Here is a 57,671-nt window from a genome sequence, read left to right as displayed (position 1 = left end):
TGCCGGTCCCTCAGGGGCGATCCCGCGTTCCCTGACCTCCGAGACGGTCTGCACGACCTGCCTGGCCCACCAGATGGACGCCCCAGCGGGACGACTCCGCCCGGGGACCGGGGTGCTCAGCTCCAGCATGGTGCGCATCCGGGCGCGGAAACCGGGGTCCCGCACCAGCTCGGCCAGTTCGATCCAGGCGTCGACCTGCTCGGGTGTGGGGTCGTCGGGCAGTTCGATGCTGAAGCCGCGCATACGGTCACGCAGTCGCGGGTCGACGTCGAGACCGCCGAACACCTCCTCCTTGAACTCGTCGATGATCTGCTTGCGTTCGGCGGCGGAAAGCCGCGCCAACCGGTTCATCAGTGCTGTCTCCTCAGCGGTGGAACCACGTTTCGATACGGTGGACAGGACGGCCCGGCTCACCTTGAGGGAGCGGATCTGCGCGTCGAGCGCGGCCACGTGCGCGTCGGCGACCTCGGCGACCGTGGTGCGGCCGCTCAGGACGCGGCACACGTCGTCGAGCCCGAGGCCCAGCTCCCGCAGGGTACGTACCAACTCGACGCGGGCCACGGACTCGGCGTCGTACAGCCGGTAGCCGCTCGCGGAGCGGGCCACGGGCGGCACCACCGCCTCGTCCGACCAGAAGCGCAGGGTGCGCACCGGAAGGCCGGTGCGGCGCGCGAGCTGGCCGATGGTGAGCACGTCGGAGCGTTCGTCTTCCATGGGCGAGATCCTGGACCCTCCAGCCGCTGGAGACTCAACCGCCCGGGCGCGCGAGCCGGTGGATCTTGACGTCGAGGGGCTTTCCGCCGCTTGCCATGGCAGTCATGCAGGTCCACATGAGCTCGTGAGGAACCGGCACACGACGGGCTCAGCGAAGGCGCATCAGTCAGTGCCTGGACGCTGCCGGCATCGGCAACGGCACCCTGATCCCGCTCTGCTCCTGCTCCAACGGCAGCAATCAGCGCTTGGCCCGTACCTGACTCCTCGTCACGGCCACGGGGCGGCGCGTCCCGGACGCGCTCCGCCCGCCGCCCGTGGCGACGGGCGGGCAGCGCATGATGACCGTTCAGGAACAGGGTGCACCGCCCAGCGTGTAGCGCGCCGGGACCACGTTGGTGCCCGAGCACGTGGCCTGGAAGCCGAAGCTCGCGCTGCCGCCGGGCTCCAGCGTGCCGTTCCACCCGGCGTCCCGGGCGGTGACCGTGCTGCCCGACCGGCTCACCGTGGCGTTCCAGGCATGGCCGATCTGCGGAACCGGTTTTCCGCGTCCGGCAGCGACGCCTCCCCAGGTCCCTCGGCCGTGGCGGGGCCGCAGGACGTTGTGCCTGCGGCCCTGCCGGAGCGTCGGGGTCAGGACGGGTCGCCGTACTGGAGGCCGCGTCCGTTGGTGCCCACGTACACGCGGCCGAAGGCGTCGGGGTCGCCGGTGATGACGCCGGTGCCGCCGATGCTGCCCCACTGGTGGGCGTCGTCGTTGACGCGGAGCCACGTGGCACCCTTGTCGGTGGAGCGGAAGACGCCGGTGACGTCCTTGACAGTGCCGATCAGGTACAGAGCCTGGTAGGAGGCACCCGGTGCGGCCTTGCCGAAGCCGAGGGCTGAGGCGGACTTCACCGGGGCGAGCCTGGTGAAGGTGCGGCCACCGTCGGTGGAATGCAGGAGCCCCTGGCCACCGCCGGCGATCCACAGGTCCCCCGCGACTGCGGGAACGGCCTTCAGCCGGCCGTCGGCGGGCAGGTTGGCGGCCCGGGCGCTGAAGGTCGCCCCGCCGTCGGTGCTGGCGTAGAGCGTGCCGCCGGCCAGTGAGTAGAACGTCCCGGCCGAGGAGCGGTCGGCGACGACGACGGCGTCGGCGCCCAGGCCGCTGACCTTCGACCAGCTCGCCCCCTTGTCGGTCGAGCGGTACGGGGCCTGGCCGGCCTGCGTCCAGACGATGGCCGAGCCGTCGGCGGACAGCGTTACCCGGCCGCTGTCGGCGCCGGCCACCGGTTCTGACGCGAAGCCGTTCCAGCTGCGGCCGCCGTCGGTGGAGTAGGCGCCGTCCTGCGCACCGCCACGGCCGACGCGGACCATCATCGAAGGGTTGGACCCTGCGAAGTCGATGGACGTGCTGTTGGTCATCATCGGGTCCTTCAGTCGCCCGGCGGCCGCCTCGGTCAGGGAGTCGTGGCGGAATCCGCCCAGGTCGCCCATGGCCGTGATGACATGGGCGCCGCCGGGCGGGGCAATCGCGTCCAGAAGTGCGGTCTCCTCCAGCCCGCGGGCCCCCACGCTCCAGTGGCTGGTGCCGCCGCTGTCGGAGGCGTTGGCGTCCTTGCTGCGCAGGATGCCGCTGCCGGTGCCGTACAGCACGTGCCCGGAGTCGAAGGGATCGATGGCCAGGGCGGTCATCCAGTGCCCGGTGCCGGTTCCCACGTACGGAGCGGCGGAGGCGTCCCGCACGGATTTGCCGGCCAGGGCCTTCCATGTCGTGCCGCCGTCGGTGGTCCGGTAGATCTCGTCCTCCGGCCACCAGCGGCCGAGGGTGGTGACCATCACCGTGGAGGGTTTGCGCGGGTCGACGGCCAGACCGGAGAACCCGTAACTGCCCTGGGACGGGGAGATGTTCTTCCACGCCCCGCCGGCCGGCGTGTGCTTCCACACCGAGCCCGCCGTCACGCCGTTGGGGCCGAGGGCGTTGGTGTACGTCAGGTACAGCGAGCCGTCACCGGAGAGCACGCCGTGCTGCGGCATCTGTCCGGTGGGCTGCCCGGGGACGGCCTGCCAGGTGCTGCCGCCATCGGTGGAGCGGTAGAGGGAGGTGGACCCGTCGGCAACGCCGACGTAGACCGTCTTGCTGCCAGCCGGGCCGTACGTCACGAAGGAGATGCCCGCGCCGCTGCTCGCCCCGTCCTTGACGGGGAACGAGGAGACCTGGCTCCATGTCGCGCCGTGGTCGGTACTGCGCCACAGCCCGTTCTTGCGTGTGCCCAGCAGCAGGGTGCCGTTGTCCGCGGGGTTGATCGCCAGCCGTTCGCCCGCCCCGCGGCCGTCCTCGTTGCCGCCCAGCTTGAACGGCAGGTCGGTGCGCTGGAAGGTGCGGCCGCGGTCCTTGGAGCGCAGGATCGCGCCGTTGCCGGCCCAGTTGTTGGTGTAGGTGCCCGTGGCGAGGTAGAGCCGGTCGGCGTCGACCGGATCGGTGGCCAGCGCGTCGATGCCCAACAGGTTCCAGTCCTTCTCGCCGAGCCAGTCGGTCAGCGGGATCCACTGCTCGGCCCCGGTGTCCCAGCGGTAGGCGCCGCCCATGTCGGTACGCGCGTACAGCAGGCCCTTCTCCCGCGGGTTGAACACCAAGCCGGTGACGTAACCGCCGCCCACCACCTGGGCGTTTCGCCACGTATACGGTCCGGATCCGGGCGCCTGGCTCTCGGCCGTCCTCACCAGCTTCCACTGCTGGTTGGTGCCGCCGTGGCCGCGATACTGGATGACTGCCGCGCCGTCGGCCGTGGAGCCTCCGGAGACGTCCAGGACCTGGCCGCTCCTGCGGGAGGTGAGGACGACGGCATCGGAACCGCTCACGTCGTCGATCCGCCATTCCTGGGAGGTGGAGGAGCTGTCGGTCTGCTGCTCGGCAGCGGCCGCCTGAGCTGTCGAATCGCCCGCCATGCCCAGCACTTTGCCGCTGTTGCGGTTCACCAGCTCGTAGTAGCCGTCCCCGGTGGGTCGCAGCTTCCACTGCTGGTTGGCGGTGTTCTGGTCGGTCCACTGCTGGATGCGGGTGCCGTCGGCGGTGGAGAAGGCGTTGACGTCCAGCACCTTGCCGCTGCGTACGGAAACCAGCCGGTAGTAGGCGTTGCCGTCGACCGTAGCGGCCTGCGAGTCCTCCTGCACGAACAGGAGATACGGCACGACGCTGGCGGGCACGCCGAGCAGCAGACCGGTCGCGGTCCAGCGACGGCGGTGACGCCCGCGGCGCCCGTCGTTCGTGGGTTTCTTCATGGGGGGTGTTCTCCTTGCATGCCACCAGAGGAAAAGTGGATCCGGCTACCGGACGGCCGGATCCGACTCCTTGTGGTCACAGGCCCTGCAAAGGGTTGCCTTGAGCCGGGATTTTTTACAGGGCACCTCGAGGTGCGCGTAGGCGTTGATCAATGGTCGGGTTTGACGCCTGGTGCCGCGGCTGGAACACGGACGTCAACCCCGGCCCAAAGCACAGGCTTTGCACGCATACCCTTGCCGACGTCAAGGTGTTGCGCCGTACTCGGCGGATCGCTCCCCTGAGAGAGGTGTGAATGGGTCTCATGGATACGGATCACACGGGGCTGATTGTCGCGGCGCAGGCCGGTGACGATCGGGCGCGCGAGGAGCTGATCGCCGCGTACCTGCCGTTGCTCTACAACATCGTCCGACGAACGCTGAGCGGACATGCCGACGTCGACGACGTCGTCCAGGAAACCCTGCTGCGCGTGGTGCGCGACCTGCCTGCCCTGCGTGCTCCGGAGAGCTTCCGGTCCTGGCTCGTGTCGATCACGCTCCGCCAGGTCAATGCCCACTGGCAGCGGCAACGCGCCTTCGCCGACCGGACCACGGTCATCGACGAGGCGCTCCAGCTACCGGACGCCGGCGCCGAACCCGAGGACGTGACGATCCTGCGTCTGCACGTATCGGACGAGCGCCGTCAGGTCCTCGAAGCCGGCCGGTGGCTCGACCCGGACCATCAGGTGCTGCTGTCGTTGTGGTGGCAGGAGTGCGCCGGATCGCTGAGCCGTGACGACATCGCCGCCGCGATGGGGCTCACCGTCGCCCACGTCGGAGTACGCCTGCAACGCATGCGCGAGCAACTGGATGTGAGCCGCACGATCGTCGCCGCGCTGGGGGCCGACCCGCGCTGTCCGCAGTTGGACGAGACCCTCGTCGGCTGGGACGGTCTGCGTGGATCGGTGTGGCGCAAGCGGATCGCCCGGCACACCCGCGGCTGCCCGCTCTGCACGGCGACGACCGCGGAACGGGTTCCGGCCGAACTGCTGCCCCTGGGCCTCAGCCTGGCGCCGCTGGCCGTCCCGGCCGGACTCGTCGCCGCGCTGGCCGCCAAGGGCCTGCTGTCGGGTACGGCCGCGAGCGCCGCCGGGCTGGCCACGGCCCCCGTCGCCACCGCCACCGCTACGGGCGGAGGCGCTCTGCACAGCGCGCTGGTCGCCAAACTCTCCGCGGTGACCGCTCATCCGCTGGTGAGCCTCGCCACCGGCGCGGTGCTCATAGCCGGGACCGCCACCTACGCGGCCTGGCCCGAACCGGAGCATCGGGCGCCCGGCGCCATCGCCGCTCCCACGGTCGCCGCTCCCACGGTCGCCGATCCCACGCCGATACCGTCGCGCACCGCCACATCAGCCGGACCCTCCCCGGTGGGTCCGTCCGCCGTAGCGGGCACCGTTCCGCTGGGCGCCCGGTCGCTGGAGTCCGTGGAGGACCCCGCCCTGTACCTCACGTACGCCGACGACTTCGCGACGCTCGGCCCGGTCTCCGCACCCAGCAGCACGCAGACGAGGCAGCGGGCCACCTTCACGGTCGTCGGGGGGCTGGCGGACGCACGGTGCGTCACCTTCCGGGCCGCCGACGGCCGCTATCTGCGCCATCGTGAACTGCGGCTCCAGTTGAGCACCAACGACGGCAGCGAACTGTTCCGTGAAGACGCCACCTTCTGTCCCAGCCCCGGGGCGGTCACCGGGTCGGTGACCCTGCACGCGCACAACTATCCCGGATCGGTCCTGCGCCACCGCGACGGTGGCATCCGGCTCGACGGCTCCGACGGCACTCGCACCTTCGCCGGCCAGGCTTCCTTCATCGTGCGCGGGGCCTGGGCGACATAACGCTTTTTCGCCGCGAGATGCATCACGGGGCAATCGTCCGGGCGGCGCGACTTTTTTGTTACGGGACCGCGCATTCGGGGGCCTCCATAACGTGGGGTGCTTTCCCCGCCGCTCACCATGCGTGTCGGCGCGGCAGGTTCCCCGACTCTCCCGTTGACGCATCTCCTGAAGAAAGCCCTCCCATGACGCGACACATCCACGAACTCCGGGCGACCGGTACGCAGGAACGGCCCCACGTCCTGCACCGCACCCACCCCGCGGCGGATCGGGCCGTACCGGCCGATGCGCGCACGATCACGGCACCCAGGGTGACCCGCGAGCGCCGAGGAGAATCATGAAGGGCCTGCACCGGCTCAGCCGGCGCCGCCGGATATTCGCGATAGGACTGTCGGCCTCGGCGCTGGTCGCCGGTGTCGCGACCTTCCTCCCCAGCTCCGCCGGAGCCGCGAGCCTGGGTACGCAGGCAGCCCCGTCGGGCCGGTACTTCGGCACCGCTGTGGCGGCCGGCAGGCTCGGCGACTCGCGGTACGCCGCGATCTCGGACCGGGAGTTCAACATGATCACCCCGGAGAACGAGATGAAGTGGGACGCCGTCGAGCCGTCCCGCGGCAATTTCAACTTCGGTCCCGCCGACCAGATCGTCAACCATGCCCTGGCCCACGGCCAGCGCATGCGCGGGCACACCACTGTCTGGCACTCGCAGCTCCCGTCCTGGGTCAGCTCCATCGGCGACGCGAACACGCTGCGTAGCGTGATGAACAACCACATCACCACCGAGATGACCCACTTCAAGGGCAAGGTCTACGCCTGGGACGTGGTCAACGAGGCGTTCGCCGACGGCTCCTCCCAGCACCGCAGCTCGGTGTTCCAGAACGTGCTCGGCAACGGCTTCATCGAGGAGGCGTTCCGCACCGCCCGTGCGGCCGACTCCTCGGCCAAGCTCTGCTACAACGACTACAACATCGAGAACTGGACCGACGCCAAGACCCAGGGCGTCTACAACATGGTCAAGGACTTCAAGTCCCGCGGCGTGCCCATCGACTGCGTCGGGTTCCAGAGCCACTTCGGCGCCGGCGGCCCGCCGTCCAGCTTCCAGACCACCCTGTCCAACTTCGCGGCCCTGGGCGTCGACGTCCAGATCACCGAGCTGGACATCGCCGGGGCCTCCCCCACCCACTACGCCAACACGGTCAAGGCCTGCCTGTCCGTGGCCCGGTGCAGCGGCATCACGGTATGGGGCATCCGCGACAGCGACTCCTGGCGCAGCGCCGAAAGCCCCCTGCTGTTCGACAACAGCGGCAACCCCAAAGCCGCCCACACCGCCGTCGTGAACGCCCTCAAGGCCTCCGCCGGTGCCACCGGCGGCACCGGTACCGGAGCGATCAAGGGCGTCCCCTCGGGTCGCTGTATCGACATCAATGGCTTCACCACCGCCAACGGCACCCAGGCGCAGCTGTGGGACTGCAACGGTCAGGCCAACCAGCGCTGGACCTACACCTCCGACAAGCAGCTGATGCTCTACGGCAACAAGTGCCTGAGCGCCCTGGCCAAGGGCACCGGCAACGGCACCGCGGTGGTCATCGAGGACTGCGACGGCAGCGCCGCCCAGCAGTGGAACGTCAACACCAACGGCACGATCGCCGGCGTCCAGTCCGGGCTGTGCCTCGACGCCGTCGGCGCGGCCACCACCAACCGCACCAAGATCCAGCTGTACTCCTGCTGGTCCGGCACCAACCAGCAGTGGACCGGCCTGTCCGGGACGTCGACCCCGACCACGCCGACGCCGACCGGCAGCGCGTGTGCTCTTCCGTCCACGTACCGGTGGACGTCGACGGGTGCGCTGGCGCAGCCGTCGAACGGGTGGGGCTCGCTGAAGGACTTCACCGACGTGGTGTACAACGGCAAGCACCTGGTCTACGCCTCGAACACCTCGGGATCGTCGTACGGCTCGATGATGTTCAGCCCCTTCACGAACTGGCCGGACATGGCGTCGGCCGGTCAGACCGGGATGAGCCAGACCACGGTGGCGCCCACGCTGTTCTACTTCGCGCCCAAGAAGATCTGGGTGCTCGCGTACCAGTGGGGTCAGTGGCCCTTCATCTACCGGACGTCGAGCGACCCCACCAACCCCAACGGCTGGTCCGCGCCGCAGCCGCTGTTCACCGGCAGTATCCCGGGCGCCGCCCCGATCGACCAGACCCTGATCGGTGACGACCAGAACATGTACCTGTTCTTCGCCGGTGACAACGGCAAGATCTACCGGGCGAGCATGCCGATCGGGAACTTCCCGGGCAGCTTCGGCTCCTCGTACACGACGGTCATGAGCGACACGGTGAAGAACCTGTTCGAGGCGCCGCAGGTCTACAAGGTCAAGGGCCAGAACCAGTACCTCATGATCGTCGAGGCTCGGGGTGCGAACGAGCAGCGCTACTTCCGCTCGTTCACGGCCTCCAGCCTGAACGGTTCGTGGACCCCGCAGGCCGCCACCGAGAGCAACCCCTTCGCCGGCAAGGCCAACAGCGGCGCCACCTGGACCAACGACATCAGCCACGGCGACCTGGTCCGCAACAACCCGGACCAGACCATGACCATCGACCCCTGCAACCTGCAGTTGCTCTACCAGGGCAAGTCCCCCACCGCGGGCGGCCCCTACGACCAACTGCCGTACCGGCCGGGTCTGCTCACCCTGCAGCGCTGACCTGACCGATCCACGCCGATCTCGATTTCAGGAACCCCAGCCGCGCATCGGCTGGGGTTCCTCCTTTCACGAGCGTTCCGGTGACCACTGGTTCCCGCTAGTACTGCAACGGTGTTTGCTGTGACGGTTGGGTGTTGCGGTCACGGATCGTCCTGGAGAGCGCAGACGGGCATGCGATCGCGGAGGTCGCCCGGCGGCTGGGCATCACCACGGACACCGTCCGGGCCTGGCGGAGGCGCTTCCTGGAACGCCGGCTCGGCGGCCTGTGCGATGAACCGAGGCCCGGTGTCCCGCGAAAGATCACCGACGCCGATGTGGAACGTGTGATCGTAAAGACGCTGGAGGAGACGCCGAAGGACGCCACCCACTGGTCGACGCGATCGATGGCCGCAGCGCCCGGGATGTCGCAGTCGGCGATCTCCCGGATCTGGCGGGCCTTCGCCCTCCAGCCGCACAGGGCTGAGACGTTCAAACTGTCCACGGACCCGTTGTTCGTCGACAAGGTCCGAGACGTGGTCGGCCTGTATGTGGACCCGCCGGAGCGGGCCCTGGTGTTGTGTGTGGACGAGAAGTCGCAGATCCAGGCACTGGACCGGTCCCAGCCGGTCCTGCCGATGATGCCCGGGGGCCCGAACGCCGCAGCCACGACGAAGTGCGCGCAGGTACCATCACCCTCTTCGCCGCACTCGACACCGCGACCGGCAAGGTCATCGGCTCACTGCACCGCCGCCACCGCGCGGTGGAGTTCAAGAAGTTCCTGCTCAAGCTCGACAAGGAAGTACCGGCAGACCTCAAGGTCCACCTGATCTTGGACAACTACGTCACCCACAAGGTTCCGGCGGTCAAGAAGCGGCTGCTGGCCCACCCGCGCTTCCACCTGTACTTCACCCCGACGGACTCGTCGTGGTTGAACCTGGTCGAGCGGTGGTTCGCCGAACTCGCCACGAAGAAGCTCCGCCGAGGGGTCCACCGCTTCGTCCAGGCCCTTGAACGCGACATCCGGGGCCCTTGGGGGCTCCCGGCCGGTGCGTGGACATACGGGGCGTGTGCTGCGGGATCAGTTCGGGTCGAGTCCGGGGCCGAAGCATGAACGACAAGCTCAGTCGGCCGACGAGGGCGCGACCGCCCGGCGCCAGACGGTGGCGTCGAGGGTGACGTGGAAGGCTGGGTCGGTATGGGCCGTCTGCCCCCGGAAGGTGATCAGGCCAATGTGACCCGCCTTGGTCAGGACACAGAACTGGGCGCCCGGGGACAGCCTGTCCAGCGGGATGTAGTCGGCGAAACGCGTCTCGTCGCGGCACGTCTCCAGGGATCCGGCCTGCCCGGGGTCAAGCAGCACGAGATGGTTGCCCGCCTGGGTGCGCACGCGGTACGGAAGCGAGTGCCCGGCGAACTCCAGGTCGCCGGCGGAGCCGCCCGCCTCCTGCGGCCGCAGCTCACCGTCGCCGAACCTGAGGGTGTAGTTTTCCGGCAGGCTGATGCCCGTGCGGGTGACCGGCTCCGGCGCCTTGGCTACGCCGGCCGGCGGCTGCGAGGCCTTCGGGGCGGACGAGGCCCCCTTCCCCTTTTCGGCGGCCTGTTCTTCCCTGCCGGAGCTGCGGCTCACGAGGTACACACCTCCGCCGACGAGCAGCGCCAGGGCGAGCCCGATCGCCACGGCGACGCCCGGCCGCCGGTTCGGGCGGCCCGCCGCGGACGGCCGGGGCGGGGAGGCCGTTGGAATCGACGGCTGAGCGTAGGGGCCCGGCGGGGGTGGCGTCGGCGGTCCGTACGCGCCTGGGACGGCGGGCGGCGCGGCGGGCACGGCGGTCACCGTCGGCTCGTGGCCGGGCGGTGCCGGTGCCGGGGCCGCCGTAACCTGGGTCACTTCGGGCGGTGCGGGCGCCGCCGCGCGCAGCGTGATGTCGGCGGCGACCGCGCCGGGCAGCCAGGCTTCGGGGCGGCGCAGCGGCGCGTCGCCGTTGGCGGCCCGGCACAGCGCGAGGACCTCGTCGACCGATGGCCTGGCCGCCGGGTCCTTGGCGAGACAGCGGGTCACCAACTCATGCAGCTGGGCCGGGAGCCGGGTGAGGTCGGGCTGCTCGTGGACGATGCGGTAGAGCACCCCGTGCGAGGTGCCCTCGCCGAACGCGGGCAGGCCTGTCGCCGCGTACGCTGCGACCTGGCCGAGCGCGAAGATGTCGGTGGCCGGGGTGACCGCACCGCCCGCGGCCTGTTCGGGTGCCATGAAGGTCGGGGTGCCGATGGTGACGCCGCTGCCGGTGAGGGCGGTCGCGTCGGCGGCCCGCGCGATGCCGAAGTCGATGACGCGGGGCCCGTCGCCCGCGAGCAGGACGTTGGACGGCTTGAGGTCGCGGTGGACGATGCCGGCCGCGTGGATGACCTGCAGGGCCTCGGCGACTCCCGCGACCAGGAGCAGCACGGTGGGTACGGGCAGCCCGCCGTGCCGCTGCACGGCGTCGGCCAGGGAGGGCCCCGGGACGTAGGCCGTGGCGAGCCAGGGGCGGCGGCCCTCGGTGTCGGAGTCGATCACCGGCGCGGTGTAGAGCCCCTGCACGCGCTCGGCGGCCCGCACCTCCTGCCGGAAGCGGCGGCGGAACTCGGCGTCCTCGCCGAACTCCGGCCGGATCACCTTGATCGCGACGGACCGTCCGCCCGGCGTGTACGAGAGGTACACCTTGCCCATACCGCCGGCGCCGAGCCTGGCCGCGATGCGGTATCCGGCCACGGACCGCGGGTCGTCGACCTCCAGCGGATGAAAGACGGTGTCCAACTCGCTCCCCCTACAGTCGGTTTCGGCCCGCGCTGCGGCACCTGCCCGGCGCACGCGGAACTTTACCGAACGCAAGATCCTCTGCCGGTCAGGTCCTGCCTTCGTGCTGGTCAGTGCCTCTTTGTCGGGGCACAGGATCAGGCGAAGGCCGTGTCCACGTCCCCGGAATCCAGCTACGCGCGAACGCGTCAGGGGCATCGTTCGAGGTCAGACCATAACGAACAAGGTAAGTACCTGTGGATGAGCAGTCCATGACATGGCTGTCGGCGGCTGCCGCCTTCGTGCCGATCGACTTAGTACTGCAACGGTGTTTGGCGTGACGGTTGGGCAGGCCGCTCGTTGGTTTGGTCATGGGTGGGGAACTGGTTGATGCCCGGTCGTGGGCGGGTGAACTGAAGTCTCTGCACTCCTGGACGAGGCGACCGACGTCGTGCACGGGCGGGCTCGGCCTTGCGCCGAGCCCGCCACTCCGGCTCCACTACGGAGCCGCACCCGTGTCACGCCCTCAGCGCTGCAGTGTCAGCAGACCCGGCCGGTAGGGCAGGAGGCCGTAGTCGATGCCGTCGGAGCTGGGACTGCGTCCCTGGTAGAGCAACTGCAGGTTGCAGGGATCGACGGTCATGGTCTGATCGGCGCTGGTGCGGATCAGTTCGCCGTGGCTGATGTCGTTGGTCCAGGTGGCGCCGCTGTTGGCCTTGCCGGCGAAGGGGTTGCTCTCGGTGGCGGCCTGCGGGGTCCACGAACCGTTCAGGCTGGAGGCCGTGAACGAGCGGAAGTAGCGCTGCTCGTTCGCACCCCGAGCCTCGACGATCATGAGGTACTGGTTCTGGCCCTTGACCTTGTAGACCTGCGGCGCCTCGAACAGGTTCTTCACCGTGTCGCTCATGACCGTCGTGTACGAGGAGCCGAAGCTGCCCGGGAAGTTCCCGATCGGCATGCTCGCCCGGTAGATCTTGCCGTTGTCACCGGCGAAGAACAGGTACATGTTCTGGTCGTCACCGATGATCGTCTGGTCGATGGGTGCCGCTCCGGCGCCGATGCTTCCGGAGAAGAGCTCCTGCGGTGACGACCAGCCGTTCGGGTTGGTGGGGTCGCTCGACGTCCGGTAGGAGAACGCGGTCGCACCCCACTGGTAGGTGAGCACCCAGATGTTCTTCGGCGCGAAGTAGAACAGCGTCGGCGCGACGGTGCCGGTCGACATCGTGTTCTGGCCGGCGGAGGCCATCTCCGACCAGTTGGTGAACGGGCTGAAGTTCATCGAGCCCCAGTTGTTCCCCGTGTCGTGGGTCGTGGCGTAGACGAGTTGCCTGCCGTTGTAGGGGACGACGGTGAAGTCCTTGAGCGAGGCCCACCCGGGCTTGGGCTGCGCCAGCGCGCCCGTCGAGGTCCAGCGGTAGGACGACGGAAGAGCACACGAGCCGGGAGTGCCGGCGCCGACCCGGACGAGCTGCCACTGCTGGTTGGTGCCGCCCCAGTCGTCGTACTGGACGATGTTCGCGTTGTCAGCGGTGGAGCCGCCTTGCACTTCGAGGGCCTTGCTGCTGTGGCGCGCGATGAGCCTCACGTAGCCGTCCGAGCTGTCGGCCAGCCGCCACTGCTGGTTGGTGCCGTTCACGTCGGCCCACTGGACGATCGCGGCGCCGTTCGCGGTGGACCCGTTCTGGACGTCCAGCACCTTGCCGGAGAGGCGGGACTTGATGCGGTAGTAACCGCCGCCGGAGTCGACGAACTGCCACTGCTGCTGGTTCTGATCGTTACGGGTCCACTGCGTGATGCGGGCCCCGTCGTTGGTCGCCAGGTTGTAGACGTCCAGGGCCTTGCCGCTATTGCGGTTGACCAGCACGTACGAGGCGTTGGGGTCGACTGCCGTCGCCGCGCCGGCGGGCTGCACACCGAGGAAGGCGACCAGGAGCAGCAAGGGCATAAGGACGGCGAGCAGGCGTCGTCTCAGGTGGGCCGGGGATGGAGGGCGAGACCTCATCAGAAGGGCTCCTTCGGGGAGTGGGGGCGGGGTGACCCCGACGGACCGCGGGGCGGACGCGTCGAGGAGTCGGGGACGGGATAGGTGTGGAGGAGGCCGCACATGCCGAAGCGTTGGTGCTCTGGGCACTCCAGCCGTGACACTGCGCCGTGGTCGAGGTGGGAGAGGTCTCCGGCCTTCAGCCGTTCCAGCTGACGGCCGGTCGTGACGGCTGCGGCGAGGGCGCCGTCACGCCAGCGGACCCGCCAGGCGTCCAGGAGGTCGCTCTTCAGGCGTCTGGCCGCGATGTGGAACTCCCCGAGCCCCCCTTCGCGCAAGGCGAGGAAACCCTCCAGTGCCAGGTCGCGGCGGCGGCGGGCGGCCGCGGAACGGTCGCCGCTCAGGCCGGCCGCCCTGCCGTAGGCCTGGGGATCGGCCAGCACGGGCGCCGGGAAGGTGAAGACGGCGTCGCCCGCCTCGGGGAGTCCTCCGTTCTGCATGAGCACCACGAGGCGCAGGCCTCCGTCGTTGACGAGGCGGTGGATCGTGCCGGGGGTGAACCAGACGACGTCGCCGGGGAGCAGTGGGGTCTCGTCGAAACCGGAGGTGGTGAGGGTCTGTACGCTGCCCGCGCCGTCGATGACGACGTAGGCCTCGGAGCAGACGAGGTGCATGTGCGGCGTGCCGCCGCACAGCCCGTCGGCGGCCTCCCAGTCGTAGACGGTCAACCCGGAGATCCCCACGCCGCCGGGGAGCGGGGTCACCACGGGTGTTCCGCGATGTGGCGGGACAGGCGCCCGGCGGTCCACGCGCCGTCGGCCACGACGATCCGGTAGCGGCGCGAGAGGGTGTCGCCGGGGGCCAGTGGCAGTTCCTTGTCGAACGCCAGGGACGGGTTGACGGCGGGGATGGGTTCACTGCGGACGAACCAGTGGCAGGGGGCGTCGGGGTCGTCCAGGAACAGGAGCGCGGAGGAGCGGTCGACCTCGTCGTGCGCGCCGATGAAGGCCAGCCAGTCGCCCTGCTCGCCCATCGCGGGGCCGATCACTTCGCCGCCGGTGAACTCGCGCGGGCCGCGCCAGAACAGGCCGGAGTATCCGGCGAGCTCTCTGCCCTGCGTGCCGGGGCTGCCGAACACCAAATCGCTGTCGCGGACGTTGGTCAGCGAGGTGGTGACGTCCAGGGTCCAGAAGTCGGCCCCTACATCGTGTGCGGTCAGCGTGCGGCGCTCGTCGATCCAGTGCTCCCCCGCCATCGTGATCCAGGCCAGGGCTTCGGTGATCACGGCGCGGCCGGGGCCCGTTTCGGCGGACACGGCGAGGCTGTGCATCGTGCCGAGGTTCGGCAGGTCCACGTAGCCCTGGCCGCGCAGGTAGGTGCCGCCGCCCCAGAAGTTCTGCCCCGACACCCACGACGCCGTGATCTGGATGCCCTTGTGCCAGCGGTGGTCGTGCGGCCGGTACCCGGTGACCACGTCGCCGGCGAGCGTGCGCACCGGATGCAGGTAGGGCTTCGGCGCCTCGAAGGGGTCCATGACCGATCGGTGTACGTACCGGAAGAGGTCGACGTCGCGTGCCCGGACGGTCAGGGAGTCCTCGTTCTGGAGGAGTTCGAACGTCACCGGAACACCCCCGGGCGCCCGCCGTTGAGCGAGACGTAGTACGGGTCGGCCGCGTCGATCTCCCCGCGCCGGACCGGCAGGCCGGTGATCGCGGCCTTGTACAAGCCGGTGACCAGTTCCATGGTGGGCCTGCCGAGATCGGGCCGGGTCCCCGCCTCGTAGTCGTCCAGGAAGGCCGCGAGCTGGGCGGTGTGCGAGCTGGGCACGTCGTCCGGCAGCTCCCACTTCACGCCCGGCGACCTCGTGGTGAAGGTCCAGTCCGCGTTGGAGTAGCCGTACAGGTGCCGCAGCTCGACCGTGGCGTCGGTGAGGTCGAAGCGCAGGTAGCTCTCCTCCCGGGGGGAGAGGACGCTGTTGACGACCGTCGCGACGGCCCCGTTGTCGAACCGGACCAGGGCTGCGGACACGTCCTCGGTCTGGACTTCGCGTGCGAGGCGGCCGGCCATCGCGCGCACCTCGGTCCATTCGCCGAGCACCGCGAGCATGAGGTCCATCTGGTGGATGCCGTGGCCCAGGGTCGGGCCACCTCCCTCGCTCTCCCAGGTTCCGCGCCAGGGCACGTCGTAGTAGGCGTCGTCGCGGTGCCACGCCGTGACGCACTGCGCGACGAGCGGTCGGCCCAGCGTCCCGGCCGTGATCCGGTCGCGCAGGTACCGGGACCCCGAGCCGTACCTGTGCTGGAACACCGCGCCCGCGTGGGCGGGCCCTTCGGCGGCGCGGATCCGGTCGAGCTCGGCCAGCGACAGGGCCACCGGCTTCTCGCACCACACCCACGCCTGCGCCGCCAGGCAGGCCACGGCCTGTTCGGCATGCAGGAACGGAGGCGTGCACAGGTGCACGAGGTCCGGGCTCTGCTCCTTGAGCATGGTGTGCAGGTCGGTGTAGACCGCGGGGATGCCGTGTTCGGCCGCGAACTGCTCGGCGCGCGCGGCGTCCACGTCGACGGCTGCCACGATCCGGGCCCGGTGCGCCTGCGCGCGGAGGGCAGGGACGTGGCAGATGCCCGCGATCCCCCCCGTTCCGACGATCGCCGTCCTGATCATCCGCCAAGCACCTCCTTGATGGAGTAGTAGGCGGGCTTGGGCAGCAGGTTCTCGTCGTAGGGCAGCGCCGCGCCCTCGCCGGGGAAGACGGAGGGGATCCACGAGTACTTGTCCGTGTAGTCCCAGATGGTGACTCCGACGCACTTCTTGACCGCCAGGCAGGCCTTGACGTAGTCGGCGTACCAGGTGGCCTGGGTGGCGAGCTTTTCCGGGGTCGCGGGGAGGGCCATCCGGATGTCGAGCTCGGTGACCGCGACGTCGACGCCGAGGTCGGCGAAGCGCTGCATGTTCTGCTGGACGTCGCCGGGGAAGCCGTACTGGAGCGCCAGGTGGCCCTGGATGCCGAAGCCCTCCACCGGGACCCCGTCGGCCTTCAACTGCTTGATCAGGGTGTAGTAGGCGTCGCTCTTGGGGCCTATGCCGTCGACGTTGTAGTCGTTGAGGTACAACTTGGCGTGCCGGTCGGCCTCGTGGGCCCAGCGCAGGGCGTCGGCGATGTAGCCGGGGCCGAGCGTCTTGTAGAAGAGCGATTCGCGGTAGGTGCCGTCCTCGTTGAAGGCCTCGTTGACCACGTCCCAGTGGATCACCTGGCCCTTGAAGTGCCGGACCTCCGTCTGGATGTGGTTCTTGAGGATGGCACGCAGCTCGTCGGCGCTCCAGGTGCCCTCGGTGAGCCATGCGGGGAGCTGGTTGTGCCAGATGAGGGTGTGGCCGCGGACCTTCTGGTGGTGGGACTTGGCGAAGGCGACGACCTTGTCGGCTTCGGTGAAGTCGAAGACGCCGCGCTCGGGCTCGGTGGCGTACCACTTCATGGCGTTGCCGGGGGTGGTCTGGCCGAATTCGCTGCCGAGGAGCTTGAGGTAGGCGGCGTCAGTGAACTCGGGGTTGTCGGTGGCGGAGCCGAAGTACTTGTGGTGCTTCGCGGCCAGTTCGCCAAGCGTCCTGGGACGGGGCTCGGCGGCTGCGGGCGCCGCGGCGAGACCGGCCGACAGGCAGATGGCGGCGGACAGGGCGGTGAGGATCCGGGACATGGGAACGGGCATGTGTACGGACATGGCGGGTTGCTCCTCGGGGTGCGTGCGGTTCAGTCGAGGACGATCGTGGTCAGCGCGCGCGGAGCGAGCTTCGCCGTGAGGGTCGTGCCGTGCGTGGAGACGATGTCGGCCGGGGTGATCGAGCGGGTCCCGTCGGTGACGTAGCCGTCGGGGTGCCGGTCGTGCCCGCCGCGAAGGGAGAACTCGGTGGAGCTTTCGGTGGTCGCGGTGTTGAGGATTTCGATCACGCGGCTGCCGTCGGCGTTGCGGAAGGCCGTGATCTGCAGTGCCGGGTCGGCCTTCGTGACCGGTACGCGGACGGCGCCGGGTCGGATGAAGCGGCTGAAGGCGGCCAGGGCCCAGTACCGCTTGGACACCCGGTAGTCGTCACCGGGGTTGGCGAGCTGGATGAGCCCCCGGGTCGCGCCGAGGGACGCGCCGGTCCAGTAGACGTAGGCACTGGCGTTGCCGGTGGTCAGGGTGTTCTGGATGTCGGCGGCGACAGCGAGACCGTCGTAGCCGCTGCCGTCGTCCCAGTTCTCGTTCCAGGTGGCGCCGTCCGGGGACCATTCCGACATCCACACGGGCTTGTCGGTCGGCTGCGGGACCGCGGTCGGACCGCTGTAGCGGTGGCCGGTGACGGTCCGTACGGACTTGCCGGCGGCGGGGTCAGCCTCGATGGCCTCGGTGTAGGCGACCTGCCGGTCCCAGCCCGCGGCGTCGCAGCAGACCAGCCCGGTCTTCAGTCCGGACGCGCGGACGGTCGGCCCGAGCACCTTGAGGAAGTCGACGGCCTGCTGCGGGGTGAACCGCATCGAGGCGTAGGTCGCCGTCCAGTCGGGCTCGTTGGTGAACCCCAGGTCGGTGATCCCGATGCCTTCCTGACGGTAGAACTTCGCGTACTGCACCAGGTAGTTCGCGTAGGCCTGGCGCCATTCGGCCAGCAGCTCACCGCCGTTGTTCTCGCTGCTGTTGGTCTTCATGAAGGCCGGGGCGCTCCAGGCGTCGGCGTAGAACCGTTTGACGCCGTAGGCCTTGGCCTCCTTGGCGAGCCAGACCTGGCCGCCGTCCTGGCCGTCCCAGACGTACTTCGGTGTGGCGTCCGGCCCGCCGGGATCGGTCGGCAGGATCGTCGGCATGTGGTCGTAGACCCTGTCGGTCGACGACCCGATGCCCAGGCGCAGGATCGAGAGGCCCGCGCCCTTGTCCTTGCTGAGCAGCAGGTCGAGCACTTCGCGCTGCTTGGCCGGGCTGAGGCCGCGCGCGCCGTGCAGCAGGTCGGCCCTCTGGAAGGCCATCGAGAAGCCGAATCCGTCGATGGGCTGGAGCGCTGTGCGGAAGTCGATGCCGGTTCGCGCGGGGGCGGGCGCGGGCGAGGGGGCGGGGGCGGGGGCGGGGGCGGCCACGGCCTGCGATGTTAGCGCTAACAAAAATGGGACTGCCAGTGCGATCAAACGTTTCACAATGTCTCCTCGGGGGTGGAGGTCGCGCGGGACGGGTCAGCCCTTGGTGGCGCCCGCCGTGAGGCCGCCGATCAACTGCCGCTCGGCGACGGCGTAGAACGCGAGGGCGGGGACCATGGCGAGCACGATGTAGGCGAGGACGAGTGCGTAGTCGGTCGAGTACTGGCCCTGGAACTGCTGGACTCCGACCGGGATGGTCTGCCATTTCGGGTCGTTGAACACCAGCAGCGGCAGGAAGAAGTTGTTCCAGCTCGCTACGATCGCCAGCACCGACACCGTGCCGAGCGCCGGACGCGCCATCGGCAGCAGGATCTTCCAGAAGAAGCGGAACTTGCCGCAGCCGTCCATGATGGCCGCCTCTTCGACCTCCGCCGGGATGGTCCGGAAGAAGCTGCGCAGGATGATGATGGTCATGGGGAGCCCGAAGGCCGCCTGCGGGAGGATCACGCCGAGCGGGTTGTCGAGCAGGTCGAAGTTGCGCAGCAGCAGGAACAACGGCAGGACGGCCACGGCGAACGGGAACATGAGCCCGATCGTGAACAGCGTGTAGAACAGCTCCCTGCCGCGGAAGGCGTAGCGGGCCAGCACGAACGCCGCCATCGCGGAGGCAGCCACCGTGCAGCAGGTCGTGCCGATCGCGATGCCCGCACTGTTGGCGATCTGCCGCCAGAACATTCCGTCGCCGAGAATGCCGGTGTAGTTGCCGGCCTTCCAGTGTTCGGGCAGCCCGAACGGGTTGGTCGTCAGCTCGCCGGTGCTCTTGAACCCGGAGAGCACCGCGTAGACCAGCGGCACGACGACGAAGGCGCCGATCAGCCAGACCACGGCGTGCAGCGACAGGCCTCGAGCCGTCTTGCGTGCGTTCATCGGCCACCTCCCGAGGTGACGGCCCCGCTCAGGTCACGGCGGAGCACGTAGCGCTGGTAGAAGAGGGAGAAGACCAGGCTGATCACGAACAGGACCACGCTGATCGCACTGGCATAGCCGACCTGGTAGCGCTTGAACCCGAACTGGAACATCGAGATCGCCATGGTCTCGGACGAGTGGTTGGGCCCGCCCGCCGTCATGACCCACACCAGGTCGAAGAGTTGGATGGCGCCGATGATCGAAAGGAAGGCGCTGATCCGGATCGTCGGGCCGAGCAGCGGCAGCGTCACGTGCCGGAAGCGCTGCCATGCGCCCGCGCCGTCGATGGAGGCGGCCTCCAGGACCTCGTTCGGGATGCTCTGCAGGCCGGCGAGGAAAAGCATCATGTGGAAGCCGAAGTACTTCCAGGTCATGACCACGAACAGGGTCGGCATGACCGTCGAGGGATCCGCGAGCCACTTCCCCTGCAGCCCCTCCAGGCCGAGGGCGCCTGCGAGATGGTCGGCCATGCCGGCACCGGGAAGGAAGATCATGGTGAAGAGGACCGCCGTGACCACCTCGGACAGGATGTACGGCGCGAAGAACAGCATCCGGTAGACGGCCCGGCCGCGCAGCCGTTGGTTGAGCAGGACCGCGGTGAACAGCGCGAACGGCAACTGCACCGTGATCGAAAGGGCGATCAGGTACAGCCCGCGCCTCAGATCGCCGAGGAAGACCTGATCGCGGAAGAGCGTGGCGTAGTTCTCGAGGCTGATGAAGTCGTCCAGGGGGCCGATCCCGCCCCACTTGAAGAAGCCCGTGTAGACGGCGACGACGATCGGTGCAAGGACGAAGACGAGGAAGAGGACCAGAGCCGGGACGAGGAACCAGGCGACCGACGCCCAGCTTCCCAACCCGCGCAGGAGCGAGCGCGCCGGCCGGGCGTGCGGGTGCGCCGGCACGGCTTCCTTCGTCCGCTCCTCGGTCAGGGTGGACACGGAGCTAGGCACCCTTCGCAGCCTCGGTGATCGACTTCGTGACCTGCTCGGGCGTCTTCTTGCCCGCGATGAGGTCGGCGACGCTGTCGTTGACCTCCTGACCCACCGCGGGCGGGTAGGCCTGGTCGAGGAAGAGCTGGAAGCCCGTCGCCTTGACCAGGCTGTCGGCCACCACCTTTCTGTTGGGCTCGGTGAGCCGGCTCTCCGCGCCCTTGACCACCGGCAGGTAGCCGTTGGAGGCCAGCAGCTTGGACTCGTTCTCCAGTACGAAGAACTTCAGGAAGTCCAGCGCCTCCTTCGGGGCGCCCTTGCGCAACGCGAAGCCGCTGCCACCGCCGAACACCTCGGCGGCCTGGCCGACGCCGCCGTCGACCGTCGGGAAGGGGAAGAAGCCCAGGTCCGCTCCGAGGTCCGCGCCCGCGTCCTTCTGTACCGACGGCGCCCACTGCCCCATCAGCTCCATGGCGGCCTTGCCGTTGCCCATGGTCGCGGCCTGGCCGCCGGGGGTGGAGTACCCGGCGCCGAGGAAGCCCGTCTGGAAAGGCTGGAGGTCGACCAGTTCCTTGAGGTGGGTGCCCGCCTGGACGAAGCCGGCGCCGGTGAAGTCCTTGGTGGTCGCGGCCTGCTGCAGCGCGGAGAGGCCCGCGACGCGCATCGCGAGGTAGGCCCAGTAATAGTGGCCCGGCCACTTCTCCTTGCCCGCGAGGGCGATCGGAGTGACGCCCGCCGCCTTGAGCTTCTTGACGTCTTCGAGGAACTCGGCCCAGGTGGCCGGCGAAGCGGTGATCCCGGCCTGGGCGAAGAGCTTCTTGTTGTACCAGAAGCCGACCATGCCGACGTCGTAGGGCACCCCGTAGGTCCGGCCCTCGAACTGGTAGGCCTGCAGCGAGACCGGGGTGAGTTCGGAGGACCAGCCGAGCGCCTCGGTGAGGTCCTCGACCAGCCCCGCGTCGATCTGCTGCCGCAGGACGCCGCCGCCCCAGGTCTGGAAGACGTCGGGGAGCTTGCCCGATGAAGTGTTGGCCGTGAGCTTGGACTTGAACGCCTCGTTCTCCAACGAGGTCGTCTTGATGGTGATGTTCGGGTGAGCGGCGGTGAACGCCGAGGAGATCTGTGGGAACAGGGACTTGCCCGGTTCCGTCGTGGCGATGTTCCACCACGCGAAGGTCACCTTGCCGTCGGCCGCCGACCCCGAGCCGGAGCCACCGCCGCCGCAGGCCGCGGTGAGCGAGACGGACAGAGCGGTCAGGCCCGAGAGCGCGAGGAAGCTTCGTCGACTCGGGGTGGTGCTGGCCATGGGACCTCCGGGGTGGTGAATGCCGGTTCGCTTCGAAAATGTTTCGTAACATTCTCGAATTGGTGCTGCCACAAACTAGGAACGCGAAGCCACCCGGTCAAGCTTTCTTACCAAATTTCCTTCCGCAGCAGCCGACTTATGGCTTGACAACCAGGTCGCGCCGACCGGAAACTCTTCGAAAGTTTGCGATACATGTCGCTCACATAAGGCGTCAGCGCGGAGGAGAGAATTGAGCGAGCAGCGCCCGACCCTGGCCGTCATCGCCGCTGAGGCGGGGGTCTCCCAGGCCACCGTGTCCAAGGTGGTCAACGGCCGCTCCGACGTCGCACCCGCGACACGCGAACGGATCGAGAGCCTGCTGCGCTCCCACAACTACCTCCACCCCGGCGCGCAGGCCAGGGCCCGCAGGTCCGGCCTGGTCGACCTGATCATCGGCGGCCTGGACAGCGCGTGGGCAGTGGAGATACTGCGCGGCGTCGAAGCCGAGTGCGCCCAGCGCAGCGTCGGCACCGTCGTATCGCTCGTCCCGCCGGGCGAGGCCACGCCTTCGAGTTGGGCCGCACTGCCGGTCCTGCACCACAGCGACGGCGTCATCCTCGTCACCGCCTCGGTCACCCAGGCCCAGCGCGCCCAGGTCGAACAGGCCGGGGTGGCACTCGTCGTCATCGACCCGATCGACCTGCCGGGCAACGGTGTCCCGAGCATCGGCGCGACCAACTGGGCGGGCGGCCTCGCCGCCACGGAACACCTGCTGGAGCTGGGGCACCGCCGGATCGCCGCGATCGGCGGGCGCAAGGAGATGCTCTGCAGCCAGGCCCGCATCGACGGGTACCGCGCCGCGCTGGAGCGGGCCGGGATCGAGGTCGACCGCGACCTGATCCGGTTCGGCGACTTCGGGCACGAGGGCGGGTTCCAGCGCGCCCGGGAACTGCTCGCCCTCCCCGAGCCGCCGACCGCCGTCTTCGCCGGCAGCGACCAGCAGGCGATGGGCGTCTACGAAGCCGCCCGGCAGGTCGGACTGAGCATCCCGCAGGACCTCAGCGTGGTCGGCTTCGACGACCTGCCGATGTGCGAATGGCTGTCCCCGCCGCTGACGACGGTGCGTCAGCCGCTGGAGGAGATGGGTCGGCTCGCCGCCCGCACACTCTTCCAGCTCCTGGACGGCCAGCCCCTGGTCAGCCCCCGGATGGAGCTCTCGACCGAGCTCAAGGTCCGGCTCTCCACCGCCCCGCCCCGTTCCTGGGCGGATCCGGCCTGACCGACAAGACACCCCCTAGGAGAACTCCTTGCCCGAGCCCTGGCGTGACCCCCTCATGCCCGTTTCCATACGAGTCGCCGATCTGTTGAAACGGATGACGCTGGAGGAGAAGGCGGGTCAGCTCGCCGGCTTCTGGGCGCTGCCCTCGGATCCGGGCGCACCCGTCGCGCCGATGGAGGACGATTCCGGCGAGTCGGCGCCCGGCCTCGACGACATCGTCGCCCACGGCCTCGGCCAGCTCACCCGGGTGTACGGAACCGCGCCGATCACCGCGGAAGCCGGGATGGAGCGGCTCGCCTCGCTCCAGCGGCAGGTGACCGAAGCCGGCCGGTTCGGGATTCCGGCGGTCGCTCACGAGGAGTGCCTGACCGGGTTCATGACGTTCGGAGCGACGGTCTTCCCCGGGCCACTGGCCTGGGGCGCCTCCTTCGATCCCGGACTCGTGCGCCGGATGGCCGCCGCCATCGGCGCCGGGATGCGGCGGGTCGGCGTCCACCAGGGGCTGGCTCCCGTGCTCGACGTGGTCCGCGACTACCGGTGGGGCAGGACCGAGGAGTGCATCGGCGAGGACCCCTATCTCGTCGGAGCCATCGGCACCGCCTACGTACAGGGCCTGGAGGGCGCCGGGATCGTGGCGACGCTCAAGCACTTCGCCGGGTACTCGGCCTCGCGCGGCGGCCGGAACATGGCCCCCGTCGCCTCGGGACCGCGCGAGTTCGCCGACGTACTGGTCGAGCCCTTCGTACGGGCACTGCGCGAAGGGGGCGCCCGGTCGGTGATGAACAGTTACACCGACGTGGACGGCGTTCCGGTGGCCGGCGACGAACAGCTGCTGACCGAACTGCTCAGGGGCGAGCTGGGGTTCGGCGGTGTGGTCGTCGCCGACTACTACGCCGTCTCCTTCCTGGAGACCCGGCACGGCGTCACCGGATCGCGGGGCGCGGCCGGCGCGCTGGCGCTGACCGCCGGAATCGACGTCGAGCTGCCCACCGCCCGGTGCTACGGCGAGCCGCTGACCGAACTCGTACGGGCGGGAAGCGTGCCCGAGGAGCTCATCGACCGGGCCGCGGAACGGGTCCTGCTCCAGAAGGCCGAGCTCGGCCTGCTCGACCCCGACTGGGAACCCGTCAAGCCCGAGCCGATCGACCTCGACCCGCCGGAGAACCGGGCACTGGCCAGGCTCCTGGCCGAACGGTCCACCGTGCTGCTCGCCAACGACGGCATCCTGCCGCTGCGGCCGTGCCGGGTCGCGATCAGCGGGCCCTACGCCGACGACCCCCAGTCCTTCCTCGGCTGCTACTCCTTCCCCAACCACGTCGCGCTCCCCGGCGACCTCGGGCTGGAGATCCCGACGCTCGGCGAGGCGCTCACCGCTGCCGGGTTCACGGTCACCGACGAGGAGCCGGACGTGAACCTGCTCGTGCTCGGGGACCGGGCCGGCATGTTCGGCCGGGGCACCTCCGGAGAGGGCTGCGACGCCGAGACCCTCGAGCTGCCCGGCGACCAGGCCGCACTCGCCTCCGCCGTGCTGGACTCGCAGGTGCCGACCGTCATGGTCCTCGTCTCCGGACGGCCCTACGCGCTCGGCACGCTCGCCGAACGCGCATCGGCCGTGGTACAGGCCTTCTTCCCCGGCGAGGAGGGCGGGACGGCACTGGCCCGGATCATCAGCGGCGCCGCGGAACCGTCCGGGCGGCTGCCCGTCTCCATCCCCCGCCAGGTCGGCGGCCAGCCCGGCACCTACCTGCACGCCAGGCTCGGCGGGCACACCGACTGGAGCTCGGTGGACCCGACCCCGCTGTTCCCGTTCGGCCACGGGCTGAGCTGGACCAGCTTCACCTGCTCGGAGCTCTCCGTGGATCCCGTCGCCGCGACGGACGGGACCGTCGCCGTTTCGGTCACCGTACGCAACGTCGGCGAGGTGGCCGGGACCGAAGTGGTCCAGCTGTACCTCTCCGACCCCGTGGCGTCCGTCGTCCGGCCGCAGCGGTGGCTCGCCGGATTCGCCAGGGTCGAACTGGGGCCGGGCGCCGCCTTGCGGATCACCTTCTCGGTCCATGCCGACCGGACCTCCTTCACCGGGCTCGACCTGCGCAGAAGGGTGGAGCCCGGGGAGATCGGCGTGGCCGTCGGACGGTCCAGCGGCGATCTTCCGCTCCACGGCTCCTTCACTCTGGAGGGCCCCGTACGCCACCCCGCGAACGACCGGGTGCTGTCCGTGCCGGTCGAGATCGTCCCGGTTCCATGACCGGATACTTCGGTGATCCCGTGCTGCCCGGGTTCCGGCCCGACCCGTCCGTCTGCCGGGTGGGAGCGGACTACTACCTGGTGACGTCCAGCTTCGAATGGTTCCCGGGCCTTCCCGTGTTCCACAGCCGCGACCTCGTGAACTGGCGGCGCATCGGCTCCGCGCTCGACCGGGCGTCCCAGCTCGACCTCGACGGGTGCGAGCCCTCCCGGGGTCTGTTCGCACCGACGATCCGGCACCATGACGGGGTCTTCCACCTCGTCTGCACGCTGATGGACGGCCCGGGCCATTTCGTCGTCACCGCGACCGACCCGGCGGGGCCGTGGTCGGAGCCCCACTGGTTGGAGGGCGAGGGCTTCGACCCGTCGCTGTTCTTCGACGACGGGCCGGACGACGGCGAGGGCGACGGGGACGGGGAGGGCGAGAGGGACGAGGGCGGCGACGGCGATGGCGACGGCGACGGCCGGGCCTGGTTCACGGCCGCACGAGTCGTGGACGAAGCCGCGGGCCGCACCGAGATCTGGATGCGCGAGTACCTTCCCCGGGAACGACGGCTGACGGGACCCGAGCACGTCCTGTGGTCGGGGAGCCACCCCGGCGCCCGATGGTCGGAAGCCCCGCACCTCTACAAGACCGGCGGCACCTATCTCCTGGTCACCGCCGAGGGGGGCACCGATGTGGAGCACCGTGTGGTGGCCGCCCGCGCCGCCCGCGTGACCGGCCCCTACAAGGGCGCCCCCGGCAATCCGGTACTACCGCCCGCCAAAGGTCCGGTCACCTGCACCGGGCACGCCGACCTCGTCCAGACCCCGAACGGCGACTGGCGCGCCGTCCTCCTGGGCGTCCGCCCCGGCTCCGCCCTCGGCCGCGAGACCTTCCTCAGCCGGATCACCTGGGACGCGGGCTGGCCGGTCTTCTCCCCTGTCGACCACACGGACCTCCGCCTCCCCGTCCACGACGACTTCGCCACCCTCCGCGCGCACTGGAGCATCCTGCGCACGCCGCGGGAGCGGTTCTGGACCACCGGCGACGGGCTCCGTCTCCAGCTCCGCCCCGACCGCCTCGGCGAACGCACCACCCCGTCCCTCCTGGCCCGCCCCCAGGAGCAGCCCGACTGCGACGTCTCCACCGAGCTGCACTTCACCCCCACCGCACCGGAGGAACAGGCCGGCTTCGCGGTGGTCTTGGACGACGACACCCATCTCCTCTTCCTCCGCACCGCGGAAGGACTCAGCCTCCGCCGCGGGGCCGAGGTCTTGGCCGGCGTTCGCGTCCCTGCGGGCCCCATTCGCCTGGGGGTCCGAATCCGCGGTTTCAGCCACACCTTCGCCCACGCGGCACCCGGCGGAGCCTGGCAGGACCTGACCACCGTCGAAGCCACTTTCCTCACCCCGCTGTTCACCAGCGTCCAGCTCGGCCTCTACGCCACCTCCAACGGCCGTCCCTCCACCAACCAAGCCCACTTCACACGTTTCGACATCACTTACCCGAGCCCACAGGAACCGCCGGGCAGGCGCTGACACCGCCGATGCCGCGGGCAGGTGGCAATCAGCCTCCGCCACCTGCCCGTTCGCACCCCCACCTCCCGCCCAGCCGACCCCGTTGACCTCGGGGTACGTGGCCGCGATGCACCTCGCCGGAGCGGATCGACTGCCCGGACCAGCAGCGCGCGGAGTGCGGGACGGCCTTGTCGCCGCCGCCCGTCGAAAGTATTGACACGTCAATTGTGAGCGTTAACACTCGTGCGCAGCAGGCGGCTGCCGCACCGACCTCGCTGCCGCCTGTCGACGCCCGACAGCCCTTGTGCGCGGCACCCTCATCCCCCACGGACCATGGAGTTCGCCATGCCGGTTCCGCCCTTCAGCCGCCGCTCCATGATCAAGGCGACCGGTGTCGCGGTCGTAGCCGCAGCTGTCGGCCCCGTACTGAACACCGTCTCCGCGGCGGCGCAGACGCCCCCGGTCAGGTCCGACATCGGAGTGTCGGCGTTCCCGTTCGACCTGGGTCAGGTCCGGCTCACCAGCAGCCGCTGGCTCGACAATCAGAACCGCACCCTGGCCTATCTCCGCTTCATCGACGTCGACCGCCTGCTGTACAACTTCCGCTCCAACCACCGGCTCTCCACCAACGCCGCGGCCCCCACCGGAGGATGGGACGACCCGGCGTTCCCCTTCCGCACCCATGTGCAGGGCCACTTCCTCACGGCATGGGCCCAGGCCTACGCCGCGGTCGGGGACACCACCTGCCGCGACAAGGCCGACCGCATGGTGGCCGAGCTCGCCAAGTGCCAGGCCAACAACTCCACGGCGGGCTTCTCAGCCGGCTACCTGTCGGGCTTCCCCGAGGCCGACTTCACCAACCTCGAAGCAGGCACGCTGAAGAACGGGAACGTCCCGTACTACTGCGTCCACAAGACCATGGCCGGTCTGCTCGACGTGTGGCGCCTCATCGGCAACACGCAGGCCCGTGACGTGCTCCTCGCGCTCGCCGACTGGGTCGACCGGCGCACCGCCGCGCTCAGCCGGAGCACGATGCAGTCGTTGATGGGCGTCGAGTTCGGCGGCATGAACGAGGTACTGGCCGACCTCCACCAACAGACCGGCGACGCACGCTGGTTGACCGCCGCCCAGCGGTTCGACCACGCGGCGGTCTTCGACCCCCTCGCCGCGAACCTGGACCAACTGGGCGGTCTGCACGCCAATACGCAGGTGCCCAAGTGGATCGGAGCCGTCCGCGAGTACAAGGCCACCGGGACGACACGCTACCGCGACATCGCCGCCAACGCGTGGACGATCTGCACCACCTCGCACACCTACGCCATCGGCGGCAACAGCCAGGCGGAACACTTCCGGGCCCCGAACGCCATCTCCGGCTTCCTCGTCGCCGACACCTGCGAGCTCTGCAACTCGTACAACATGCTCAAGCTGACCCGAGAACTGTGGCAGCTGGACCCCGGCCGGGCGTCGTACTTCGACTTCTACGAGAAGGCCCTGCTCAACCACGTCATCGGCGCCCAGAACCCGGCCGACCCACACGGGCACGTCACCTACTTCACCCCCCTCAACCCGGGCGGCCGCCGCGGCAAGGGCCCGGCGTGGGGCGGCGGCACCTGGAGCACCGACTACGACACGTTCTGGTGCTGCCAGGGAACGGGCATCGAGTCCAACACGAAGCTGATGGACTCCGTCTACTTCCACGACGGCGGCACCACCCTCACGGTGAACCTGTTCCTTCCCTCCGTCCTGGACTGGACCCAGCGAGGCATCACCGTCACCCAGACCACCTCCTATCCGGCCGACGACACCACGACGCTCAAGGTCACCGGCGGCGTCGGCGGGACCTGGTCGATGCGCGTCCGCATCCCCGGATGGACTTCGGGCGCCACCCTCAGCGTCAACGGCGTCGCCCAGAGCGTCACGGCCAGTCCGGGCACCTACGCCACGCTCACCCGGTCCTGGGCCTCCGGCGATACGGTCACCGTGAAGCTGCCCATGCGCGTGGCCCTCCAGGCCGCCAACGACAGCCCCGGTGTCGCGGCGATCACCTATGGCCCCGCCGTCCTCGCCGGCAACTACGGCAGCACCGAACTGTCTTCCCTCCCGGCCCTGGACGCCTCCTCGATCACCCGAACCAGCAGCACCTCCCTCGCCTTCACGGCCACCGCCGACGGGACGAAGGTCAGCCTCGCCCCCTTCCACGACGCCCAGGGTTTCAACTACACCGTCTACTGGCGGACGGACACTCCCGGCTTCCGTCTCGTCAACGCGGCCAGCGGACTCGTCCTCGGCATCCGTGACATGTCCACCGCCGACGGGGGCCTCGCCCTGCAGTGGGCCGACTCCGGCACCGCCGACCACAATTGGCTCCTTCTCGTCGACGGCACCGCACTGCGGCTGCGCAACCTCAACAGCGGCAAGGTCCTCGGCGTGAAGGACATGTCCACCGCCGACAACGCCCCGATCCTCCAATGGGCCGACACCGGCACCCCCGACCACCGGTGGACCGTCGTCGACGCCGGCAACGGCTACCACAAGCTTCAAAACGTGCACACCGGCAAGCTGCTCGGCATCGAAGGCGGCGCCACCGCCAACGGCGCCGCGGCCGTACAGGTGCCCGACACCGGAGCCTCCGCCAGCCAGTGGCAGTTCGTCCCCGACGGCGCCAGGCGCATCCAGAGCGTCGCCAGCGGGCGGGTACTCGGTGTGCGGGACATGTCCACCGCCGACGGCGGCCTCGCCGTCCAGTGGGACGACAACGGCACCGCCGACCACCTCTGGACGGCCGTCGTCGACACCGGCGGCCACCTGCGCCTGCGCAACTCCCACAGCGGCAAGGTCCTCGCCGTGGAGAACGGCGGCACCGCCAACGGCGCCCGGATCGTCCAGTGGGCGGACAACGGCACCGCCGACCACCGGTGGCGCCTGCGCCACGGCGGTGGCGACACCTTCAAGATCCAGTGCGCCAACAGCCGCCGCGTCCTCGGCGTCTTGGGCGCCTCCACCGGCCAGGGAGCACAGGCCGTCCTCTGGGACGACAACGGCACCAACGACCACCTGTGGCGATTCATCTGACCCCGTTGACCCCGCTGACCTCGCGCCGAGTCCCCCGACCGCCACAGGCCGCTCGCGGCGAAGGGAACTCGGATGGGAGGCGCTCGGGTCAGATCGGGCCGATTCTGCCGGAAGCGCCCACCGGTCAGGCGGACGCGGGCAGATCGGGGGCGGACTCGCGCACAGTCAGGCGGGTCGGGAGGATCAACGGGCTGGGGCGGTGTCCTTCGATGGCACTGACCAGCATCCTGGCCATCTCCTGCCCCAGCGCCCGTACCGGCTGATGGACCGTGGTCAGCGGCGGGCTGGTGTGACGGGCGCTCGCCAGGTCGTTGAAGCCGATCACCGCGACGTCCTCGGGCACCCGGAGCCCCCGTTCCCGCAAGGTGCGCAGCGCGCCGATGGCCATCGCGTCGGAGGCCGCGAACACCGCGTCGGGATCGGGGTGCGCCCGGAGCAGCCGCTCCATCGCCTCGGCGCCGCCCTCCTCGGTGAACTGCCCGGGCTCGACCCCGAGCAGGGGCAGGCCGGACAAGGTCAGACCGTCGGTGAACCCCTGCTCCCGCGCGACCGCGGCCCTGGCGTCCACCTGCCCGGTGATCATGACGGGCCGTCGGCGGCCCGTACGCGCGAAGTGCTCGGCGGCCAGGCGGGCACCGCCCCGGTTGTCGGCGTCCACGTACCACGTGGGCTCCCCGATGAGCGGGAGCCCGCCGAAGACGACGGGCAGATCGACCTCCTCGCCCAAGCGGCCCAGCGGATCGTCGCCCCGCAGCGCCATCAGCATGACGCCGTCGGCCCGGCGGGAGCGCAACAGCCGCTCGAACCTCTCCCGGCCGCGCGGGGTGTTGGCCAGCAGCAGGATCAGTTCCAGCTCGGTCTGCTCCAGCGCCGCGCTGACGCCGACGATGACCTCCGCGAAGAACGGGTCCGCGAACAGCCCCGGTTCGTCGCTGGAGAGCGCCAGCACCACCGCTCCGACCTTGCGGGTCGCGAGCGCCTGCGCGGACGGATTGGGCACGAAGTCCAGCTCGCGCACCGCCCGTTGGACCGCCTCACGCTTGGCGCGGCTGACGTGCGGGGCGTTGTTGATCACCCGGGAGGCCGCGGTGCGCGACACACCGGCGCGTGCGGCCACCTCGTCGAGGGTCGGCATGCGCTTGGGTGACGGCTCCATGGAAGAACTGCTCCTCGGGCTCACGCGGACGGCGGACGGCGGACGGCGAACAGCGGCCATGATTCCATGCACCGCCCGGCTTCGGACCTGCACTCGGACGTCGTCCTCGGTCTCGATCTGGTAGCGCTTCCAACCAATGACGCCATACCGGCCACGCCGGTAATTCCGTGTTCAACCACTTGACACACCCCGGTAACGGCCCCAATCATCCCATCAGCGCGATCCGACCCCACACCAAAACTGGAAGCGCTTCCACTTCCCCACCCCCACCGGAGGAAGAACCATGCGCAAGTCCGTCCGAGCCGCATCCGCCCTGCTGGCCGGTGCCCTCACCGCCGGTCTCTCCCTGCTCAACGCCGGCCCGGCCTACGCCGCCGACCCGACCACCATGACCAGCGGCTTCTACACCGACCCCGACAACTCCGCCCTGCGGTGGACCAACGCGAACCCCGGAGACGGGCGGGCGGCGGCGATCCGGACGTCCATCGCCAACACCCCGGCGGCCCGCTGGTTCGGCAACTGGAGCGGCGACATCGGCGCCGCCACCGGCGCCTACGTCGGCCGCGCGGACTCCTACGACAAGTTGCCGGTCCTGGTCGCGTACAACATCCCCAACCGGGACATCTGCGCCGGTCAGTCCGGCGGCGGCGCCGGGAGCCGCGCCGCGTACGACGCCTGGATCGCCGCCTTCGCCAGTGGCATCGGCAGCCGCCCGGCCGTCGTGGTCCTCGAACCCGACGCGCTCGGCCACGAGAGCTGCATGACGGCCACTCAGATCGCCGAGCGCAAGGCCATGTTGAAGAACGCGATCGCCCAGTTCAACGCCAAGGCACCCAACACCTGGGTCTACCTCGACGCCGGGAACCCCGGCTGGGTCGGCGCCTCGACCATGGCGCAGCAGCTCGCCACCGCCGGGGTCAGCGGGGCGCGGGGCTTCGTGCTGAACGTCTCCAACTACTTCACCACCGACCAGAACACCTCCTACGGCAACGCGGTCAACTCCGCCCTGGCCTCCTACGGCTACACCAAGCCGTTCGTCGTCGACACCAGCCGCAACGGCAACGGCTCCAATGGCCAGTGGTGCAACCCCGCCGGCCGCCGGATCGGCACTCCCACCCAGCGCGGCGGCGGCGCCGAGATGCTGCTGTGGGTCAAGGTCCCCGGCGAGTCCGACGGCAACTGCGGTGTCGGAGCCGACTCCTCGGCCGGACAGTTCCTGCCGGAGGTCGCCTACAAGATGATCTATGGCTACTGACCCGCCCCCACCCCCCTTCCCTCCCCGAAGACCGGGCCCCGGCGCCAGGGCGAGCCCCGCGGTCCGACGCCAGGGCCCGGCGCCCGAGCACCCCTACCGAAGGAACCCCGTGCGCATCCCCCTGCACCGATCAGTCCTGGCAGCGAGCGCGCTCACGCTGCTCCTCGGCGCCGTCACCCCGGCCTCCGCCGCCGAGGCGGGCTCCGCGCCGGCCTCCCACACGCTTCCCGCCAACACCCGCTTCTACGTCGATCCCGACAGCGACGCGGCCCACCAAGCCGTCACCGACCTCATCCACCGGGACTTCGAGGGGGCCAAGTCCATGGCGAAGCTGGCCAGTTGGCCGGAGGCCGCCTGGTTCACCGACGGCACCCCGGAGCAGATCGAATCCCGCGTACGCGACCTGGTGCGCCGGGCCGAGCGGACCCGGACCGTTCCCGTCCTGGTGGCCTACGACATCCCGCTGCGCGACTGCTCCCAGTACTCCTCCGGCGGTGCGCGGTCGGACTCCGAGTACCAGGCCTGGATCAGCGCCTTCGCCCGGGGGATCGGCCGCAGCAAGGCCGTCGTCATCCTCGAACCGGACGGGCTGGCCAACCTCCCCTCCGACTGCGGGCCCGACAGCGACCCCACCGGCGCGATCACCACCGGACGCTACGCCGACCTCAACCACGCGATCGACGCCCTGGAGCGGCAGCCGAACAGCGTGGTCTACCTGGACGCCGGCAACAGCCACTGGCGCAGCGTCGGCGACGTCGCACAACGCCTCCTCCAGGCAGGTGTCACCCGTACCCAGGGCTTCTCCCTGAACGTCTCCAACTATCTGGCCACCGATCTGTCCACCCACTACGGCACCTGGGTCTCCCAGTGCCTGTGGTTCGCCACCAAGGGCCCGGACTGGGCCAAGGGGCACCCCGATTGGTGCGCGAGCCAGTACTACTCCCCTGCGGCGCCGAACGACGGGCAGCCGGGGAACGCCGTGAACGTGGACGACCCGTCCACGTGGCACTGGACCGACCTGTGGTTCCAGCAGAACGTCGCCGCCCTGCCCGCGCAGGAGCTCACCCATCTCGTCGTGGACACCGGCCGCGACGGCCGGGGCGCCTGGACCCCGCCCGCGGGCAAGTACAGCGGCGATCCGCAGACCTGGTGCAACGCTCCCGGTCGCGGCATCGGGGCCCGGCCGACCGCGAACACCCGTGTCCCGCTCGTGGACGCCTACCTGTGGATCAAGACCGTCGGCCAGTCCGACGGCGAGTGCAACCGCAGCATCCCGGGCGGCACCATCGACCCGGAGTACGGCGTCGTCGATCCCGCGGCCGGTGTGTGGTGGCCGGAGCAGGCCAAGTCCCTCGTTCGCAACGCCGCCCCCGCACTGGAGTTCAACACGGCCCTGCGCTGACCGGAGACGCGAACTGAAGGAATTACCCGTTCATGGCGGAATCCCGCATGGCGGGATCTCGCCTCAGGGGCCGCCGTTCTGATTTCGCCTGAGCTTCGGCAGCAGCCCAGTCGAGCGATCCTCATCGAAATATTTTCGATGAGGATCGCTCTATGAAAAGCGGCTATTGGGCTATTCAGAGGGACCGGATTATCGAAAGCCTTTCGAAAGTCTTGACATGTTTCTGTCGTGTTTCCAGACTGAAGCCCGAGGCGATACCCCCCGCCTGTGTCCGGGTGCCGGGTTCCGGCCTTGGATCTTTACGCCCCGGCCGTGAGCGTCCTTTGCCAATGGACGCGGGGTCGTTCGCGCGGATTGTCCCTGCCGCGCTCCAATCCCTTCCGTGATTTCTGTCCTGGAGGCTCTTTCATGGGCTCAAATGCCATTCCCCCATCCACCGTCCGCCGGAAGATCGGCATTCTTCGTACGGCGTTGGTCGCCGGCGCCCTCGCTTCGGCCGCCATCCTGATGGCTCCGCTGGCCTCACACGCCGCCGAGAACACGCTCGGTGGCGCCGCAGCGCAGAGCGGCCGCTACTTCGGCACCGCCGTCGCCTCGGGCAGGCTGGGCGACTCGGCGTACACCACGATCGCGGGCCGCGAGTTCAACATGGTGACCCCCGAGAACGAGATGAAGATCGACGCCACCGAACCCCAGCAGGGCCAGTTCAACTTCGCCGCAGGTGACCGCGTCTACAACTGGGCGGTGCAGAACGGCAAGCAGGTACGCGGCCACACCCTGGCCTGGCACTCGCAGCAGCCCGGCTGGATGCAGAACCTCAGCGGCAGCACGTTGCGCCAGGCGATGACCAACCACATCAACGGCGTGATGGCCCACTACAAGGGCAAGCTCGTCCAGTGGGACGTCGTGAACGAGGCCTTCGCCGACGGAAGTTCGGGGGCCCGGCGCGACTCCAACCTGCAGCGCTCCGGCAACGACTGGATCGAGGTCGCCTTCCGCACCGCGCGCGCCGCCGACCCGTCCGCCAAACTCTGCTACAACGACTACAACGTCGAGAACTGGACCTGGGCGAAGACACAGGCCATGTACGCCATGGTCCGGGACTTCAAGCAGCGCGGAGTGCCGATCGACTGCGTCGGCTTCCAGTCCCACTTCAACAACGACAGCCCGTACAACAGCAACTTCCGCACCACCCTGCAGAGTTTCGCCGCCCTCGGCGTCGACGTGGCCGTCACCGAACTCGACATCCAGGGCGCGTCGGCCACGACCTACGCCAACGTGACCAACGACTGCCTGGCCGTCCCGCGCTGCATGGGCATCACCGTCTGGGGTGTGCGCGACACCGACTCCTGGCGGTCGGAGCAGTCGCCGCTGCTGTTCGACGGCAACGGCAACAAGAAGCCCGCCTACACCTCCGTGCTGGGCGCACTCAACGCCGGTTCCTCCAACCCCACTCCGACCCCCACGCCCGGTTCCGGACAGGTCAAGGGCGTCGGTTCGGGCCGCTGCCTGGACGTGCCCGGTGCCAGCACCACCGACGGCACCCAACTCAACCTGTGGGACTGCAACAACCGCACCAACCAGCAGTGGTCCTACACCGCCGCGGGCGAGCTCAGGGTCTACGGCGACAAGTGCCTGGACGCCGCCGGCACCGGTAACGGCACCAAGGTCCAGATCTACAGCTGCTGGGGCGGCGACAACCAGAAGTGGCGCCTCAACTCCGACGGATCCATCGTCGGGGTGCAGTCCGGCCTCTGCCTGGACGCCGCCGGCACCGGCACCGCCAACGGCACCCTGATCCAGCTCTACTCCTGCTCGGGCGGCAGCAACCAGCGCTGGACCCGCACCTGACGAACCGTCATGGCGAAAGGGTGAACCGATGGAACCGATGAAGACCTACGGTGCGGCCTCCCCCGCCCCTCCACGAAGGCATCCCTGGTGGTCCCGGTTGGCTGCCGTGGTGGCGGCGACGCTCGCGATCGGCATGCTCGTCGCGGTGAAGCCGGCGCCCGCCGAGGCGGCGACGGTGGACGGCAATGCCTGGTACGTCCTGATCAATCGCAACAGCGGCAAGGCGTTGGACGTCTACGGCGCGTCCGCCGCCGACGGCGCGCGGGTCAGTCAGTGGACGCGCAACGACGGAGCCAACCAGCAGTGGCAGTTCGTGGACTCCGGCGGCGGCTTCTACCGGCTCAAGGCCCGGCATTCGGGCAAGGTCCTCGACGTGGCCGGCGCCTCGACCGCCGACGGCACCGCGATCACGCAGCGGACCGACGGCAACGCGGCCAACCAGCAGTTCCGACTGGCCGACTCCGACGCGGGCCACGTCCGGCTGATCAACCGCAACAGCGGCAAGGCCGTCGAGGTGCAGGGCGCTTCCACCGCCGACGGCGGCAACGTCGTCCAGTACGGCGACTGGGGCGGCGCCAACCAGCAATGGCAGCTGGTCAAGCTGTCGTCCGGCGGCGGATGCGGCAGCGCCCCGACGCTGGCGAGCGGTACGCACACGATCCAGAGCGGCGGCAAGAGCCGCAGCTTCATCCTCAGGGTTCCCGACAACTACTCCAACAGCCATCCCTACCGGCTGATCTTCGCGTTCCACTGGCGGGGCGGAACCGCCGGCGACGTCGCCTCGGGCGGAACGAGCGGGAGCGCCTGGTCCTACTACGGCCAACAGGAGCAATCCAACAACAGCGCGATCCTCGTCGCCCCCCAGGGCCTCGACAACGGCTGGGCCAATCCGGGCGGTGAGGACGTCACCTTCGTCGACGACATGATCCGGCGGATCGAGGGCGGCCTCTGCGTCAACCCGGCGCAGCGTTTCGCCACCGGTTTCAGCTGGGGCGGCGGAATGAGCTACGCACTCGCATGTAGCCGGGCGAACGTCTTCAGAGCCGTCGCGGTCATGTCCGGCGCCGAGATCAGCGGGTGCAGCGGCGGCACCCAGCCCATCGCCTACTTCGGAATCCACGGCGTCAGCGACTCCGTCCTCAACATCGCGCAAGGAAGGTCCCTGCGCGACAAGTTCGTCAGCAACAACGGCTGCACCGCACAGAACCCGCGCGAGCCCGCGCCGGGCAGCCGTACGCACATCACCACCACCTACTCGGGCTGCCGTGCCGGGTACCCGGTCCAATGGGCCGCGTTCGACGGAGGCCACTTGCCCGGTCCGGTCGACGGCTCCTCCAACGAGAGCGGCGTCACCACCTGGACCAAGGGAGAGATCTGGAGGTTCTTCGCACAGTTCTAGCGACACAGTTCCAGTGACACGCCCGCACCGTGGAGTGGAGCCAGGATCATCCTGGCTCCACTCCGTCGTGTCCACCGTGGCAGCGCTTCCCGCAAGACACCTTCGATAGTACGGTCGCGCGCACCACCTACGACCGCCGGAGGATTCCGCATGTCCGCACGCTGTTTCGAGGACTACGCGCCCGGCCGCGGCAGCTCGGCGCCACCTCGAGCTGGCCCGGGGCGTGCTGCCCGCACCGCAGCTCGCGCCCGGTCAGCACGGCCGGCTGCCGCTGCCCCGGCTGGACCTAGACGCCCTATGTGCGCCCCCAGGACACCGGGAGCAGCCCGCCGCACCAGGGTTTCCGGTGCGGCGGGCCGGCAGCAGGGCGTGGTGAGCGTTCAGGAGCAGAGCGCACCATTGAGCGTGTAGCGCGCCGGGATCGCATTGGTGCCCGAATACGTCGCCTGGAAGCCGAAGCCCACGCTGCCGCCGGGCTCCAGCGTGCCGTTCCACCCGGCGTCCCAGGCGGTGACCGTACTGCCCGACTGGGTAACCGTGGCGTTCCAGCCGTTGCTGATCCGCTGATCACCCGCGAAGCTCCAGCCGAGGGTCCAGCCGGAGATCCTCGAGGTGCCGGTGTTCTTCACGGTCACCGTCGCCGTGAAACCGTTGCCCCAGGAGTTGTCGATCCGGTACGCCACCGTGCAGGCGGCCGCCGACGCGTCGTCGTCCGCCTCCGTCGCCGTGAACGTCGCCGACTGCACGCCAGGGCCCCCGACCGTGAATGTCGCGCTGCCCGAAGATGCGTCGGAGTCCTGCGCGGCGAGGACCGAAACCTGCTGCGCCGTCGCCCAGTTGGCCGGACTGAACACCAGGGTCGCGGCTGCCGACAGGTCCTCGTCGCCGGAGCTCCGGGCCACCGTCACCGTCACGTTCTGCGCGGGCGCGGCCGAGAGCCGCACGCCCACCGTCGCCGAGCCGCCCTCCGGGACCGTCACGGCCGCAGGCGCCACCTGGACCACGGGCGCCGCCGGGGCGCCGCGCCGCTCGGCCGCGAAGGCCGCCAGCCAGGCCAGCGAGGCGTTCCAGTTGATGGCCACCTCGTTGGTGGAGTACGAGCCGATGTCGTCCACGTAGCACGCCGCCGGTGCGCAGCCCGCCAGCTTCTCCTTGGCCACCGGGTCCTCCAGACCGGCGTTCGGCCCTCCCGCGAAGGAACCGGCCGGCGGGTGCGGCAGCGAGGCGTCGTTCTGATGCGCCCAGAACCGGTGGTGCTGGTTCTCGGAAGTGCGGTCGCCGTAGCCGGTGACGTAGGAGAGGTCGAGCGCGTTACGGCCGAGCAGGTAGTCCAATGACTCCAACGCTCCTGCGCGGTAACGCTGTTGGCCGGTGATCTCATACGCGACGGCCAGCACCATCGCGTTGTTGGTGACGGCACTGTTGGAGCCCCACACGTACCCGGTGGCGGCGAGCGGCACCGCGTAGCCCTGTCCCGACATCGTGGAAAGGTGGCCGTCGGCGGCCGTGGTCAGCAGGCCGCGCAGCCGCGTCACGTCGTCGGCGGGCAGGCCCACGCCGGGCACGGTGGCGAGGGTGATGCGGCCGAGCGTCGCGGTGCCGCCCCACCAGAACGCGTCGACGGGCTTGGCGTGGTGCGGGGAGGAGGTGACGGCGTCCCGGTACTGGGACTCGCCGGTGGTGGTCAGGAGTTCCGCCGCCGCCCAGTAGAACTCGTCGGAGACGTCGGCGTCCTCGTACGCACCGCCGCCAGTGCTGTCGCTCACCAGGGCGAGCACGTTCGGATTGGCCTTGGCGGCCGTCCAGGCCCGGCGGGCCGCGTCCAGGCAACGCGCGGAGAACGCGGCGTCGTACGGCGCGTACACCCGGGCACACTGCGCGGCCGAGGCCGCCAGGTTCAGCGTCGCGGCAGTCGACGGCTTGTGCAACTCCCGCTGTTCGGTGTCTAGTTCCGGCCGGGTCGGCAAGGCAGTCCACTTGGCATCGTGCATCTTGTGGAAGGCCATCCCGGCCATCGGCTTCCCGGCCGGGACCTGCATCCGCAGCAGGAACTCCAACTCCCAACGGGCCTCGTCCAGCACGTCCGGCGTCCCGTTTCCGCGCTCCGGCACCCGCAGCGTCGCATCGCCGAGGGCCGCATCGCCGCCCGAACGGCGGGCCCGCTCGAAGGAGTTGACCATCTCCCAGACCGAGATGCCACCGTTGACCACGTACTTGCCCTGGTCGCCCGCGTCGTACCAGCCGCCGCGCACGTCCAGTTGGTAGTCGCACACCCCGGCTTGGCAGGGGACGGCGATGTCGCCCTTGTTCGGGGCGACGCCCAGGTGCCCGGCGGGGCGGGCGTACGCGCTGCCGCCCACCAGGGCGGCGTCGATCGCGATGCCGCTGCGCTGCTGGTAGAAGAACGACATGCTGTCGGCGCGCAGTCCGTCGTAGAGCGAGGCGGAGATGTCGAAGGGGTGGCTGGTCCGGCCGTCGACAACCAGGGTGAAGCCGGTGCCGGTGCCGGTGTACGCGCCGAAGTCAACCAGGTGCGTGGACTGGCCGGACGCCTGGTCGGCGCCGCGCACCGCGGTGGCGCCCGAAGCGGCCACGGCGCCGGAGGCGTCGCGCAACTGCCAGGCGAGCGGGGCGGTCGCGGAGCTGGCCACGGTGGCCCGCTTGGGGCCGTCGGGCAGGTAGCCGAGCTGGTTGACCCGGACGGGCGAGTCGGCAACGGCGGCCACGGTGGCGGCAGCCGCGACCGGAACGGTCAGGGCGGTCGCGGACAGGCCGCCGACCGCCAGCGCGAAGCCGGCGAGCACGGCGACCGCGCGACATGGCACGCCGCGGGCGGAGGTGACAGGAGGCACGGTGAAGCCTTCCTCGGTGGATGAGGGGCAGAGTGGGAGCGCTCCCAATCAAGCCAGGCCTCTGACGGACCCGTCAAGCCACCGGTACGAACCGGTAGTCGAGCGAACCGCACCCGACACCGGGCCGACTGCCACCACAGCTCCGGCGCACGTGAACGGGTGGCCCGAAACCGACGACCAGGGGCGACGTCGGCCCCGCGGAGCAGACGCGTCCGCCCAACCCCCAACCCCCAAGCCACGCGCACCGCCGGCCGGGATCAGGGGGTGCCTGGTCGATCAGGGTCGGATGGGCCGGGCCGGCTGGTGTCGTGGATTGCAAGGCGGACGGAGGAGGGAGACGACGCGGAGCGTCGGCGACCGACGACAACCCGGCAAGGCGAGGCAAGGCGCGGCACCAGCCGACCCTGATCCACCAGACACTCCCCAATGCTGTGGCCGGAAAGGCTTGCCGGGTCGCGGCTTCCGGTGCGGTGCATCGCAAGGCGGAGGACCACGTCTCGTACTGGACGTACTTGCGCAGTCCGACAACGCGGCGAGGTCCCGAGCCGGGCGCCGCGCCCCGGTGAACCCTTCCGGTCACAGCACTAGGCCGTCCGTCCAGCGCATCGGTCGGCCACGCGCATGCCTGGGCGTCGACGGACGGCTGGCCAGTCGTGCACCACGTGGAGTCGGCGTCCGTCCGGGAAGGTGCCGGTCGCGGCGGCGACGGACACGGACAGGTCGCGCCTCCCGCCGCCGGGCGTCGGCGCCAGCCGGTCAACGTCGGCCAGTCGGCCAGTGACCGGGCAAGGTCGCGCCCCGGCACCGGGCCGACCCAGGCGATCCGGCCCGCGCACCCGCGACGGGAGACGAGGGCGGCCCGGCGACCGATGTGCAGGTGGCCGCACTCGGCCGCCACCGAGGCCTCGGCGACCGCGAGGCGTCCACCCACCGGGACGAGGTCACGCGGTGCGGGCGACGAACTTCCCGACCGCCCGACACCCCTCACCCGTCGGCGGAGCCGCGGATCGGCGTCCGCCTGCTGCAGGTCGCCGCACCGCGAGGTGGTAGGCGGCCTCAGACGCTCGGGGCGTGCGGGGCGTTGCCGTAGTAGGCGTCCGGTCCGTGCTTGCGGGTGAAGTGGCGTTCCAGAAGATGCCTCGGCGGTTCGGAGGTGTCTCCGAGGCGGGAGCCCAGGGCCAGCGTGTGCAGCGCCATCTCCGCCACGGCCTCGCAGACGATGGCGTTCTCCAGCGCGGCCTTCGCGGTGGCTCCCCAGGTGAAGGGGCCGTGCCGTGAGACGAGCGCGCCGGGGACCTCGTCGGCCCGGCGGGGGTCGCCGTCGAGATGGGCGACGATCACCTGTCCGGTGTTGTACTCGTAGTCCTGCGCGCACTGCTCGGCGGTGAGGTCCGCCGTCACGGGGACGGGCCCGTTGAAGGTGTCGGCGTGTGTCGTGCCGAGCACGGGGATCGGGCGGCGCGCCTGGGCGAAGGCGACGGCGTGCGTCGAGTGCGTGTGGGTGACGCCGCCGATGGAGGGGAAGGCCCGGTAGAGGCACCGATGGGTTTCGGTGTCGGTGGACGGCCGGAGGTGTCCGTCGACGACCCGCCCGTCCTCCAGCGCCACCACCACCAGGTCGTCCTCGGTGAGGTCGGCGTAGGAGACCCCGGACGGCTTGATGACGAAGACGCCGGCGTCTCGATCCACTCCACTGACGTTTCCCCAGGTGAGGGTGGCCAGACCGGCCTCCGGGATGCGCAGGTTGGCCGCGAGGACCTCGCGACGAAGGTCCTTGAGAATGGTCTCGCTCACTACGCTCTCACCGTCTGTCTGACATGCGCGGCGGTTTCTCCGGACCGGCGTCCCGCCGGCCCCGCGGTCGCGCATGAGCGGGCTGGACTGATCGGGGCCGCGCCCGGCGTCGCGGCTGCGCTGTCGCAGCTATCCCACCCACCCGGCTACCCCGATCGAATTGTTAACGCTAACAAGCAGTAATCTCAAGAGGTAGGAGAAGATTCATGCCCACACCATGCAACCCACGCTGCATAATGTGAACGCCCACATCGATCCTGATCGACGAACTCCCGGCCGGTCCGGGATATGTGCGCGCCGCGGCCGGTTCGGTACCTTGAGGGAAGGCCGCTCGATGAGGAAAGGAAGAGAGTTGACCCAGCTCCCAGACGTCTCGCGAGCGCCCACCATGACGGACGTCGCACGTGTCGCCGGCGTGTCCCATCAGACCGTTTCGCGGGTGCTCAGCGACCATCCGAACGTCAGCGCCAAGACCCGGGCCGCCGTGACGCAGGTCATCGAGCAGCTGGGGTACCGCCGCAACTCGGCGGCCCGGGCCCTGGCCACTCGCCGGACCCACACGCTGGGCGTCATCGCGGTGAACACCACTCTGCACGGGCCCGCCAGCACCGTGGCGGGAGTCCAGGAGGCGGCTCGGGACCGCGGCTATCTGACGTCCGCCGTCACGCTTCGGACCGCCACGCAGACGGCCCTCGCCGAAGCCATGCAGCACCTCGCCGCGTGGGGCGTGGAGGGGATCGTCGCCGTCACCCCCCAACGCGCCGCGGTAAGGGCCCTGGCGGCATTGGAAGCACCGTGCCCGGTGGTCACCGTGGAAGGCGGCCACACCCTCGACCTGCCGGGGGTGTCGCTGGACCAGAGCCTCGGCGCTCGCATGATCACGGAACATCTCCTCGCGTCGGGCCACGCCACCGTGTGGCATGTCGCGGGCCCTCCCGACTGGCTCGAGAGCGAGGCCCGCACCCAGGGATGGGAGGACGCGCTCCGAGACGCCGGCGCCGAGGTGCCGCCCCTGCTGCGCGGCGACTGGAGTCCGCTGTCGGGATACCAGGCCGGCCAGCAGCTCGCGGGCCGGTTCCTGGCGTCACGCGGGCAGGGTGCGGGCCTCACCGCCGTGTTCGTCGCCAACGACCAGATGGCCCTCGGCGTCCTACGGGCCCTGCGCGAGGCGGGCCTGCGCACGCCGGAGGACGTGGCGGTCGCCGGCTTCGACGACATCCCCGAGGCCGAGTTCTTCCCGCCCCCGCTCACGACGATCCGTCAGGACTTCGCCTCGATCGGCCGCGACAGCATCGGGCTGCTCCTGGACCACATCGAAGGCCGGACCGACGAGTCGACGCACCTGGTGGTGGCGCCCGAGCTCATCGTGCGCGCCAGCACGGCCCGCAGGATCACTCCCCCCGGCAAATGACCCCCGACTGCCCCCGACCGACCCCTGTGTGCCGTCCGTCGGCCCCTTCTACGGGAGCCCGGGTCCCGGGGTCACCTCGTACGGGGAAGGGCGCCGCGGCCACGAACCACCGCCCGGCGCCCTCGCGGCACCGGACGGCGGCACCGGCCGACGCCGCCCCTCTCAGGCGTCGACCGTGGTGAAACTGTGGATCGTGGTGGACCGGTACAGCTCGCCCGGGCGCAGCAGGACCGTCGGGTAGTCGGGGCGGTTCGGCGAGTCCGGGAAGTGCTGGGTTTCCAGCGCGACCCCCGCGTAGGCCTGGTAGGGCCTGCCTCCCTTGCCCGTGATGTCGCCGGTCAGGCCTTGGGCGGTGTAGACCTGGATGCCCGGTTCCGTGGTGAGCACGTCCATCCGGCGGCCGGATGCGGGGGCGTACAGCACGGCGGCCTTGTGGGGACGGCCTCGCCGGGCGCCGTCGAGGACCCAGTTGTGGTCGAAGCCGCCACCGGCCAGGGCCAGTTGCGCATCCGTGTGGGTCAGTGCGTCGGAGAGCCGCCGGGGCCGGCGAAGGTCGAACGGGGTACCGCTGACCGAGCGGTGGGGACCCTCGGGGATCAGCTCTCTGTCGACGGGGGTGTAGAGGGGGGCCTCGACCTGGAGATGGTGGGCCAGCACGTTGCCGCGCCCCTCCCCTTCGAGGTTCCAGTAGGCGTGGTTGGTGAGGTTGACGATCGTCGGCGCGTCGGCGACCGCCTGGTACGACATGGTCAGGTTGTCGTCCCGGTCCAGCGTGTAGGTGACGCGGACGTTGAGGGCGCCGGGGAATCCCTGGTCGCCGTCGGGGCTGTGCAGGAACAGACGGACACCGGTGCGGTGCATGGAGTGGAAGGGTTCGCACCGCCACACGCGCTGGTCGAACCCGTCGGGACCGCCGTGCAGCGCGTGCCCGGTCTCCTGGGTGGCGATCCGGTGGGTGACGCCGTCGACGACGAGCCGGCCGCGCGCGATCCGGTTGGCGTAACGGCCCACCGTAGCGCCGAAGTAACGTGCGGAGTCCTCGCAGGCTGCGGGGTCGCGGGCGGCGAGCACCACGTCGGCGGTGTGGCCCCAGCGGTCCGGCAGGATCAGGGAATGGAGGCGGGCGCCGCGCGTGTGGACCTCCGCGCAGGCCCGTCCGGGGAAGCCGAACCGCCACCTCTCCCCCGGCCCTTCATCGTCCAGGCGCAGGGGGCGGACCGTCCGCGGACCGGCGGCGGTCCGCCTGGGCTCGGCGGCCTGGTCGACGGATTCGTATGCGTGTTCCATGGCGGTATTCCCTGGAAGTCGGTCCACCGCAGGGCGCGCCGGGAAGCGAGCTGCGACCGCGGCGCGCGACCGCGGTGGCACGGGCTGATGGAGTCAGTCGGTGGCGGGGCGGCGGCCGCTCATCAGACGTTGCAGCACGATGAACACGAGCAGCAGGGCGCCGATGACGATCCGGGTCCACCAGGAGCTCAGCGTGCCCTGGAAGTTGACGACCGTCTGGATCATGCCGAGGACGAGCACGCCGAGGGCGGTGCCCAGGACGAAGCCGGAACCCCCGGTCAGCAGCGTGCCACCGATCACGGTGGCGGCGATCGCGTCGAGTTCCATGCCCATGGCGTGGAGGGCGTAGCCGGAGAGCATGTAGAAGGTCAGCAGCACGCCGCCGAGTGCGGAGCACAGGCCGCTGACGGCGTACACGGCGATCTTGGTGGAGCCTGCCGGAAGACCCATCAGGCGTGCGGAGGACTCGTTGCCGCCCAGCGCGTAGACGTTGCGGCCGAAGCGCGTGTGGTGCAGTACGACGAAGGCGATCACCAGCACGGCCAGGGCGATGACCACCGGGATCGAGACGAACAGGCCCCCCGGACCGTACAGCCGGGTCTGCGCGATTCCGGCCGTGGTGGGGTCGCTGATCGTGATGGATTCGGTGCTGATCGTGTAGCAGAGCCCGCGGGCGAGGAACATGCCCGCCAGGGTGACGATGAACGGCTGGATCTCGAAGGTATGGATGATCCAGCCCATGAGCGTCCCGCTCGCGGCGCCGACCAGCAGGACGAGGGGGATGACGGCGGCCAGTGGCCAGCCGTGCGACTCGACCAGCCAGGCGGTGAGCATGGTCGACAGGGCCACCATGGAGCCGACGGACAGGTCGATGCCGCCGGTGAGGATGACGAAGGTCGCCCCGACCGCTACGACCAGGAGGAATCCGTTGTCGATCAGCAGGTTCAGCACGACTTGCGCGGAGAGGAAGCCCTCGTAGCGCACCGATCCGACGCTGAACATGACGACCAGCAGGACGGCCGTGACGATCAGTGGGATACGGGTGCGGGTGCGCGGCGACACGGTCGCGAAGGGGCGGGTGAGCCCAGCGGCGGCGCCCGCGATGCCGGTACTCATGCGCCTGCCTCCTGCTGCTGCGGGGCGGCGCCCGCTGTGGTGTGGGATCGGGGAGTGGTCGTCCTGCGGCGGCGCAGGACCTTGGCCCGGAAGACCGGGGACTGCACGAGGCAGACGACGATGACGACGAAGGCCTTGAAGACGAGGGTGGTCTCGGGTGGGACACCGAGGGTGTAGACGGTGGTGGACAGGGTCTGGATGATCAGGGCGCCCAGGACGGTGCCGCCGAGGGAGAAGCGTCCTCCGGTCAGGGCGGTACCACCGACGACGACGGCGAGGATCGCGTCGAGTTCGATCCACAGGCCGGCGTTGTTGCCGTCGGCGCTGGAGACGTTGGAGCTGATCATCAGCCCGGCGACGGCGGCGCACAGCGCGCTGAAGACATAGACCAGGGCGAGCAGACCGCCGGCCCGGATGCCGACCAGGCGGCTGGCGGCGGGGTTGCCGCCGACGGACTCGATCAGCATGCCGAGCGCGCTGCGACGGGTGACGAAGGCGGTGAGCGCGACGAGGGCGGCTGCCAGGAGGACGGCGAACGGGAACGTCAGCCAGTAGCCGCCTCCGATCATCTTGTAGGGGGCGCTGGTCACCGTGATGATCTGGCCGTCGGTGATCAGCTGGGCGACGCCGCGGCCCGCGACCATGAGGATCAAGGTGGCCACGATGGGCTGCACCCCCAGCCCGGACACCAGGAAGCCGTTGGACAGGCCCAGCACGAGGGCGACGCCGAGCGCGAGGGCGGCGGCCGTGAGCATGGTGGCGACACTGCCGGGATCCGCGGCCGTGGAGATGTGCCCGCAGGCGAGGGCGCCGGCGATGGCGACGGTGGAACCCACCGAGAGGTCGATCCCGCGGGTGGCGATGACCAGGGTCATGCCGAGCGCCACCAGGACGAGGGGTGCGCCGAACTGCAGGATGTCGATGAGGCTGCCGTAGAGGTGGCCGTCGCGGATGCGGACGGAGAAGAAGTCGTGGTGGAACGCGAGGTTGCCGAGGAGCAGGGCGAGCAGGATGAGCGCGGGCCACAGCAGGCGGTGGCCGGCCAGTCGTCTCCCGATTCCGCCGGCCGCCTCGGACTTGGCGGGCTGTGTGGTCATGAGTCCGTTCCGGTGGCGATGGTCGTGAGGAGGCGTTCGGGCGTGACGGTGTCGTCGTTCGCGAGGGTGGCCACCATGCGGTGGTCGCGGAGCACGGCGATGCGGTGGCTCAGGCGCAGGACCTCTTCGAGTTCCGCCGAGATGAACAGCACGGAGGTGCCTTCGCCCGCCAGGCGGGCCACCAGCTTCTGGATCTCCGCCTTGGCCCCGATGTCGATGCCCCGGGTGGGTTCGTCGAGGATCAGGAGCCGGGGGTCGGTCAGCAGCCAGCGCGCGAGCAGCACCTTCTGCTGGTTGCCTCCGCTGAGGTGGCGTACCTGCGCTTCGGGGTCGCCGGGCCGGATGTCCAGGGCTTCGATCCAGTGCCGCGCCAGTTCGTCCTGCTTCGCCCGGGCCAGCGGCCTGGTCCAGCCGCGGGCGGCCTGCAGGGCGAGGATGATGTTCTCGCGGACCGTGAGCTCGCCCACCAGCCCCTCGGACTTGCGGTTCTCGGAGCAGAACGCGATGCCCCGGGCGATGGCGTGGCGGGGGGTGCGCAGGGCCACCTTCTCGCCCTCGATGCTCACCTCTCCGGCGTCCGCGCTGTCGGCGCCGAACAGGAGGCGCGCCACCTCGGTGCGGCCCGAACCCAGAAGCCCCGCCAGCCCGATGACCTCGCCGGCGTGGATGTCGAGGTCGTACGGTTCGATCGAGCCCATGCGGGTCAGTTGTCGCGCCCGGAGGAACGGCACGTCGGCCGCGCGTACGGCCGCTTCCTCGCGGGCCCGGCCGGACAGCTGGTCGAGGGTGGCCAGTTCTCCGCCGATCATGCGCTGTACCAGCGTCACCGGCGTCAGTTCCCCGATGGGGTACTCGCCTTCCAGTTGGCCGTTGCGCAGGATGGTGACGCGGTCGCAGAGGTCGAAGACCTGGTCGAGGAAGTGCGTGACGAAGAGGATGGCCACACCGCGGTCCCGCAGGCGCCGCACCAGGGTGAAGAGCTGGGCGACCTCCTCGCGGTCCAGGCTGGAGGTGGGTTCGTCCAGTACGAGCACCTTCGCCGAGACGTCCACCGCCCTGACGATGGCGACCAGTTGCTGTACCGCCAGCGAATGCGAGTCGAGCAGACTGGTGACGTCGAGGTCGAGGTCCAGTTCCGTCAGCAGCTCGGCCGCCCGCTGCCGCATCGCGGACCAGTGGATGAGACCGAACCGGCGCGGTTCGCGCCCGATGAGGATGTTCTCGGCGACCGAGATGTTCGGGCAGAGGTTCACCTCCTGGTAGACGGTGCTGATGCCGGCCTGCTGCGCCTGGAGGGGGTCCGCGAACGCGTGGGGCCGGCCGTCGACCACGAGGGTGCCGCCGTCGGCGGGGTGGACACCGGTGAGCACCTTGATCAAGGTGGACTTCCCGGCGCCGTTCTCGCCCATCAGGGCGTGCACCTCACCGGGGAAGAGCCGCAGGGCGACTCCGTCGAGGGCGAGCACGCCCGGGAACTGCTTGCGGATGCCCTGGGCTTCCAGGACGGGTCGCGGGGCGCCCGCGGCCGTGGGCCGCGGGGTGGTGGACGGGGATGCCATCCGCCCTCCTCTCATGGTGGGGTGGTGGAGCGGGCTACCGACACTCGAGGAGGCACCTGGGTCGTCTCTTTCCGGTCTTGTGAACCGAGTTCCGGCCTGGTCGGCCGAGCCGAAAGAGACGGCCTGGGACGGGCCTCCTCCCGCACTGGAAGCTGCCGCGTCAGTAGCTCCGGGACGGCAGCGCGGCCGCGGCCTTGTCCTGCGGGAAGACACCCTCCTGGGTCTCGATGCGAGGCGGCACGCTCTCCCCCGCCGCGACCTTCTTGGTCAGCTCCATCAGCTGGTCACCGAGCATCGGGTTGCACTCCACCACGACGTTGATCTTGCCCTCGGTCATCGCGACGAAGGCGTCCTTGATCCCGTCCACCGAGATCACCTTGATGTCCGTACCGGGCTTCTTGCCGGACTCCTCGATGGCCTGGATGGCGCCGAGGGCCATGTCGTCGTTGTGGGCGTAGAGGACGTCGATGTCCTTCTGGGACTTCAGGAACGCCTGCATGACCTCCTTGCCCTTGGCGCGGGTGAAGTCGCCGGTCTGCGAGGCGACGATCTTGAACTTGCCGTCGGCGTGGATGGCGTCGGCGAAGCCGGCCTTGCGGTCGTTGGCGGGTGCGGAGCCCGTGGTGCCCTGGAGCTCGACGATGTTGACCGGGCCCTGCTCGTTCGCATAGGCGGCGGTCAGCCACTCGCCCGCGGACTTGCCCTCCTTGACGAAGTCCGAGCCCAGGAAGGTCTTGTAGAGGGAGGTGTCCTTGGTGTCCACGGCGCGGTCGGTGAGGATGACCGGGATGCCCGCGTCCTTGGCCTCCTTCAGCACCGTGTCCCAGCCGGACTCCACGACCGGCGAGAAGGCGATGACGTCGACCTTCTGCTGGATGAAGTTGCGGATCGCCTTGATCTGGTTCTCCTGCTTCTGCTGCGCGTCGGAGAACTTGAGGGTGATCCCGGCCTTCTTCGCCGCCTCCTGGACGGACTTGGTGTTGGCGGTGCGCCAACCGCTCTCGGCGCCGACCTGGGCGAAGCCGAGCGTGATCGTCTTGCCGGATCCCGCCTTGGCCTCCGAGGGGGAGCTGGAGGCGGGGCTGCTGGTCGAGCAGGCGGTCAGCGAGGAGGTGAGGAGGGCGGCGGTGAGGACGAGAACTGCTCTGCGAGCCATGTCGGGATTCCTTTCAGGGTGTACAGGAAGAGGCGCCGCACGGCCGGGGCCGGGCTTTGCCCACCAGGAGTCCCAGGAGTGCCGCGGGGCACGACGACCTTGGGTGGCCGGCGTCCGGATCCGCAGGAGAGGGACCCCCTTGGGAGGGGGCACCGTGGCATTGTGAGCGCTAACAAGCCAGGTTCTCAACCCCCTTGTGCGCGTTACCTCCCCGTTACCGCCTCGAGCGGGCCGACGAGGCGGGCCTCGATCCGCTCACCAGGCCATCGGCTTCACCACCCGGCTTGAGGGCGCAACCCGCTCCACTCCACATCGACGACGGATCACTCCCGGCGGGTCGTATACGGAGGCCACTGCGCCGATGGCGCTCACACGTGATCCATGCAGACCCCTTGCCTCTCGATATTGTTAGCGCTCACAATGCATTGCATTGGACCACCCGGCCGACCGCCACGATCGCGGGTGGCATCGCCGCCTGCCGGGCCGCCGCCTGCCGCCCCGCGGCTCCTTCGAAAGGCACTCCGTTGACCTCACCCAGTCCCCTCGCGCCCACCCCGTTTCCCGAGGAATCGGAGCGGTACACGGTCGGCGTCGACTTCGGCACGCTGTCGGGCCGCGCCGTGGTGGTGCGGGTTCGCGACGGTCAGGAGCTGGCCGCGGCGGTCCACGTCTACCGGCACGGCGTCATCGACCGCTACCTGCCGCACGGCGGTGCGCCACTGCCTCCGGACTGGGCCCTGCAACACCCTCAGGACTGGCGGGACGTACTGCGCCACGCCGTCCCGCAGGCCGTGGCCGCGGCCGGGATCGACCCCGCCACGGTGATCGGCATCGCCACCGACTTCACCGCCTGCACCGTCCTGCCCACCCTGGCCGACGGGACCCCCCTCGCCGAGACCGACCTCGCCGGACGGCCGCACGCATGGCCCAAACTGTGGAAGCACCACTCCGCCCAGTCTCATGCCGACCGCATCAACGAACTCGCCCACGCCCGCGGGGAGAAGTGGATCGCCCGCTACGGCGGCCGGATCTCCGCCGAGTGGCAGTTCGCGAAGGCCCTCCAGGTCCTGGAGGAGGATCCGCTCGTCTACGACACCTGCGCGCGGTGGATCGAGGCCGCCGACTGGATCGTGTGGCAGCTCACCGGCGCCGAGTCCCGCAACGCCTGCACGGCCGGATACAAGGGCATCCACCAGGACGGCACCTACCCGAGCGAGGAGTACCTGGCCGCATTGAACCCCCAGTTCGCCGACTTCGCGCGCACCCGCCTCGAATTCCCCCTCTCCGCGCTGGGCTCACGAGTGGGCTCGCTCAGTACGGAGGCGGCAGCGTGGACGGGGCTGCGCCCCGGCATAGCCGTGGCCGCGGGCAACGTCGACGCCCATGTCACCGCGGCGGCGGCCCAGGCCGTGGAGGACGGCCAGCTGCTCGCCATCATGGGGACCTCCACCTGCCACGTCGTGAACGCCCCCGTCCTCGCCGACGTACCCGGCATCTGCGGTGTCGTGGCCGGCGGGATCGTGGAGGGGACCTACGGCTACGAGGCCGGCCAGAGCGCGGTCGGCGACATCTTCGCCTGGGTACTGGAGCAAGGCGTCCCGGCGGACTACCTCGCCGAGGCCGCCGACCGCGGCGAGGACCTGCACACCCTGCTGACCCGCAAGGCCGCCGGCCAGCCGGTCGGCGGACACGGACTGGTCGCCCTCGACTGGCTGAACGGCAACCGTTCGGTCCTCGTCGACCACCACCTCTCCGGAGTCATCGTGGGCCTCACCCTCGCGACCCGCCCCGAGGACGTCTACCGCGCGCTGCTCGAAGCCACCGCCTTCGGCACCCGCGTCATCGCGGAGGCGCTGGAGAGCGGCGGCGTACCGGTGCACGAGTTCATCGTCGCCGGCGGACTGGCCAAGAACGAGCTGCTGATGCAGATCTACTCCGACGTGCTGCGCCGCCCCGTCTCCCTGGCCGCGTCCGACCAGGGCCCCGCCCTCGGGTCGGCCATCCACGCCGCCGTGGCCGCCGGCGCGCACGCGGACGTACGCACGGCCACCGCCGCCATGGGCCGCCGACTGCCCGCCGTCTACACGCCCGACGCCTCCCGGGCCGACGCCTACGACGCCCTCTTCGCCGAATACCGGCTCCTGCACGACCACTTCGCCGTCGACGGCCTGCTGCACCGGCTGAGGAGCATCCGCGACACGACCCACACCGAGGGCTAGGGATATCCGGCGGGACCGTCCCCGATCCGCCGGACACCACCTGACCCCGCCCCGCTGTTCGTAAACCACTTCCCCACCCGCCCGCCGCCCTCACCCCCGTTGCGGGACGTCACCTTCAGGAGTCCATGTGCCCAGCCCGACATCTCCCGCCCAGGAAATCTGGTTCCTCACGGGCAGCCAAGGCCTGTACGGGGAGGAGACCCTGAAGCAGGTCGCCGAACAGTCCCTGCAGATCGCCACCACCCTGGCCGACGTCTCCGGCATTGCCGCACGTGTCGTGTGGAAGCCGGTACTGACCGACGCCGACGCCATCCGCCGGACATGCCTCGACGCCAACGCCGACGACCGGTGCATCGGGCTCATCGCCTGGATGCACACCTTCTCGCCGGCCAAGATGTGGATCGCCGGACTGGACGCGCTGCGCAAGCCGTTGCTGCACCTCCACACCCAGTCGAACGTGGCCCTGCCCTGGGACACCATCGACATGGACTTCATGAACCTCAACCAAGCCGCTCACGGAGACCGCGAGTTCGGGCACATCCAGGCCCGTCTCGGCGTCCCCCGCAAGACCGTGGCCGGCCACGTCTCCGATCCGGTCACCACCGCACGCGTCGCGGTCTGGGCGCGGGCGGCCGCCGCGCGATCCGAACTGGCCACCCTCAAGGTCGCCCGCTTCGGCGACAACATGCGCGACGTGGCCGTCACCGAGGGCGACAAGGTCGAGGCCCAGTTGCGCTTCGGCGTCTCCGTCAACACCTACGGCGTCAACGACCTGGTGGAGGTCGTCGACAGCGCGGACGAGAGCGAGGTGGCCTCCCTCGTCGAGGAGTACGCGGACCTGTACCACCTGGCGCCGGAACTGCGGCCGGGCGGCGAACGGCACGACTCGCTGCGTTACGCGGCCCGCATCGAAGCCGGCCTGCGCACCTTCCTCGAAGCGGGCGGCTTCGGGGCCTTCACCACCAACTTCGAGGACCTCGGCGGACTGCGCCAGCTGCCCGGCCTCGCGGTCCAGCGGCTCATGGCCCAGGGCTACGGCTTCGGAGGTGAGGGCGACTGGAAGACCGCCACCCTGCTGCGCGCCCTCAAGGCGGCCGCCACCGGTCTCCCGGGCGGCACCTCCTTCATGGAGGACTACACCTACGACATGACGCCCGGCAACGAGCTCATCCTGGGCGCACACATGCTGGAGGTCTGCCCCACCATCGCGACCGCCAGGCCCAGCTGTCAGGTCCACCCCCTCGGCATCGGCGGGCGGGAGGACCCGGTGCGCCTGGTGTTCGACGCGGCCCCCGGGCCGGCCGTGGTGGTCGGGCTCGCCGACCTCGGCGACCGCTTCCGCCTGGTCGCCAATGACATCGACGTGGTGGCACCCCCGCACCCGCTGCCCGCCCTGCCCGTCGCGCGCGCGGTCTGGCGGCCCCGCCCCGGCCTGCGGACCTCCACCGAATCCTGGCTGACGGCCGGAGGGCCGCACCACACCGTCCTCAGCACCGCCCTCACCTCCGACCACCTCGACGACCTGGCCGAGATGCTCCGCATGGAACTCGCGCTCATCGACGAGACCACCACCCCGAAGCAGTTCCGGCGCGATCTCCGCTGGAACCAGACCTACCACCGGCTCGCACTGGGATTGTGAACCGCCCGGAGAGCGTGTGACGGGGGACGCGTAGAGGCCGGGCAGTCCCTGAGGGCCTGCCCGGCCTCGTCGTACGCGGAGCCGTCTCCGGGCGGGGCGCTCTGTTATTCGAGCAGCTCCGCGTACGAGCCCATGGCCAGGGCGATGTCCGCCTGGGCCCAGAACCGGTGGTAGGTGAAGACGGGCGCGGCGCCGCCCGCGAGGTAGGCCTCGACCTTCGGCCAGGCCGGGTCGTTCTTGTAGAAGCCACGGATCGAGGCGAAGGTGGACGAGGAGTTCACCGCGTCGCCGTTCGGCATCTTTCCGGTCCAGGTGCTGGGCACGTACACCGGGTCGTTGAAGCGCTTGTAGTCGGTCCGGGTCTCCTGGACGGAGAGGCCCAGCGGGTCCTGGTGGTGGGCCCACATGCCGTCGAGCAGGGCCTTGGCGACCCTCTTGGCCTCGGCGTTCCCGGACTTCGCGGCGTAGTAGGTCAGGGTCTTGGCGTATGCGGCGGCCACGCCCACGTCATCGGTGTAGTCGGCGACGGTGACGTGCAGGCCCGCGTTGGCGCCGGGAGCCGACGCGTTCCAGGTGTCCGGGGCGCCGGACCACTTGAGGGTGGAGGGGATCCGGTAGGTGCCGTCGGGGTTGATCGTGGTCTTCGACAGGGCCCAGCCGACCCACTTGTCGAGCAGGGCCTTGGCGCCCGCGTCGCCCGTCTGCTCGTAGAGCTCGGCGACCCGCTCCATGGACCAGGCCTGGAAGCCGAACCACTGGTTGGACGGCGGGTCCTGGTAGACCGGCTTCTCGTCGTAGAAGAGGCCGTGAAAGGTGGCGGTCCCGGCCGGGGGCTGTGCGTAGCGCCCCTGCCAGCTGTTGGTGGCGCCGCCCGCGATGGCGCCCTCGTCGGACTGGAGCCAGCGGTAGAACTCCAGCTGCCGGTCGAGGCTGGTCGCCCAGTCCGTGGCCCCGGTCGGCGACTTGGGCTTCAGCGGGGCGTACTCGCTGAGCGCGTAAGCGGCGAGGGGGTTCTGGTATCCGCTGTGCGCGTGGCTGGAGCCGATCCGCCAGGACCAGCCGGCCGCGGTGTCGGTGGCGCCGCCCCAGGCGTAGTACCAGGACATCAGGTAGTGCGCGCTGTCCTTGCCGGTGCCCGCGGGGCAGACGGTCGGGCCCACGCAGTTGCCGGCCTTCTTGAAGTACTTGTCGAACATGGAGTACCGCAGGTAGTCGCCCATCTTCGCCGCCTTGGAGACGGTCGCGGTGACCTGGGTCCCGTTGCCCTGCTCCTTGGCCCAGACATCCGCCCAGTAGGCGGCCTGGATGGCACGCGCGTCGGCGTCCGGGGCATCGGTGAACTTCCACTGCTTGGCGTAGGAGGCGTCCCCGGTGAAGAGGTCGAGGTAGCCGTTCTTGCCGCCGTAGGTGAAGTTGTCGCAGGTGGGGTGCGGCACGGTCTCCCAGACCGATTCCTCGGGGCCGCGCTGGAAGGTGTTGATGTACGAGGGTCCAGTCGCGGTGGGTCCGGCGGAGCACTTTCCGGGCTCGTTGCCGTAGCCGTAGACGTTGTCGACGTCCTGGAGCCAGTGCATGCCGTAGATGTCGTCCGTGCCGTACGCGCTCTTCAGCTCACCGGCGATCGGGTCCGCACCGGCGGAGACTGCTCCGTCGAGCTTGGCCGGGTACTGCGAGGGGAGGTCCTGCTCGGGCGCGTAGGTGGCGGGCTTGGAGGCGTTGTAGGTGCCCGTCGTCGGCTGATCGGCATGGGTGGGGATCATGAACTTCTCCATGGTCTCCCACGCACCGTTGAACTTGGTCCAGTCCCCGGTGATCTTCCCGTACATCGCCTGCAGCCAGATCAGGTAGCTGTAGGCCTCGGAGGTCGTCTCGTGGCCCTGGTCCGGGGCCTCGACGATCAGCGTCTCGACGGAGTGGTACGGGATGCCCTCGGGCGAGAAGTAGCCGTTGGCCGGGTTGGTGATCTTCCCGTAGAGGTCGAGGAAGTGGGCGTCGTACGTGGAGTCGGCGGCCAGCTCGGCGACCGTCACCTCGGCCTTGGCGTGGCCGGGGGCGGTCACGGTGAAGACGGCGGAGCCGCTGCCGGTGGTACCGGCGGTGACCGTCACCTTCTGGGCGGTGTTCCAGTTCGCCGGGGTGAAGGTGAGCGCGGCGGGTGCCGCGGTGAGGTCGGTGTTGCCCGAGGTACGGGCCACGCCCACCGTGACGTTCGCGGCCGGCTGCTTGGAGAGCTTCAGGTCGAAGGTGCCCGTCTCCCCGCGGCGCACGGAGAGCTGCGCGGGGGTGGCGACGAGCGCGGGGCCCGCAGCGACGGTGATGCCGACGGGGGCCGACTCGGCGGAGGCCCCGAGGCTGTCGTAGGCCTTGGCGTAGAGGGAGTGGGAACCGGCTGCGAGGCCGGTGGCATCCAGGGTGAAGGGCGCCGTGGTGTCCGTGCCCAGGAGCGTGGTGTCGCTGTAGAACTCGACCTTGCCCACGGTGGCGCCGTCGGCCGCGGCGGCGGTGGCGGCTAGCGGGACGGGGGTGCCCGCCGTGTAGACGGCGCCCGCGGTGGGGCTGGTCAGGACGGCGACCGGGGGCTGGTGGGCTCCGGTGCACGGGGTGCCGTTGACGGCGAAGGAAGTGGGGGCGGCGTTGGTCCCGCTGTAGCTGAACTGGGCGCCGGTGGTGACGGCCGCGCCCGCGGCGACGGTCTTGTTCCAGTCCGGGGCCGAGACGCGGACGCTCTTGCCGGACTGGGTCCAAACGCCGTTCCAGCCGTTGGTCAGCTGCTGGTTGCCGGAGTAGTCGTAGGTGAGGTTCCAACCGTCGAGAGCGGTCGCGGACCGGTTGGTGAGGGTCAGTTCGGCGGTGAAGCCCGAACCCCAGTCGTTGGTCTTGTAGTCGACGCTGCACTGCACCGCTGCGGCCGCGGCGGTGGTGGCGCCGACGGCCGTGAGGCCCAGGGGGAGCGAGAGGGCCACGGCCGTGGCGGACGCGGTGAGCAGTTTGCGTCGTCCGTGGAATCTGGGTGGGGGGTGTGACGACATGCGGACGGTTCTCCTCGCGGCTCGGGGGAGACGGGATGGGAGGAGCGGCAGCGCACAAGCTCTGAACCAGTGGGAGCGCTCCCACTGTGCAGACGTGTCGGGACGGCGTCAAGACGTGTGAAGAGTCGAAAGCAATCTGCGACGAATTTACTCAACTCCTCTTTTGCTTGGTGATACTTGGCGCTACGGTCTGGCCCCAACCAGTGGGAGCGGTTCCATCGGTCGGCGCGCCGTCAGAGCGCGACTTGCTGCAAGGACCCGCTCATCGACACCCCCGCGCCTGTCGGCACTGCTCGGCGGAGCAGCGTTGACCTCGTGCGACGGCGGTACACAGGACCTGGTGCAGGCCGCGCTTGCGACCGGGGCCCGCAGTTTCCTGCCGGTCCCCGGGATCGCATACAACGACCCGAGCCAGTGGCTCACCCCTTCCCCACCCTCGCCTCGTTCGCTGACCGGCCCCGGTCTCGGGCGAGAGCGGCGGGCACATCCGCGGACACGCGTTCACCGACCGCGCCACGGCCCGGTTCCAAGGACCGCGTCCGCTCCGTACGACGGCACCCCTTCGCACCACGGCACCCCTTCGCTCAACGGCACTCCTCGCACCACGGCACTCCCCCCATTCGGCACCGGGTGCGCGACCGCCTGCGCACCTTGAACTGAAAGGCACCCCGCGAAATGAGCCGCACCATCCCCCGCACCGCCCTACTGGCGGCCCTCAGTCTCGTCACCGCCGCCGGCGCCACCGCCACGGCGTTCGGTACCAGCGCCGGCGCCGCCACCGCCGGCTGCAAGGTCGAGTACCAGATCTCGAACCAGTGGAACACCGGCTTCGGCGCCAATGTGATCGTCACCAACACCGGTGACCCGGTGGCCTCCTGGACCGTGGAGTGGTCCTACGCCAACGGCGAGCAGGTCACCCAGGGCTGGAACGCCACCATCACCCAGTCCGGGGCGGCGGTGACCGCGAAGAGCATGTCCTACAACGGGTCGCTGGCCACGGGCGGTTCGACCTCCTTCGGGTTCAACGGTTCGTACAGCGGTACCAATGCCGTCCCCGCGACCTTCAAGCTCAACGGCGTCACCTGCAACGGCGCCACCCCGACCCAGCCCCCCACCACACCCCCGACTACCCCGCCCACTACGCCGCCGACCACGCCTCCGCCCACCGGCGGCAAGGTCGACAACCCCTACGCCGGCGCCAAGATGTACGTGAACCCCGAGTGGTCCGCCCATGCCGCCGCCGAACCGGGCGGCAGCAGGGTGGCCAACCAGCCCACCGCCGTATGGCTGGACCGCATCGCCCTCGTCACGGGCACCAGCGGCACGATGGGCCTGCGCGACCACCTGAACGCGGCTCTGACACAGAAGGGCAGCGGCGAACTCGTCGTCCAGCTGGTGATCTACAACCTGCCCGGACGGGACTGCTCCGCGCTCGCCTCCAACGGCGAACTGGGCCCCACCGAGATCGACAAGTACAAGACGCAGTACATCGACCCGATCGCCGCGATCCTCGCCGACCCCAAGTACGCGGGGCTGCGGATCGTCACCACCGTCGAGATCGACTCACTGCCGAACCTGGTCACCAACGTCTCGGGCCGCCCCACCGCAACCGCCAACTGCGACGTGATGAAGACCAACGGCAACTACGTCAAGGGCGTCGGCTACGCCCTGAACAAGCTCGGCTCGATCGCCAACGTCTACAACTACGTCGACGCCGGCCACCACGGCTGGCTCGGCTGGGACGACAACTTCGGTGCCTCCGCCGACATGTTCAAGCAGGCCGCGACCGCCGAGGGCTC

General features: G+C 70.0%; 37 protein-coding genes and 1 pseudogene (2 of these 38 only partly in view). 16 read left to right on the top strand and 22 right to left on the bottom strand.

What is annotated here, in order from left to right:
* The 3 genes from OG299_RS39335 to OG299_RS39325 form a co-directional block, all read right to left on the bottom strand.
* A protein-coding gene (locus OG299_RS39335) for a helix-turn-helix domain-containing protein (protein ID WP_327364266.1) crosses the window boundary here: on the bottom strand, positions 1-714 show its 5' portion. 198 nt of this gene lie to the left of the window's left edge; 714 of the gene's 912 nt are visible here — the first part of the coding sequence; the start codon lies at positions 712-714; the stop codon falls past the left edge of the window.
* Positions 715-1,060: 346 nt separating this feature from the next.
* Positions 1,061-1,453, bottom strand: coding sequence for a cellulose binding domain-containing protein (locus tag OG299_RS39330; protein WP_327364265.1), 393 nt, complete (start codon positions 1,451-1,453; stop codon positions 1,061-1,063).
* Positions 1,345-3,972 carry an RICIN domain-containing protein gene (locus tag OG299_RS39325; protein ID WP_327364264.1) on the bottom strand — a complete coding sequence of 876 codons (2,628 nt, stop codon included), beginning with the start codon at positions 3,970-3,972 and terminating at the stop codon, positions 1,345-1,347. The genes OG299_RS39330 and OG299_RS39325 overlap by 109 nt, the downstream gene beginning before the upstream one ends.
* A gap of 302 nt (positions 3,973-4,274) precedes the next feature.
* Here OG299_RS39325 and OG299_RS39320 point away from each other — a divergent pair, with 302 nt between their 5' ends.
* From OG299_RS39320 to OG299_RS39305, 4 genes and pseudogenes are all read left to right on the top strand, one after another.
* On the top strand, positions 4,275-5,840 hold the full coding sequence (locus OG299_RS39320) for a sigma-70 family RNA polymerase sigma factor (protein WP_327364263.1): 1,566 nt from the start codon (positions 4,275-4,277) through the stop codon (positions 5,838-5,840).
* 182 nt (positions 5,841-6,022) lie between these two features.
* The gene (locus tag OG299_RS39315) at positions 6,023-6,178 is read left to right on the top strand and encodes a hypothetical protein (RefSeq protein WP_327364262.1); all 156 of its coding nucleotides are present in this window, start codon (positions 6,023-6,025) and stop codon (positions 6,176-6,178) included.
* Positions 6,175-8,538 carry a non-reducing end alpha-L-arabinofuranosidase family hydrolase gene (locus OG299_RS39310; RefSeq protein ID WP_327364261.1) on the top strand — a complete coding sequence of 788 codons (2,364 nt, stop codon included), beginning with the start codon at positions 6,175-6,177 and terminating at the stop codon, positions 8,536-8,538. The genes OG299_RS39315 and OG299_RS39310 overlap by 4 nt, the downstream gene beginning before the upstream one ends.
* Before the next feature lie 137 nt (positions 8,539-8,675).
* Positions 8,676-9,541: pseudogene (locus OG299_RS39305) on the top strand (IS630 family transposase); the annotation flags it as partial.
* Between the two features lie 96 nt (positions 9,542-9,637).
* Here OG299_RS39305 and OG299_RS39300 read toward each other — a convergent pair.
* The 10 genes from OG299_RS39300 to OG299_RS39255 all read right to left on the bottom strand — a co-directional run bounded on the left by OG299_RS39300 (position 9,638) and on the right by OG299_RS39255 (position 21,573).
* Positions 9,638-11,311, bottom strand: a complete 1,674-nt coding sequence (locus tag OG299_RS39300; RefSeq protein ID WP_327364260.1) for a serine/threonine-protein kinase — start codon at positions 11,309-11,311, stop codon at positions 9,638-9,640.
* A 505-nt stretch (positions 11,312-11,816) separates the two neighbouring features.
* Positions 11,817-13,292 (bottom strand): non-reducing end alpha-L-arabinofuranosidase family hydrolase, encoded by a 1,476-nt coding sequence (locus OG299_RS39295; protein WP_327364259.1) that lies wholly within the window; start codon positions 13,290-13,292, stop codon positions 11,817-11,819.
* A complete protein-coding gene (locus OG299_RS39290) occupies positions 13,292-14,035 on the bottom strand; it encodes a cupin domain-containing protein (RefSeq protein ID WP_327364681.1) in 744 nt (247 codons plus the stop codon). Before OG299_RS39290 ends, OG299_RS39295 begins: the two co-directional genes overlap by 1 nt.
* Positions 14,032-14,892 carry a DUF6807 domain-containing protein gene (locus OG299_RS39285; RefSeq protein WP_266659503.1) on the bottom strand — a complete coding sequence of 287 codons (861 nt, stop codon included), beginning with the start codon at positions 14,890-14,892 and terminating at the stop codon, positions 14,032-14,034. Before OG299_RS39285 ends, OG299_RS39290 begins: the two co-directional genes overlap by 4 nt.
* Positions 14,889-15,935 (bottom strand): Gfo/Idh/MocA family protein, encoded by a 1,047-nt coding sequence (locus OG299_RS39280; RefSeq protein ID WP_327364258.1) that lies wholly within the window; start codon positions 15,933-15,935, stop codon positions 14,889-14,891. The genes OG299_RS39285 and OG299_RS39280 overlap by 4 nt, the downstream gene beginning before the upstream one ends.
* Complete coding sequence (locus tag OG299_RS39275) at positions 15,932-16,990, bottom strand: glycoside hydrolase family 10 protein (protein ID WP_327364257.1); 1,059 nt, start codon at positions 16,988-16,990, stop codon at positions 15,932-15,934. The genes OG299_RS39280 and OG299_RS39275 overlap by 4 nt, the downstream gene beginning before the upstream one ends.
* 29 nt (positions 16,991-17,019) lie before the next feature.
* Positions 17,020-18,375: a glycoside hydrolase family 30 protein gene (locus OG299_RS39270; protein WP_327364256.1), complete on the bottom strand. Its 1,356-nt coding sequence runs from the start codon at positions 18,373-18,375 to the stop codon at positions 17,020-17,022.
* Positions 18,376-18,468: 93 nt separating this feature from the next.
* The gene (locus OG299_RS39265) at positions 18,469-19,299 is read right to left on the bottom strand and encodes a carbohydrate ABC transporter permease (protein ID WP_327364255.1); all 831 of its coding nucleotides are present in this window, start codon (positions 19,297-19,299) and stop codon (positions 18,469-18,471) included.
* The gene (locus OG299_RS39260; RefSeq protein WP_405705747.1) at positions 19,296-20,276 is read right to left on the bottom strand and encodes a carbohydrate ABC transporter permease; all 981 of its coding nucleotides are present in this window, start codon (positions 20,274-20,276) and stop codon (positions 19,296-19,298) included. The genes OG299_RS39265 and OG299_RS39260 overlap by 4 nt, the downstream gene beginning before the upstream one ends.
* 4 nt (positions 20,277-20,280) lie before the next feature.
* Positions 20,281-21,573, bottom strand: a complete 1,293-nt coding sequence (locus tag OG299_RS39255) for an extracellular solute-binding protein (RefSeq protein ID WP_327364254.1) — start codon at positions 21,571-21,573, stop codon at positions 20,281-20,283.
* A 229-nt stretch (positions 21,574-21,802) separates the two neighbouring features.
* Between OG299_RS39255 and OG299_RS39250 the strand changes: the two genes are divergently transcribed.
* From OG299_RS39250 to OG299_RS39235, 4 genes are all read left to right on the top strand, one after another.
* Positions 21,803-22,831, top strand: a complete 1,029-nt coding sequence (locus tag OG299_RS39250; protein ID WP_327364253.1) for a LacI family DNA-binding transcriptional regulator — start codon at positions 21,803-21,805, stop codon at positions 22,829-22,831.
* A 28-nt stretch (positions 22,832-22,859) separates the two neighbouring features.
* A complete protein-coding gene (locus tag OG299_RS39245; RefSeq protein ID WP_405705742.1) occupies positions 22,860-25,079 on the top strand; it encodes a beta-glucosidase in 2,220 nt (739 codons plus the stop codon).
* Positions 25,076-26,599 carry a glycoside hydrolase family 43 protein gene (locus tag OG299_RS39240; protein WP_327364251.1) on the top strand — a complete coding sequence of 508 codons (1,524 nt, stop codon included), beginning with the start codon at positions 25,076-25,078 and terminating at the stop codon, positions 26,597-26,599. The genes OG299_RS39245 and OG299_RS39240 overlap by 4 nt, the downstream gene beginning before the upstream one ends.
* A 324-nt stretch (positions 26,600-26,923) precedes the next feature.
* Complete coding sequence (locus tag OG299_RS39235) at positions 26,924-29,650, top strand: beta-L-arabinofuranosidase domain-containing protein (RefSeq protein WP_442817562.1); 2,727 nt, start codon at positions 26,924-26,926, stop codon at positions 29,648-29,650.
* Positions 29,651-29,774: 124 nt separating this feature from the next.
* On the opposite strand, the gene OG299_RS39230 is transcribed toward OG299_RS39235, so the two are convergent.
* Positions 29,775-30,806, bottom strand: coding sequence for a LacI family DNA-binding transcriptional regulator (locus tag OG299_RS39230; protein ID WP_266659518.1), 1,032 nt, complete (start codon positions 30,804-30,806; stop codon positions 29,775-29,777).
* A 283-nt stretch (positions 30,807-31,089) separates the two neighbouring features.
* Here OG299_RS39230 and OG299_RS39225 point away from each other — a divergent pair, with 283 nt between their 5' ends.
* The 4 genes from OG299_RS39225 to OG299_RS39210 all read left to right on the top strand — a co-directional run bounded on the left by OG299_RS39225 (position 31,090) and on the right by OG299_RS39210 (position 36,713).
* Positions 31,090-32,061, top strand: coding sequence for a glycoside hydrolase family 6 protein (locus tag OG299_RS39225; RefSeq protein ID WP_327364249.1), 972 nt, complete (start codon positions 31,090-31,092; stop codon positions 32,059-32,061).
* Between the two features lie 109 nt (positions 32,062-32,170).
* Positions 32,171-33,463 carry a glycoside hydrolase family 6 protein gene (locus tag OG299_RS39220; protein ID WP_327364248.1) on the top strand — a complete coding sequence of 431 codons (1,293 nt, stop codon included), beginning with the start codon at positions 32,171-32,173 and terminating at the stop codon, positions 33,461-33,463.
* 408 nt (positions 33,464-33,871) lie between these two features.
* A complete protein-coding gene (locus tag OG299_RS39215; protein ID WP_327364247.1) occupies positions 33,872-35,314 on the top strand; it encodes an endo-1,4-beta-xylanase in 1,443 nt (480 codons plus the stop codon).
* Between the two features lie 106 nt (positions 35,315-35,420).
* Positions 35,421-36,713 carry an RICIN domain-containing protein gene (locus tag OG299_RS39210; RefSeq protein WP_327364680.1) on the top strand — a complete coding sequence of 431 codons (1,293 nt, stop codon included), beginning with the start codon at positions 35,421-35,423 and terminating at the stop codon, positions 36,711-36,713.
* Between the two features lie 380 nt (positions 36,714-37,093).
* Here the strand turns inward: OG299_RS39210 and OG299_RS39205 are convergent, their stop codons facing one another.
* Both OG299_RS39205 and araD read right to left on the bottom strand, forming a co-directional pair.
* On the bottom strand, positions 37,094-39,565 hold the full coding sequence (locus tag OG299_RS39205; RefSeq protein ID WP_327364246.1) for a glycoside hydrolase family 9 protein: 2,472 nt from the start codon (positions 39,563-39,565) through the stop codon (positions 37,094-37,096).
* A gap of 1,056 nt (positions 39,566-40,621) precedes the next feature.
* The gene (gene araD, locus OG299_RS39200; RefSeq protein WP_327364245.1) at positions 40,622-41,359 is read right to left on the bottom strand and encodes an L-ribulose-5-phosphate 4-epimerase AraD; all 738 of its coding nucleotides are present in this window, start codon (positions 41,357-41,359) and stop codon (positions 40,622-40,624) included.
* 334 nt (positions 41,360-41,693) lie between these two features.
* Between araD and OG299_RS39195 the strand changes: the two genes are divergently transcribed.
* Positions 41,694-42,770: a LacI family DNA-binding transcriptional regulator gene (locus OG299_RS39195; protein WP_331746741.1), complete on the top strand. Its 1,077-nt coding sequence runs from the start codon at positions 41,694-41,696 to the stop codon at positions 42,768-42,770.
* Positions 42,771-42,932: 162 nt separating this feature from the next.
* Here OG299_RS39195 and OG299_RS39190 read toward each other — a convergent pair whose 3' ends face one another.
* The 5 genes from OG299_RS39190 to OG299_RS39170 all read right to left on the bottom strand — a co-directional run bounded on the left by OG299_RS39190 (position 42,933) and on the right by OG299_RS39170 (position 48,985).
* A complete protein-coding gene (locus OG299_RS39190; RefSeq protein ID WP_327364244.1) occupies positions 42,933-44,057 on the bottom strand; it encodes an aldose epimerase family protein in 1,125 nt (374 codons plus the stop codon).
* A gap of 93 nt (positions 44,058-44,150) precedes the next feature.
* On the bottom strand, positions 44,151-45,173 hold the full coding sequence (gene yjfF / locus OG299_RS39185) for a galactofuranose ABC transporter, permease protein YjfF (RefSeq protein ID WP_266659534.1): 1,023 nt from the start codon (positions 45,171-45,173) through the stop codon (positions 44,151-44,153).
* Positions 45,170-46,270, bottom strand: coding sequence for an ABC transporter permease (locus OG299_RS39180; RefSeq protein WP_266659536.1), 1,101 nt, complete (start codon positions 46,268-46,270; stop codon positions 45,170-45,172). The genes yjfF and OG299_RS39180 overlap by 4 nt, the downstream gene beginning before the upstream one ends.
* The gene (locus OG299_RS39175) at positions 46,267-47,829 is read right to left on the bottom strand and encodes a sugar ABC transporter ATP-binding protein (RefSeq protein WP_327364243.1); all 1,563 of its coding nucleotides are present in this window, start codon (positions 47,827-47,829) and stop codon (positions 46,267-46,269) included. The genes OG299_RS39180 and OG299_RS39175 overlap by 4 nt, the downstream gene beginning before the upstream one ends.
* A gap of 160 nt (positions 47,830-47,989) precedes the next feature.
* A complete protein-coding gene (locus OG299_RS39170) occupies positions 47,990-48,985 on the bottom strand; it encodes an ABC transporter substrate-binding protein (protein ID WP_266659540.1) in 996 nt (331 codons plus the stop codon).
* A 524-nt stretch (positions 48,986-49,509) separates the two neighbouring features.
* Between OG299_RS39170 and OG299_RS39165 the strand changes: the two genes are divergently transcribed.
* Both OG299_RS39165 and araA read left to right on the top strand, forming a co-directional pair.
* Positions 49,510-51,204 carry a ribulokinase gene (locus OG299_RS39165; protein WP_327364242.1) on the top strand — a complete coding sequence of 565 codons (1,695 nt, stop codon included), beginning with the start codon at positions 49,510-49,512 and terminating at the stop codon, positions 51,202-51,204.
* A gap of 127 nt (positions 51,205-51,331) precedes the next feature.
* Positions 51,332-52,843 carry an L-arabinose isomerase gene (gene araA / locus OG299_RS39160; protein WP_327364241.1) on the top strand — a complete coding sequence of 504 codons (1,512 nt, stop codon included), beginning with the start codon at positions 51,332-51,334 and terminating at the stop codon, positions 52,841-52,843.
* A 104-nt stretch (positions 52,844-52,947) separates the two neighbouring features.
* On the opposite strand, the gene OG299_RS39155 is transcribed toward araA, so the two are convergent.
* Positions 52,948-55,872 carry a glycoside hydrolase family 48 protein gene (locus OG299_RS39155; RefSeq protein WP_327364240.1) on the bottom strand — a complete coding sequence of 975 codons (2,925 nt, stop codon included), beginning with the start codon at positions 55,870-55,872 and terminating at the stop codon, positions 52,948-52,950.
* Between the two features lie 675 nt (positions 55,873-56,547).
* Between OG299_RS39155 and OG299_RS39150 the strand changes: the two genes are divergently transcribed.
* On the top strand, positions 56,548-57,671 hold the 5' portion of the coding sequence (locus tag OG299_RS39150; protein WP_327364239.1) for a glycoside hydrolase family 6 protein. The gene runs 622 nt beyond the window's last position; 1,124 of the gene's 1,746 nt are visible here — the first part of the coding sequence; it begins with the start codon at positions 56,548-56,550; its stop codon lies beyond the right edge, outside the window.

The organism is Streptomyces sp. NBC_01296, from assembly GCF_035984415.1.
Taxonomy (GTDB): domain Bacteria; phylum Actinomycetota; class Actinomycetes; order Streptomycetales; family Streptomycetaceae; genus Streptomyces.
This window is presented reverse-complemented; position numbering and strand designations above follow the sequence as displayed.

Coding starts and splice junctions, on each gene's coding strand:
- OG299_RS39325 (WP_327364264.1), bottom strand. CDS start 3,972: ATGAAGAAACCCACGAACGACGGGCGCCGCGGGCGTCACCGCCGTCGC.
- OG299_RS39320 (WP_327364263.1), top strand. CDS start 4,275: ATGGATACGGATCACACGGGGCTGATTGTCGCGGCGCAGGCCGGTGAC.
- OG299_RS39315 (WP_327364262.1), top strand. CDS start 6,023: ATGACGCGACACATCCACGAACTCCGGGCGACCGGTACGCAGGAACGG.
- OG299_RS39310 (WP_327364261.1), top strand. CDS start 6,175: ATGAAGGGCCTGCACCGGCTCAGCCGGCGCCGCCGGATATTCGCGATA.
- OG299_RS39295 (WP_327364259.1), bottom strand. CDS start 13,292: ATGAGGTCTCGCCCTCCATCCCCGGCCCACCTGAGACGACGCCTGCTC.
- OG299_RS39280 (WP_327364258.1), bottom strand. CDS start 15,935: ATGATCAGGACGGCGATCGTCGGAACGGGGGGGATCGCGGGCATCTGC.
- OG299_RS39275 (WP_327364257.1), bottom strand. CDS start 16,990: ATGTCCGTACACATGCCCGTTCCCATGTCCCGGATCCTCACCGCCCTG.
- OG299_RS39265 (WP_327364255.1), bottom strand. CDS start 19,299: ATGAACGCACGCAAGACGGCTCGAGGCCTGTCGCTGCACGCCGTGGTC.
- OG299_RS39255 (WP_327364254.1), bottom strand. CDS start 21,573: ATGGCCAGCACCACCCCGAGTCGACGAAGCTTCCTCGCGCTCTCGGGC.
- OG299_RS39240 (WP_327364251.1), top strand. CDS start 25,076: ATGACCGGATACTTCGGTGATCCCGTGCTGCCCGGGTTCCGGCCCGAC.
- OG299_RS39235 (WP_442817562.1), top strand. CDS start 26,924: ATGCCGGTTCCGCCCTTCAGCCGCCGCTCCATGATCAAGGCGACCGGT.
- OG299_RS39230 (WP_266659518.1), bottom strand. CDS start 30,806: ATGGAGCCGTCACCCAAGCGCATGCCGACCCTCGACGAGGTGGCCGCA.
- OG299_RS39225 (WP_327364249.1), top strand. CDS start 31,090: ATGCGCAAGTCCGTCCGAGCCGCATCCGCCCTGCTGGCCGGTGCCCTC.
- OG299_RS39215 (WP_327364247.1), top strand. CDS start 33,872: ATGGGCTCAAATGCCATTCCCCCATCCACCGTCCGCCGGAAGATCGGC.
- OG299_RS39195 (WP_331746741.1), top strand. CDS start 41,694: ATGAGGAAAGGAAGAGAGTTGACCCAGCTCCCAGACGTCTCGCGAGCG.
- OG299_RS39190 (WP_327364244.1), bottom strand. CDS start 44,057: ATGGAACACGCATACGAATCCGTCGACCAGGCCGCCGAGCCCAGGCGG.
- yjfF (WP_266659534.1), bottom strand. CDS start 45,173: ATGAGTACCGGCATCGCGGGCGCCGCCGCTGGGCTCACCCGCCCCTTC.
- OG299_RS39180 (WP_266659536.1), bottom strand. CDS start 46,270: ATGACCACACAGCCCGCCAAGTCCGAGGCGGCCGGCGGAATCGGGAGA.
- OG299_RS39175 (WP_327364243.1), bottom strand. CDS start 47,829: ATGGCATCCCCGTCCACCACCCCGCGGCCCACGGCCGCGGGCGCCCCG.
- OG299_RS39170 (WP_266659540.1), bottom strand. CDS start 48,985: ATGGCTCGCAGAGCAGTTCTCGTCCTCACCGCCGCCCTCCTCACCTCC.
- OG299_RS39155 (WP_327364240.1), bottom strand. CDS start 55,872: ATGTCGTCACACCCCCCACCCAGATTCCACGGACGACGCAAACTGCTC.